This is a genomic window from Roseovarius pacificus, assembly GCF_900142665.1.
GTDB lineage: Bacteria > Pseudomonadota > Alphaproteobacteria > Rhodobacterales > Rhodobacteraceae > Roseovarius > Roseovarius pacificus.
In genome coordinates this window covers 282,546-340,216 of record NZ_FRBR01000002.1, presented here as the reverse complement: position 1 = coordinate 340,216, position 57,671 = coordinate 282,546, and the positions used below count along the sequence as shown (strand labels likewise).

The following is a 57,671-nucleotide window of genomic DNA, read 5'->3' as shown; positions in this document are numbered from 1 at the left end:
CATCGAAACGGCTGGCACGGGCGTTACCTGCAACGTTATCTGCCCCGGCTCTGTCGGCACCAGGGCCATTCTCGACCGAATCAAGGGCATGGCCGACGAGTCCGGAGAAAACTTCGACGACCTGGCCCAGCGATACGCCTCCAAGCGCAGTCCGATCGGTCGCTTCATATCCGAAGACAGCATAGGTGAAATGCTCGTCTTCCTTTGCGGAAACGCCGGTGCAGACATCACCGGCACCGTATTCCCTGTAGACGGCGGCTGGCTGGCTGCCTAGAAGGCTCTCGCTGTAAGGTGGGAAATGCACTAAGATTGTATTACGAGTGAATGTAAGGAATATTTGCGCAAACCCGCCCACAGCGCACCGGCCACTCGGAACGAAGAATCTCCACAAGGAAGGATCCGCTCCTCTATGACGAAGAACGACAGCATGTTCCGCGTTGACCGCGTGGCAGCCCCCCTGCGCGTCAGCGTGACCGAAAGTATCCGCAACGCCATCGCGATCGGTCGCTTCAAACCCGGCGATCACCTGCCCGAACGCGAGCTTTGCGAGATGACCGGCGTCAGCAGAACACTTGTCCGGGAAGCCATGCGTCAGCTTGAATCCGAGGGCCTCGTGACTGTCGAACCGCATCGCGGACCATTCGTCACAAAGATTTCGCGCCAGCAGGCTGAAGGCATTTATGAGGTGCGCCAGGAACTCGAAAGTCTCGCCTGTCGCCTCTTCGTGGCAAACGCGTCCGATGAGCAGCGAAAAACCCTGAAAGCCGCTCTGTCGAGCCTGCGCGCGGCGTGTCGCAAACAAGATCCCCAAGGCCGTCTGGCCGCTAAAAACCACTTCTACGACTGCCTTGTCGAAGGCGCCAACAACGAAGCACTCGGAAATTGCATCTACATGATGAATTCGCGGATCACGCTGCTGCGGGCGACGTCCCTCAAAGCTCCGGGCCGGATCAAGGAAAGCATCAAGGAACTGGACATCTTGGTAGACGCCCTTCTGGCTCGTGATGCAGACAAAGCGGCCGAACTCGCCCGGATACATATAGGCAATGCCGCCGCCGCCGCCATTCCCCTTATCGAAGAAGAAGCCGATTAAAGGCGCGCCGGGTAACTCGGGCGCGCCCGGATGCTCAGTGCGGCACTGCGGCGCGCACCAGATCACCGACATTCCCGATGCTGCCGATATTCCAGCACAGGTCGAGCACCTGCCGGGCCTGCCCCTCGTCCAGCACAGAGATTTGATTGAAGAACTTGTCATCCAGTTGCGCATTGCTCAACGGGCGCTTGAGATTTCCAAGCGAGGCTTCGAGGAACTTCTCGATCTTCTGTCCATTGCGTAGCGTCACAATCGCACGAACCGAATCTTCCCCGACGGAATCGTCGGCAACGGCCGTCACTTTATCGCGCATGTCCACGAGTTGCGGGTCGTTTATGGCCTCATCCGTGAATTCCGAAAGCTGCCCCTGACCGCGAACCAAGCCGATGGACGCGGCATGGTAGATCGAAAACTTGCCCTGCAAGCCCGATGTCGGGCGTTGATCGCACAGGTCCCTGACCAACGGCGCGACGCGAAGTTCCACCGCTTCGATATCTTCCGGCGATACCCCCCCTGCATTAATCGAACTGCACAGCTCGATTGTAGGGTGAATAACGATGCCACAAGGATACGGCTTGTAGGTATTGCCCCCGAACCGATACATCTCGCCCAGACCATCGACAAAGCCGTCTGCGTCCAGTTGTCCGCCGGCCGTGACCGCGGCGAACCCGCGCGGACCTTCCAGAGGGGTTGCCCCCGTGGTGAACCCGGCCCGCGCCAGAAAAGCCGCTTCGAGCCCACAGCGCGCCGCATGCCCCGGATGGAACCCCTTGGCCATGGACCCGAAATTGTCTCGAATACCCGAAGCCTGCGTCGCTGCAAGGCCAATGGCCCACAGCATTTTCTGTTCGTTCAGCCCCATCAGCTTGCCGATAGCGACGGCGGCACCAAAGATGCCAATCGACCCGGTGCTGTGCCACCCTGCCGCGTAGTGGTTGGGGTAAGTGGCATCGCCGATACGCGTGACCGTGTCGAACCCAATGGCAAAGGCATGAACAAAGTCAGCGCCAGACACGGGATTCACCGCCGCCCAGGCAAACAGGGCAGATGCGACGGGCGATGTCGGGTGAATGTAATTGCTGGGCGTCGTATCATCGAAATCATGAACATGAGAGCTGATTCCGTTGAGCAGCGCGGCAAGCGGCATATCCACCTTCTCACGGCGCCCGATAACATCCGCGTGGCCCGCACCAGAAAACCTCCCCAAGGCCTCCAGAGTGATATCCATTGCTTCGTGGTCGGCCCCGCCCAAGGCGCAGCCGACGTAATTCACCAGAGCGCGATGCGCCTCTGCCGACGCATCCGCATCGACAGAGTCCGGTCGGCTGGCAACAATAGTGCGAGCCAGTAATTTGCTGAGATCGTTCATGCTTATATCCTTCGTGCCAGCCTCAGTTCGAAGCGGTGGCCTCCTCATCCATCTCCCTGAACACCTCCGTGCAAACTTTCATGCTGTCCAGGGCCGCGGGTACACCGCAATAGATGGCAACCTGTAAAATGATCTCCTGAATGGTTTCCCGGCTAACACCGTTGTTGAGCGCGCCTCGCACATGCAGCCGAACCTCATGCGGACGGTTCAGTGCCGACAGCATCGCAAGATTTATAATGCTCCGCGTCTCCCGAGGAAGGCCGGAACGGCCCCAGATCTCGCCCCAGCAATACTCGGTCACGAGGCGCTGAACCGGGGCAGTGAAGTCATCGGCCGCGCTCAACGACCGTTCGACATGCGCCGCCCCCAGAACGTCACGCCGGATGCCAAGCCCTTTGTTGAACAGCTCGCTTTCATCTTTCGGATCGATACCCATATTCAGTCTCCTTATTTGGTTTGGAAGGCGCTTCAGGCTTCAAAGCCTCGTTTCAGACGTCCGTCTCTTCACCGACGAAACGATTGAATTCATGAAATTCCGTCATACCCGACGCGATTGTTTCCGTGCTGGGCGCAGCCATGAAGCTGCGCATCATGTCCCCCACGGCCTTATGGACGGTCAACATCGGCTCAATCGGGCAGAGGCAGTAATCGAAGCCGAGCTCATAGGCTTCATCCATGGTCAGCACCGGGCTCTTGCCCGAGCGCGCCATGTTGAACAATAAAGGCTTGCCCAGAGGCTTAATCGCCTGAGCCAGTTCCTGCATCTGCTCGATACTTTCCGGCGCATCCGCATAAAGCCCGTCTGCACCCGCCTCGGCATACGCTTCGAGCCGGCTTATCGCATCTTGCAGGCCGGTCACCGCAATCGCGTCGGTGCGCGCCACGAAGAAAAAGTCGGGATCTTTTCGAGCGGCCAGCATCGCCTCGATCTTGGCCACCATCTCTTCCGGTGTAACGAGTTCCTTACCGGGAAAATGCCCGCATTTTTTGGGCATCTGCTGATCTTCCAAATGCAGCGCCGATGCACCGGCCTCTTCCCACATCTGCATGGTTTTCACGGCATCGTCGATGTCGCCATACCCGGTGTCGGCGTCGGCAAAAAGCGGCAAGGAGGTGCCACGATGCACACGGCGGATGTGATCGTACATCTCTTGCCGGGTCAGTACCCCGGTATCCGGTGCCCCCGCAACGATGGCCGATGCGGCAAACCCGCTGATATAGATAGCCTTGGCCCCGGCTTCTTCGGCGATTTTCGCTGTCAGGGCATCATGCGCCCCCATGCAAACGAAAGGGCCTTCGTTAAAAAGCGCCCTGAAACGGGCTGAACGTTCTGTCATTGAGCCGCCTCCTGATCGGTTTTTTTCAGCTCGATTCCTGCGAAAGCCTCACACATGCGGGTAATGGCAGTGTGATCTGCTTTCGCTCCAAGCATGTTCGATGCGGCGGCCCAGGCATCCGCGCAATGCGCGGCAAACGGCGCTGGCGTCCCCGTGGCATGTGCAACGTTCATCGCTATTCCGACATCTTTCGCCATGAGAGAAATGGCAAAGCCACCGGCGTCGAAATCGCGGGACAAAACATACTGCCGGAACTTGTTCTTGGTCGAATTGTTCATGCCTGACGAACTGTTGAGGATGTCAACCATGACATCCGGCGACAGGCCGAATTTCTGACCGATCAACAGCGCTTCAATCCCGATGAGAAACCCACCGGCCGAAACGAGGTTGTTCAGCGCCTTCATTGCCTGCCCCGCACCGAATATCCCGACATGCGTGGGGCATCCCATGGCATTCAGTACACTTTCCGCTTCGCCAAAGGCCGTTTCGTCGCCCCCGACCATGATGGTCAGTGTCCCGGCTCTCGCACGCGGCACGCCCCCTGATACCGGCGCGTCGATCATCCTGATCTTCGCGTCTGCAAGGCGCTCCCCGAAACCGATCGTCGCATGCGGGTCCCCCGAACTCATGTCCACAACCAGGGTTCCCGCCTGAGCGGCAGATGCAAAGCCATTTTCTCCGAACAGCACCTCGCCCACGACGGCGCTGTTCGGCAGCATTGTGATCACCATGCGCGTTTCTCGTGCCAGCTCAACAGGCGTCGCACAGGCGCGCGCACCAATCTCTTCTGCAAGCCCGGTCGCCTTGCCCCGGTCCGCGTCACACAGGACAAGATCAAACCCTGCCGCCGCGATGTTCCGCGCCATGGGTTCCCCCATCATACCGATCCCGATCAAACCGACGCAATTTTTGTTCATTTCATTTCGCTCCTCAGAATTCTACGTTCGCTCAATCGCCACGGCCCAAGCCGATCTTGCGGGATTGGATAAAATACTCGAATGCCAGTAGGGCGCCGATGGCGATCAGGCCAAACGTGCTCAGCATGATCGACGGGATCATCGTCACGAAAGCCGCCGCCAGAAACAGGCATGCCTGCCAGGTTGGAATGCGCCTGTGAAAGGTGTAGCGCTCGAAACCGATGGCAAGCGCCAGCACTGCAATCACAACGGAAAACAGCAGGTATATGCCGTGGAATGTGATCCCTCCGATCATCAAGATCCGGGGATCGTAGATAAAGATGAAGGGCACCAGGAAACCGACGATGGACAGGCGCAACGAATGCAGGGCAGTCCGGATCGGATCGGCATTCGCGATCGAGGCAGCCGCAAAAACCCCGACCATGACAGGCGGGCTGATGGCGCTCATCACGGCGAAGTAGAAAATAAACAGATGTGCAACGATCAGCTCGATCCCAAGGTCAACCATCAGCGGCGCGACCGTGACAGCAACAAGGACATAGGCTCCAACCGTCACCATCCCCATGCCGAGAAGGATACAGGTCACCGCCGTCATGATAATCATGACATGGATGTTCCCCCCGGAAACGATCTCGATCAGGTAGGATAGCCGGTCACCGAGCCCGGTCATCGTCAGCACGCCAATGATAACACCTGCGATAGCCAGTGAACCGACCAGCGGAATACAGGTGGCTGCCCCCTGGCGCATGCCGGTCATGAAGTTGGCGAACAGGCTGTTCCGGGTCTCGCGGGTCAGCAGGCAAACCGCCAGAAACGAGATGATCGAGAGCGACACGGCATAATCGGCCGAATAGCGATTCCACAGCAACACGACGAGAACGACAATCGGAACGAAGAACGGGATCACCTCAAGACCAGCGCGACGCAGGTCGGGTAACTCCGACGGATCGATCTTCTCGATGTCGTATTTGATCGACGCCAGGTGAACCTGCGCAAAAATACAGAAATAAAACAGCAGACAGGGCACAAGCGTCAGCCCCATGATCGTAATCAGAGGATATCCCGTGATTTCACTCATCAGGAACGCCGTTGCCCCAAGGATCGGCGGCGTAATCTGACTCCCGAGCGAAGCGGTCGACTCGACCCCCGCCGCAAAGGACCCACGATACCCCACGCGCTTCATCATCGGGATGGTGATGACCCCGGTTGTCACGATGTTCGTAACCGCGCTTCCTGACATCATCCCCATAAGCGCGCTGGCAAGGATGGCCACCTTGGCCGGCCCGCCCCGGAAACGCCCGGCGAGAGCCAGGGTGAAATTCATGAACTTCTGTCCGCCACCGCTGCACTCCAGCAGAGCCGCGAAAAACACGAACAAGCCAATGTAATTCGCACCAATCGCCAGAGGCGTGCCGAACAACCCGTCGGTCGAAAATATCTGGCTCCACAGCAACCGGTCCACGGTCAAACCGGCGTGACCAAAAAGATTGGGCAGCATATAGCCGAACAGCGCGTAGAGAATGGCGACCACCGCCACATAATTCATCGGCTTGACCGCGGTACGCCGGGTCATTTCCATGGCGCCAAGGATCAGCACCGCACAGCCGATCTTTTCCGCAAGAGACAATGTGAAAACCAGCGAGAAATCCAGCCAGTTCATTGCGACCCAAACACAAGCACCGGCGCCCGCAAGGATCACGGCGTTCAGCCCCCATTCCCGCCGGGAATGCCGGGGGAATATCCCCGATGGCAGGATCAGCACCGTCAGCACCAGGATCAGGGCCAGATAGGTAGGCCGATACTGCAACGAGGGCGGCCCCCCAAAGAAGCCGCAATACATTGGGTAAAGGAACAGCACCAAAGCGATCGCGCCGGTAATGAAATTCCCGACCGGTCCGCGATTGTCGATAAAGTGGGGGCTGTCCGTTGCAGGAGGCGCAGCGACTTCCGCTGTTGTGGCAGCGCTATTCTTGTCAGTGTTCATGGGAGTACAATTCGCCGAGTTTGAATGGTGTGTGCAGCAGGACGGCACGTTGCCGCCCTGCCCTCTTCAAATTCACTCGCTGGGAAGGAGATCCTTGTACTGTTCCCAGCCGGGGACGTTCATTTCCTTGTAGTACATGATCGCACCCGGATGCGGCGCGATCGGCACCCGCTTAAGCGCCTCCTGAAGATTCACATCCTCGAACACCTTGGAACTGCGGTTGACCACTTCGATGTTTTCCCAAACCGCCCTGGTCATGGCGTAGACCAGATCGTTCGGCAAATCCGCATCGAGGAACATGAACTCGGGCGAGACAATGACCTGCCCGGGCTCCGGAACATTCATATCCGGGTATTCAGCCTTGAACGGCCACTCCACAGGTCCGGCCCATTCCAGCTGCCCGGAGATTTCAGCCGAGGCTTCCTCCGAGAGCTGAAGCAACGTCACCTCACGCGACGTGGTCAGTTCCAGAACCGCGCCCGAATAATCGCGCACATAAGACATCGCATCGATGTTTCCGTTCTGAAGTTGCGATATAGCCTCGGACGTATCCATGTACCGAACGTTGACATCGTCCAGAGATACGCCATCCGCACCAAAGACGATCTCGGTCAACTGGTAGTTGGATGTCCCCTTGGGCGCCAATGCGACCGTTGCCCCCTTCAGGTCCGAAACCTGAGTAAAGCCGGTATCGGCCCGGGCCAGGACATTCAGCGGCACCTCGTTGTGGTAGAACCAGAAATTCAGCGCAACACCCTCACTCGGGAACGGCGCAACCCCATCCACAGCATTTTTAATGGTCAAGGGCGTCCCCACCCCACCATGCCAGGCCCCCTCATGCGTGTGGATCGCGCTTTCCGCATCAAACCCTGGCGACACCGCGCCGCTGGCCCGCACGCCCTCCACGTTCTCGGTGATGATCTTTCCGAGCGCGCCGGCAAGAACACGCGAGTTACCTGTCGCCGATCCCCCGCCAAGAACGATCTCGTAATCCCAATCCGGGCTGCCCAACGCCTGCTGCGCCATAACGGCACCCCCCGAAACCCCGACTGCGGTCGCCGCGATTCCGCAAAAAACGATACTACGCTTCATTTTATCAATCATTTGCATTTCCTCCCAAAGGCCAGCCAGAAGCCGACAGAACTCAAGTCATCGCATGACCAATCCCTCATTGAATCATTCAGTCATACAATCTTAAGATACGACAAGTGATACTCCGAAACACCCGCGAGTCAATTATTGACAGAAAAAAAATTGTATGATGGTTATACAAAACCGAACTCAGAGCGGCGCGCCCACCGTCTCGTGCGTCAGATTCCCCACCCACAGGACAGGACTTCAACGTGAGTACTTATGACTTCTGCTTTATCGGCCTTGGAACGATGGGGCGCCCGATGGCGACGCGCCTGATCGACGCCGGATATTCCGTGATCGCCTACGACCCCAGCGAAACCGCACGCACCGCGATCCGCAAGGCGGGCGCAGCGGTAGCTGATTCAGCAACGGATGCCGCCGCACAGGCGCCTGTCGCGCTTCTTTCGCTGCCGACACCCAATGTGGTCGAACAGGTCGTCAATGGGCCAGACGGCCTTCTGACAGCCGAAGGCGCCAGTGTGATTGTCGATCTTTCCACAACCGGTCCCCAGGTCGCAAAGGACATCGCGCAATCCGCTGCGGCAGCCGGGCGAACGCTGGTCGACTGCCCGGTAAGCGGCGGAGCCGAGGGAGCGCGGGCAGGAACGCTTGCACTGATGCTGGCCGGTCCTTCTGAAACGGTCCAGGCTCTCGTGCCCGCCCTGAAGACCCTTGGCAATGTCTTCGTTGTCGGGAACTCTGCCGGTCAGGGCCAGACGATGAAGGTCCTCAACAACCTGATGTCCACCGCGGCCCTCGCCATTACGTCCGAGACGATGGTACTTGGCGCCAAGTCCGGGCTTGATCCGCAGGCAATGCTCGATGTGTTCAATGCAGGCTCGGGCCGCAACACCACGACGACCGACAAATTCCCGAAGCATATGCTCAACCGGAACTTCGACTTCGGCATGCCGATCAAGCTCTCGGCCAAAGATGCAAGGCTATGCCTGGAAGAGGCCGACCGCATGGGCGTACCGATGCCGGTCGGAACAGCGGTACGCCAGATGCTGAACCTGACCAGGGATCACCTGGGCCCGGACGTCGACATGACGGAAATTCTTCGTGTTATCGAGCAATGGGCCAAGCACGAAGTGCATGCCGGAACCTGACCTCGACCGAGTGTCATTTCCAAAGCGTTACAGGAGAACGACATGACCCTTTCAAAACACCGCGTCGCGGTCGTCACCGGAGCCAGCCGCGGGCTGGGACGGGCCATTGCACTGAGGCTCGCCACCGAAGGCTGCTCACTCGCCCTCACGGCACGCGACAGTGCCGCGCTGGAAAGCGTCGTTACCGAAGCCAAACAGCTTGGCACGAAGGACGCCATTGCCCTTCCTGCGGATCTGAGCCTGCCGGACGCCCCCGGCGAAGTGATAAAGCATGTCATCAGGCACTTCGGGCACATCGACATCCTGATCAACAATGCAGGCGACACCCAACGCGGCGACTTCCTGGAACTCAGCGACGATCTTCACCTTTCGGGGTTTGCGCTCAAATACCATGCGACGGTTCGCTTTTGCCGCGCCGCTTGGGAAAGCCTCGAAGCAAGCAAAGGATGCATCGTGAACATCTCGGGAATCGGCGCGCAAACGCCCGATCCGCTTTTCTCCATTGGGGGGCCCGTGAATTCGGCGCTGATCAATTTCTCCAAGGCCATCTCGAAACGCCCCGGCGCACCGCGTGTCAATGTTGTATGCCCAGGCCACATAGAAACGGATCGCCTGACGCACCGGATCAATACATTCGCGGTGCAGAACGGCATCTCGCGGACAGAAGCAAAACAGAGATTGCAAAACCGCCTCGGACTTGATGCCTATGGAAAACCGGAGGATATCGCATCTATGGTAGGCTATCTGTGTTCGCCAGAGGCGGGTTATATTACTGGTTCGACCTTCATTGTCGACGGCGGCGCCACGCCCGGCATCTAGACACTGTCTGGCGGAACGGATTTGGCCCGAAATTCGCCTCAGAACTCCGGCGCTGCCGAATTCAGCGAATACGGGCCTGATCCGACGGGCAATGGCACCCGGACCATGTGTTCGTCAGAATCGGCGGCGGCCATTCCATGCGCCGCCGCCTTTGCGCGCTACGGAAGATAGCCCCCCTGCCCTGGCGGTGACTCGCCAGAATCTGCCTGACATCGTCCAGGGTCGAGGTTCAATCGGCGTGTTTTCTTTCGAAATCCCACACCTCTTGAAACCCCATCAGCTTGGAAAATTCCGAAAACGGATAAAGGGTCTCCTGAATCTCGTCGGTAGAGCCCTTCCCGGCGATGGTCCCGTAAACCTCGCGCAGCGCCGCCGCTGCGGCCAGGAACCCCGAGGCCGGAAAGATCGCCAGCGAAAAGCCCAGTTCCTCGAGCTGCGCGCGCGACAGGATCGGTGTCCGCCCGCCCTCGACCATGTTCGCGACGAGAGGCTTGTCGAAACTGCGCCCGATTCGCGCCATTTCCTCTTCCGATTCCGGGGATTCCAGAAACAGAACGTCAGCGCCCGCCTTGTCATAGGCTTCGACGCGGCGCATCGCTTCGTCGATACCCAGCGTGGTGCGCGCATCGGTACGCGCGACAATCAGGAATTCATCGCTGTCGCGGGTTTCGACCGCCACCCTGATCTTCTTGACCATCTCCTCCGTCGGGACCACGCGACGCCCCGGCGTATGCCCGCATTTCTTCGGCACTTCCTGATCTTCAAGCTGAATGCCCGCAACGCCGGCGCGTTCGTACCCGCGCACCGTATGCTGGACATTGAGCAACCCGCCGTAACCGGTATCGCCATCGGCAATCAGCGGCGTCTTGCTACCCTGGGCCATTGCACCGGCGCGACCGACCATATCGGTATAGGTCGCCAGCCCCGCATCCGGCAGCCCCAGATACGACGCAACCGCGCCATACCCCGTCATGTAAAGCGCATCGAACCCCATCCCGTCGGCGATCTTGGCGGATATCATATCGAAAACACCCGGGGCCGAGACGAGACCGGGCTGAGACAAACGGGCTTTCAGAGAATGCATTCGGCTTCCTTTTGGAAATCTGGATGTGATCGGGGACGGCACCCGCTTGCGCGGGCTGTCCGTTTGGCGATAACGTCTATATTGTATACGATGTGATTGGCAAGACAAGGCGCATCACCGTGACCAAGACACCTCGGGAAAGACCCGCCGACAAGGCCTATGAGACGATCCGCGACGGCATTCTGAAGGGGCACTGGCAGGGGGGCGCCCATCTGACGGAGCAGAAACTGGTCGACCTGATCGGGATCAGCCGCACCCCCATCCGTGACGCCCTGCGCCGCCTCGACAACGAGGGGCTGGTGACGATCTCGCGCAACTCCGGGGCACGGGTCGCCCGGTGGGACAAGGCCGAGATCGACCAGATCTTCGACTTGCGGGTGCTGCTCGAAGGTCATGCCGCCGCACTGGCCGCAGACAAGATCGACAGCGCCCGCCTGGATAAGATGACTCACCTGTGCGATCAGATGGAAGACATTGTAAAACATGAAAAATATCCATCTTCTCCACATTTCGCAAAGCTGAATGATCAGTATCACACCCACATCCTTTCGGCGTCGGGAAACGCCCGGCTGGGCCTGATGGTCCGCCAGATCACCAATATGCCCCTGGTGCTGAGAACTTATGCCCACTACGCCCCCGACAGCCTCGAACGCAGCATGCAGCACCACCGCGAAATCGTGACGGCGCTTGGCTTTCGCGACGGCCTTTGGGCGCAATCCCTGATGCAGGCCCATATACGTGCGGGCCATGCGGCCCTCGCCGGCTCGTGACGCCGCGCCACCGTCCCCGGCACCGCCCGGCGTGATGCGGCCTTATGCCGTCATTGACTGTTGACTTCCGAACTCGTTGTATACAATCGTTGCAGATGCACCACGGGCGTGGACAGGCAGGGAGGTTGCCGTTTCCACGCCGGGAAAGACCACAGGGAGAGGATTTATGAAGAATTATCTGGTTTCGACGGCGCTTTCGCTGGCGCTCGTCTCGATGACGGCGGTCAGTGCTTCGGCCGAGCGCACGCTGCGCCTGTCGCTTCAGGTCGCGACGAACCACCCCGTCGGCGAGAATATCGTCTACTTCGCGGACCAGCTCGAAGAGATTTCCGACGGCGAGATGAACGTCGAAATCTACGATTCCGCTCAGCTCTACAAGGGCAGCGAGATTCCTCAGGCGGTCAGTTCCGGCGCGATCGACATGGGCCTCGTGCTGATCGACGAATTTGCCGGGACGATCCCGGCGGTGGGCCTGTTCAGCGTCGCCTTCATGTTTCCCAGCTACGAAGTTCTGGCCAGGGCCGCCGATCCGGAAAGCCCCGTGCGCCAGCAGATCGACGATCTGATCCTGGGCACCGGCTCGCGGGTTGTCTGGTGGCAGGATTACGGCCCGGTACAGCTTCTGTCCAACGGTGCGCCGCTGGTCTCGCCCGAGGACATGAAGGACAAGAAGGTTCGCGTTCTGGGCAAGCCGTCCGGCGATTTCATCAAGGCGGTCGGTGGCGTTCCGGTCAAGATTGGCGGCTCCGAACAGTTCATGGCGTATCAGCGCGGCACCGTCGATATCGGCATGACCGGCACCACGGCGATCAAGTCGCGCAAGCTGCACGAGGTGATGGATCACGTCACCATCTCCAACCACGCCCAGACCGAATTCCTCGTCGTGATGAACGACGCGCTCTGGCAGGACATGTCCGAACAGGAACAATCCTGGATGACCGAGGCCGCCCGCGCCGCGGAAATGAAGATGCGTGAAGAGACCAAAACGAAAAATCTCGATGCTCAGAAATTCCTCGAGGACGAGACGGACATGACGGTCACCACACTGTCCGACGCGCAGATCGAAGCATGGCGCGCGGCGGCCAAACCCGCCATCGACACCTATATCGAAAGCGCCGGCGAGGCGGGCCAGGAGCTCGTCGACAGCGTGCGCGCGCTTTACTGAGATCGGCGGACATGAAATCCGCAGACAACAGAAATCCGGAGGGCGCGGAGAAATCCGCCCCTCTGAACACGCTCTGGACGGTGATTGACCGGATCGGCACGGGCTGTGCCGCGATCAGCGACGTTCTGGTGATCGCCATCGCCCTGATGCTCTTTGGCGAGGTGGTCGCCCGTTATCTTCTGAACATGCCGACGATCTGGACACAGGACGTCGCCGTCGCCCTGCAATTGTGGTTTACCTATCTTGCGATGGCCTATGTATTGCGGCACCGCGAAATGATCCGCATCACCGCCGTGGTGTCTCTTCTGGGGCCGAATGCCCGCCGCTGCATCGACGCGTTCTCGCTTCTGGTGGTGATCGCATTCAGCCTTATGGCGGTCTATTACGCGACGGACATCATGCTTGAATCCATCCGCCTCGGACGCCGCGCCCCGACCATGCTCGAAATGCCCAACTGGATTTCGGAACTGCCGGTGATCCTGGGCTTCGCGCTACTGGCATTGCAGGGCGTGGCGGATCTCGTGCGTATTCCCTATCGGCCCGCCCCTGAATTTACCGCCGCTGACGAAGCGGCCGACTAAGCAAGGATTGCCCGTGACACTGCTCGTCGTCGTACTGTGTTTGCTCGTCCTCCTGTTCAGCGGCCTGCCGGTCGCGTTCTCGCTGGCGGGGCTGGGCACTCTGATGCTCATGTTCAAGGGCTTGCCGGTGATCATGGTCGCGCAGAACCTGCATGGCGCGCTCGACAATTTCATCCTCCTGTCGGTCCCCCTGTTCCTCCTGATGTCGAATATCCTTCTCAAGGGCGGCGTCGGGCGCGATCTGTTCGACGCCGTGCAAAGCTGGGTCGGCCATTGGCCTGCGGGCGTCGGCATCGCCGCGCTTCTGTCCTGCGGGATATTCTCGGCCATTTCGGGCAGCTCGGTCGCCACAGCCGCCACCGTGGGCACCGTGGCCATCCCCGAGATGACACGCCGGGGATATTCCCGCTCCTTCACGCTGGGCCTGCTGGCCGCCGGGGGCACGCTGGGAATCCTGATACCCCCTTCGATCCCGCTGATCGTCTATGGCGTGATCACCGAGGAAAGCATCGGCAAGCTGTTCCTCGCCGGGATCGGTCCGGGCCTTCTGCTGCTGGGCCTGTTCAGCGCCTATGCCATTTTCTATTCCGTCTTCACGTCGGCGCATACGCCCTCGCCCCGCGTCAGCTGGGCAGAGCGGCGCACCGCCACGATTCGCGCCCTGCCCTCCCTGTTTCTCGGCGCAACCATGATCATCGGCATCTATTCGGGTGCCTTCACCCCCACCGAAGCCTCCGCCGTCGGGGCCGTCCTGGCATTGATCATCGTCATCTACCCGCTTCGCACCTTCACCTGGTCGCTGTTCTTCGATGCGGTGCGAAAAACCGTCGCCACCACCGTGGTGCTGTTTCTCGTGGTGATCGGGGCCAAGATCTTCGGCAAGGCCGTGACGCTCTATCAGGTGCCGGCACAGGTCTCGCAACTGGTCGATACCCATGTCAGTTCGGAATGGATGTTCCTCCTGATCGTGGCCGCGATCCTGTTGTTCATCGGGCTGTTCCTGGAAAGCCTGTCGATGCTGCTGATCATGGTGCCGGTGCTTCTTCCCACCGTGCTGGGCCTCCAGATCGACGTGATCTGGTTCGGCATCTTCTTCGTTATCCTGATCGAGATCGCACTGATCACCCCACCGGTCGGATTGAATCTCTTCGTCATACAGGCAGTCGCGAAAACCAAACTGGCGACCGTGGTGCGCGGGGTCACGCCGCTGATCTTCCTGATGTTGCTCAGCGTCCTTCTCATCTACCTCTTCCCCGCCATCGTGACATTCATCCCCAGCCTCTGACAGGGCGGTGTCAGAACAACCTGACATATGACCGGTTCTCCACTGCCCTGCCGGCGTGGAAAACACGCCTCGTTCAAGGATTTCAAAGCCAGCCTCGCACCCGATCCCGGCACTTGCGTCCATGATGGGCGCAAGTTTCCCGAACACCCCCGATTTTCGTACAAAACCCGCGTACGCATCGTACGTTTCGTACAAAACCCCACCCCGCCCGATCGCCCCCAAAATCACGCGCCATCTTTCGGCGCAGACCTGACGCTGGCCAATATTGACCGACGGGTGACCCGTCGCTGCCCGAACAATCGCGCCGGAAAGCCACACCTGCCATTCCCACGAGAACACGCCATATCCCGCTTCCTGCGCCTGCGAGATTTGCAACAACTCGCCGCCGTCCAGGCTTCGACTCTCAACCGTTTCAACCATGAATACAGCCTCTCAAGTCGGCGCATTTTCAAGCGAAACCACACCGCCGCCCTTACCGAGTGGCGCAATCTCTGCATGGCATACGGCCCAGAACCTGGCCATACGTACACAGCCCGATGTGACCTGCCGACTTATTCAAAGCCAACCTTTCGCTTCTGGCTCTCTCCGTAAAAAGGCGCGGCAAAACATGCCGCGCCTTCGTTCTGGCTTCTGACACAGTTCTTACTCAGCCGCCGCCTTCAACGTATTATCGGTTCGCGGCACCTCTGGAAAACGCTTGCAAACCGCGTCAAAAGCCTCTTGCACGCCCGCAGCGCCTGAACGGCCCTCCATTCGGCGGAAGATTTCGGTCTTGATGAAGAACCGCCAATGAATGGGCAAACTGTTCAGGATGCAATGCAACTGATCATAGGCCTCGGGCGTCCATTGCGCCTCATAACCCGTGCGTTCGGGGCCATAGTCGAAATGTCCCTCGACCATCGCCCGGTCTGCTCTTCGGGCCGCGGTTGCCGCTTCGTCGATCTGGCCGCCGCGCAGAACGACGCCATATTCCCGCTCGGCGGCGTCTACGGAAACATACTGTCGTTCGACATCCCGCAACACGCGCCAGGGCTCGCGGTCAAAGGGGTGACCCCGGCCACCGCCACCGGCTGAATGGATTTCAAGAACATCACCCGGTTGCAATAGAGCGGTGTCGATATTGCCCAGATGACGTTCGTCATCCGTACCCGGATTCACCACCATGTCAGACAGCCCGGCAGCCTTGCCGCCCAGAACGCCCCAAGGCCGAAAGAAACTCCGGTCCCGGTTGCGGGCGGTAATCCGGCTGTCAGGCGCAAAGACACGGAAGGCCATCTCTGTCGCCAGCCCGCCGCGCCAGCGACCGGCCCCGCCGCTGTCCTTCGCCAGGCCGTATCTGACGAATTCAACCGGCGTTTCGGTTTCGGTGATTTCGATCGGCGTATTCTTGAGATAGGCGGCATCAGCGCCCGAGCCATTAGTGCCGTCGCGGTGTGGCATCCCGCCGCCACCGCCAACCACCGGGTTCACCGCCGCGATGACCGTGCGCTTGGTCCGCTCGTCAGTGGTCATCACATTGACGATACAGTTGTTCCCCGCCGGAGCCGCTGGCAAACGCTCGGGGATAGCCTGACTGAAGGCGCCGAAAATCACCGACCGCAAGCGCGCGCAGGTCAGTGACCGCATCCCGATCGCCGCCGGATGCACGGGGTTCAGCACGCTGCCCTCAGGCGTGATGCAGGTAAAAGGCCGCGTCATCCCGACATTCAGAAGAAGTTTGGGATTGAGCGTGTAAAGAATGTAATAGATCCCGACCAGAAGGACCGAGTGGCGCGGATCGCCCCCGGTGGGTACATTCAGCGAGGATGCCAGTTGCGGGTCCGATCCGGTAAAGTCAAGGATCGCCTCATCCCCCTTAACGGTCAGCTTGAGCTTGAGCCGCACGGGGTTTGCCTCGGTCGAATCCTCGTCCGCGTAATCGGAAAAGTCCCAGGTGCCATCCGGGATCGAGGCAAGCACATCGCGCGCCTGCGCCTCGGAGTGGTCGAGCAGCGCCTCGACCCCGTCAAGAAAGGCGTCCTTGCCGAACTTCTCGATCATGGCGAGAATCTTGCGTTCGCCGGTGATCAACGCGCCGACCAGGGCCTTGAGGTCACCGACATTCAGGTCGGGTTTGCGCACGTTGATCGACATAATGCGCATGAGGTGCTCATCGAACACACCTTCGTTGACCAGTTTCATCGGCGGGAAGCGCAATCCCTCCTGATGGATCTCGGTCAGCGCCCGGCTAAGCGAGGCCGGGACCGCACCGCCCATGTCGGTGTTGTGAATATGCCCGCCGGTCCAGGCGATGATCTCACCATCGTAGAAGACCGGTCGCCACAGAACCGTATCGGGAGTGTGCGTCGCCACATACGAGGAATAGGCGTCGTTGGTAAAGCCGACATCGCCGGGCTTGTAATCCTCGATCATCTCGATGGCGCGGCCAAAGGTTAATCCGGGATACCATGTCGCGCCAAGGTCCATGGGGACCGCAAAGGTTTCTCCCTTGCGGTTCAGCAACATGACGGTGAAATCCTCGGTTTCCTTCACGAAGGCCGAGTGTGCGGTACGGTGCAGTGTGTGGGCCATATTCTCGGCCGCGCCACGCGCATGGTTCGCAAGAACCTGCAGGTTCATCCGGTCAAACATCGGTCTTACTCCGCAAAAGTGAGGTGAAGATTGAGATGGCGATCGACACTGGCCCGAGTTCCTGCCGGGATGGCAAAGGTTGTATCCTCCTGCGCAACAACGGCTGGCCCGTCGAAGATTCCGCCGGGGGCGAGATCCTGACGCCGATAGAGGCCGATGTCCTGAAGCCTGCCGCCGGTAAAAACCCTGACTTCGCGAAGCGGTGTCGCAGCACCCTCGACCTCGGCCGCCTCGGGGAATTTCAGCGCGGGGCCGGCGCCGATGGCTGCGAGCCGCAGGTTGACGACCTCGATCAGCCCTTCGGGATCGTGGAAATCATAGATGCGGTCATGGGTGTCGTGGAACGCCTGGGCGATTGCCGTCAGGTTCTTTTCGGTCAGCCAGGCGACATTCAGCGCCACTTCGATTTCATAGCTCTGCCCGGCATAGCGCATGTCTGCGGTGATACGCAGTTCTGCGGGCCCGTCATGGCCCTGCGATACCAGCCAGTCGCGGCCTTCGCTTGCCAGATCGTCATAGGCCGCCCCGAGGGCCGCAAGAGTCGCCGGTTCCAGCGGCTCAAAGATCGTCCGGATGAAATCGCCCCGCAGGTCCGCCACGAGCCCGCCCAAGGCGGAAACCACACCCGGACGACGCGACGCCATAACCCGCGCCATACCCAGTTCCTTGGCGAGGAAAACACCCAGCATCGGGCCGCCGCCGCCAAAGGGCATCAACGTGAAGTCGCGCAGATCGACACCCGCGCGGGAGGAAAGTTTTTCGACCTCGACGAACATCTCGGAGATGGCGACATCCAGAATGGCCTGTGCGGTTTCCTCGGTGGACCGGCCCAGCTTGGCCGCAAGTCTGGAAATGACTTCACGGGCAAGATCGACCTCCATTTGCAACTGGCCATAGGCCATCTGACTGTGGCCCAGCCAGCCGCAGACGGCCATCGCGTCGGTGACCGTCGCCTCCGTGCCGCCCCGGCCATAGCAGGCAGGGCCAGGTATCGATCCCGCCGATTCCGGACCCACCCGCAGGACCCCCTGCGAATCGACGCTGGCAATCGACCCCCCGCCGACACCGATCGAGCTGACAGAAACCGAAGGAATATAAAGCGGAAATTCCCCAATCAGTTCGCCGGTTCCGAATTGCGCCTCACCGTCAATAATGAGTGCGAAATCCGCCGAAGTGCCGCCGATATCCAGGGTCAGGATCTTCTCTTCCCCAGCCTGACGCGCCAGCCATGCCGCGCCGATCACGCCCGAAGCCGTGCCCGACAGCAGCATGTTCACGCAGGACCGCTTGCCTTCGGCGGCATTCATCAACCCGCCATTCGATTTGGTCAGCATGGGCCGGGCGGGAACCTTGTGATTGGCCAACCGGGATTCGAGGGCCGTCAGGTAACCGGCCACCCGAGGGTGCACATACCCGTTCATGATGGTGGTCGAACTGCGCTCGTATTCGCGGATCACCGGCCAGACCTCGGCCGACGTGAAGGTGAACAGCTCCGGTGCCAGCCGCGCGATCTCGGCCTTTACAGCTGCCTCTTGTCGCGCATCACGCCAGGCATGAAGGAACGAAATGATAATGCCCTCTGCACCCTTCGCTCTGGCGACATCGACCGCCGCTGCGACTGCGGCCATGTCGGGGGCCTGCGTTTCGGTTCCGTCCGAACGCAGACGCGCGGGAATGCCAAAGATCATGTCGCGCGTGATCAGCGGATCGGGGCGCGCGCAGAACAGCGAATACATTTCCGGCATCCGCAGGCGGGCCATTTCGACGACATCCTCGAAGCCCGCATTGGTGAACAGGGCAAGAGAGGCACCCTTGCGCTGGATGATGGTATTGATCCCGACGGTGGTGCCATGCACGAAACGGTTGACCGCCTCGGGTTCCAATCCCTCGCGTTCGGCCAGCAGGGACAGCCCCGTCATCAATTCGGCCCCCGGATCGTCCGGTGTTGTCAGCACCTTGAGCGATGCCACACGGCCCGAATTGGCCTCGAGCGCGCAAAAGTCCATGAAGGTTCCGCCGATATCGACGCCGATTTTCCAGTCGGCGGGCCGTTTCTCATTCGCGTCGGGGGTGAATGCACCGTCCATCGCCTGTCCTTTCCTGTCTGTTGAGAAAGAATTCGCACGAAGACACGGGCAAAGTCCAAGATACAGAAAGAGCAGGTGCATAACCTTGACTTATGGCCCTTGCCGACTTGCTATTTGAGAGTGAGCCAACCGCGAAGAGACAGGCGATCATTGCCTGTGGTACATAAATAGCGTCGCACATGCGCTCATCGTTTGGCGCACGTCGCGACAAGGGTCGCACGGCCAGAGGCCAGGCCCCCAGCCATGCAGGGCGGGTATTCTTTTCCTCTTCCATCCGTTACGCTGGCTGGTCCCGAAAACGGGAAACCGAGAAATCCCCGATCGGTGTTGTGGTGTCGCCTGTCGCGATCAGCTCGGCCATCACGTCCCCCACGCCCGGGCCCAACTGGAACCCGTGACCACAGAAACCGAATGCGTAATAGAGTCCCGGCACCTTGCCGCTCGCACCCATCACCGGCAGCATATCTTCCAGATACCCCTCCGGCCCCGACCAGGTTCGGATAACCTGCACATTGGCAAGCGCCGGGCACAGCCGCACAAGATGAGGCAGTTGCACGGCAAGCACCCGTGGATCGGCTTTGGCAAAGCCGGTTTTCCAGGGCACGTTGACCCGGCGCCCGCCCCCGAACACGATATTGCCGCGCTCGACCTGGCGGAAATAGACCCCGGCGTCACGCTCTCGCGCCCATACCCCGACAACCGGATGCACCCGGTGCGGCAGCGGTTCCGTCACCGCCATCTGCGGCCCGTTCAGGCGCATCGGCACCGGCTCTCCAAACTCCGCCGACATGCGCGCCCCCCAAGCCCCCGCAGCAATCAGCAACTGGTCCGCTTCGAACCGCCCTTTCGTCGTTTCGACGGCAAAGCCTTCGGAGCCGCGCGCGATCTTCAGAACCTCCGCCTCCTCAACGATGTCTGTCCCCGAAACGGCAGCGGCACGCGCAAAGGCCGGCGCGATCAGCCGCGGATTGGCCGAACCGTCCTCCGGCGAAAAGGAGGCCCCGATCGCCTCTGGCCCGAGCCCCGGAAAACGTCGGCGAATGTCGGTTGGCTCCAGCATCTCCAGTTCAAGCCCCCAGGGAAGCGCCGCCCTGGCAAAGGCCTGCATGTCCTCAAGCCCGCCCTGATCGTGGATCAGTCTTAGGTGACCCGTCGCGCGAAATTCGACATCCTCGCCCAGCAAGTCGCGTATCTCACCCCAAAGCGCCCGCGAACGATGGGCCAGTGGCAGTTGCGGAAGATACCGGCCCTGCCGGCGGATATTGCCAAAGCTTGCAACCGTCGCCCCCTGACCGACGAAACGACGCTCCAGCAAGATCACCCGATAGCCCCGGCGGCTCAGGAAAAACGCCACCGACGTACCCATCAGACCGCCCCCAACAATAATGATGTCCATCGACACCTCCAGTTAATCACGACCAAACTTCCACGGCAGGGAACCATCGTCCAATATCCCTTGTTATGTAAACCATAAGCCTTAGCTGTAGACTTACAGGAGCCGCGTAAGGCGCATTGAGCATGAGGCACGATGATCAGGCGCGCCCTCTCGGGATCGCGGATACCTGACATCAGCCCATAGCCAAGGCTTATGGATATACCCACAGTTTGACTTGGCCACTCACAAGGATAGCATGTCAGGTTTCCGGCAAACGCAGCGACAGGGCATCGGCATGAGCGTTCCAACAGGATTTCGTCGTCTGGTTCCCGGCAACCGCCGGACCATCCGGTTTTCCATCGACGGACAGCCGGTTCAGGCGCTGGCCGGCGATAGCGTACTGACCGCACTACGGATCAATATGGCACCCGCGCGCACCAGCGAATTCGGTGACGGCTCCCGCGCGGGCTTTTGCCTGATGGGCGCCTGTCAGGATTGCTGGGTTACACTCAAGGACGGGCGCCGCCTGCGCGCCTGCGAAACCCCCGTCGAGGACGGAATGGATATCATCACTTCACTCCCGAGCGAGACCCAATGGCCCGGCGCGTAGTTATCGTAGGAGCCGGACCAGCCGGCATTCGTGCCGCGGAGGCGCTGGTGCAGGCTGGCCTGCGGCCCGTCGTCATCGACCGCGAAGTCAAATCGGGCGGTCAGATCTACCGGCGTCCGGCTGAGGGGCTCGACCGCCCTGCGGAACACCTTTACGGCGGCGATGCGGCCAAGGCCCGCGCCCTGCACGCGACATTTGACACGCTTGGGACAAGCATCGACTACCGTCCTCGGACCGAGGTCTTTGGCATCACTGAAAACCTTCTGCATATGCACGATGGCGACCGTCTGTATGACCTGCATTTCGACGATCTGATCCTGGCGACCGGCGCGACCGACCGCATTGCCCCGATACCCGGCTGGACCCAACCCGGCGTGTACACGCTTGGCGGGGCGCAGATTGCGCTCAAGGCACAGGGATGCGCCATAGGGCATCGCGTCGCCTTTGTCGGAAGCGGGCCGTTACTGACCCTTGTTGCCGCACAATATGCCGCCGCGGGCGCCGAGGTCGCGGCGGTGCTCGACACGTCGTCTTTTGCGGCCCTGAGACGGGGTCTCCCCCTGATGGCGGCGCGTCCGGGTCTGCTCCTGCGCGGGCTAAAGCTGCGCGCAAGTCTGCGTCGCCATGACATCCCCTATGTCACCGGCGTCCGGGATATCCGCATCGAGGGCGATGGAACGCGGGTCACGGGGCTGCGCTGGACGGTCAAGGGCAAGACCCGACATCTGGATTGTGACGGTGTCGGCATGGGTTGGCATCTGCGTTCGGAAACGCAACTGGCGCAACTGGCCGGCTGCGCCTTTGGCTGGGACCCGGTTGGTCGGCAAAACGCCCCCGACATCGACGACATGGGACGTTCGAGCTGCCCGCATGTTTATCTCGCCGGGGACAGCACCCGCATTCTCGGGGCGGATGGGGCGGAAACCGCCGGATATCTGGCGGCCGCAGCCTGTCTTGAGGACATGGAAAGGCCCGCGCCCTTCCCTGTTGCGCGCCTGCTTCGGCGGATGCAACTGATGCGCCGGTTCGCACGGGGCATCGCCATGGCCTTCCCCTACCCCGATGACATCTGTACCGACCTGCCCGATGAAGCCCTTCTTTGCCGGTGCGAAGCCATCACTGCGGGGGACTACCGCGCCACCATCGCCAAGGCCCATGCGATCGAACCCAACCGCGCCAAGTCGTTGTCACGGGTCGGCATGGGGCGTTGCCAGGGACGCTATTGCGGTGCCGTTGCGGCCCGGATCCTTGCGGTGAATGGCGGGCTTCCTCTTGAACAGCAACCCGGATTGCGGCCCCAGGCACCCGTACGGCCCATGCCGATGAGGCTCTTGCGCGATAATGCTGAAGAAACCGCAGGGTAATCGGGTCAGCGCCTATCGGACAGCTTTTCAAGCATCGGATTTGCGTGTTTCTTGCTCCGCAGATAGAATCATCCGTACCGGTTGCCAACAACCATTGGTTATGGGATGGTCCTCAACCTCAAGCCATCAGAGCGCCTGCCCGATGAACGCACGTCAACTTGAAATCTTCCGCGCCATCATGCGCGACGGATCGGTCACCGCCGCCGCGAATTCGCTGGCAGTGTCGCAACCGGCGGTCAGCAAGGTGCTGCACCACTTTGAAAGCCAGTTGGGCTACCACCTGTTCGAGCGGATCAGTGGCCGTCTGGTTCCGACCATGGAAGCGCATCTTCTGTATGAGGATGCGGACAGAGTCTTTCGCGAAATCGAGGCGTTGAAAAATCTTGCCCGCACAATCGGAGAGCGCAAGGTCGGTCTGTTGCGGATCGGGGCAAGCGCGCCCGTGACCTATTCCATTCTGGCGGGTGCGCTTCTGAAGTTCCGTGCAGAACATCCGCAGGTCAAGGTTCACCTCCACACCCTTCCCAAGGCGGACGTCGAAGAACAGCTTCTGATCGGCGAGATCGACTTTGCACTCACCCTTTCGATGATTCAGGCCCCGACCGTCCGAAGCGAGATTTTGGCACCGGTCCCGATGATGGCGGTGATGCGCCACGACGACCCCCTTGCAAGCAAGACCAGGATCACCCCGCATGATCTGGCTGACCGCCCGCTCATTTCCTACGGCTCGACAACCGCCGATATCGGCCCGGAACTGGACAAGGCGTTTGAGCAATCCGGCTTGAAAAGAGACGTTTCGATTCAACTTTCCTCGTCGCTCGGGGCCATCCCGCTGGTTTCTGGCGGGTTGGGGATTGCGCTTGTGGACGGGCTGATGAAATGGGGAAATTTCGAGGGCCTTGTGGCGCGCCCCTTCTCACCTACGGTGTTCATGGATGTCTCGATCTCGACCAACAGCGCGCGACCGGTGACACGGTTTTTCCGGCCATTCCTGAAGTCGATCAAGGAACTCCTCAATGATGGGGAACCCGCAAAGAGCCATCCCCGAAACACGCCCGCTACCGAATAACGTGGCAAGGGCCTGGGGACGACCCCGATCAATCCGACGGACGAAACAAGTCATCTTCCCGGTTGTCTGAAATTGGCCCAGACCATTACCCCCATTTTGCGCCTATAACCTTTGCTCATTGTCTTTGATCCAGATGATCTTGGGCCTTTGCCCCGAAACATGGTCACATAGCCCCCGAACAGTGGCAAGAACGACAGTTCGGCCGAAGAAAAGCTCCAACCGACAAGGCCTCATGCCATGAAAACATTCATCACCGCCGACCAACTGATTGATGGAACCGGGGCTGCGCCGCTTCGCAATCCCGTTCTTGAACTGGAAGGGGGGCGTATTCGTGCGGTGCATAATGGCAGTGCGGGCCGCCCCGGTCCCGACGCCGGTGAGTTGCTTGAGTACCCGGGCGCAACCATCCTGCCGGGCCTGATCGACACACATGTGCATCTCAACCTGCCCGGCACCGGCCCCACGCTGGAAGAGGCGATGCGCGAGGGCATCGAGGTCATGACCGCCACCGCAATGGGCAGTGCCGCGCAGGCGCTTAGGGCGGGGATCACGACGGTCCGCGATCTGGGGGCTTTCGGAACCACCAGTTTTGCAGCCCGCCGCGCGCTTGATCTTGGCTATGGAAAGGGCGCAAGGATCGTTGCCTGCGGTGCGCCGATCACCATCACCGGCGGCCACTGCTGGCAGATGGGGGGCGCCGCCGACGGAATCGAAGGGCTGCGCCGGAAGGTGCGCGAACTTTGCCGTGACGGCGCCGATTTCATCAAGGTCATGGGCTCTGGCGGCGGCACCGTCGGCACCCGCTCGTGGAAGCCGTCGTTCACCCGAGACGAGATGAATGCCATCGTCGATGAGGCACATCGCAACGAACGCCGCGTGACCGTGCATTGTCTGTGTGGCGCGTCGATCTCAAACGCGGTGGCCGCCGGGGCCGACCAGATCGAACATGCGAATTTCCTGGTAGATGCCAGCGGGCGGCAGGAATACGACCCCGCAGTGGTCGACCAGATCGCCCGCGCCGGTATCCCGGTGACGACCACGCTGGTGGTTTATGTCGCCTCGGTCTTTCACTATCGCAACAAGGAACGGCTGACACCGGTCGAACAGGCAATGGTAGACAAATGGTGCCGCCGCGCCGAAGAGACGCTTGATTATCTTGACCGGATGACGCGCGCTGGGGTGCGCTTTGTCGCGGGTACCGATGCCGGCTGGCGGTTTACGCCCTTCGATGCACTGATGCTCGAGCTGGAAATCATGAACAAGGGCAGCTACGCCACGCTGGACGCGATCACGGCGGCGACCGGCGACGCAGCTGATGTGATCGGAGCGGAAGACATCGGGAAACTGCGCCCCGGTCACCGCGCCGATGTTCTGGTTGTCGATGGCGATCCGCTGGCGGACCTTGACTGTCTTCGTGATCCACTTCTTATCCTCCAGGATGGTCAATCCCAGCATATCACGGGGCGCGCCAATCTCACTCCGACGGCGCAAGCCAAACCGCTCTGAACTCCACTCCCGGAAGGAACCAAATGACCAACACACCGCTTTGCGTCGCCATTGTCGGCATGGGCAAATGGGGGCAGATCCTTGTGAACTCGGTTCAGGGCCGCAGCGAGAAGATCCGTTTCGTCGCTGGCACCACTCGAACACCGACCAAGGTCACCGGCTTCGCCGCGCGACAGGGGATCGAAATGCTGCCCGATCTTGATGCGGTGCTTGCGCGGAACGACATTCAGGGTGTCGTCCTTGCCACGCCCCACAGCCAACACCGCGCCCAGATCGAAGCGGCTGCCGCGGCAGGCAAGCATGTGTTCTGTGAAAAGCCCCTGGCCCTAACCGCCGATGACGCCGAAGCGGCCTTTGCTGCCGCCGAGCAGGCAAACGTGACCCTTGCCATCGGCCACAACCGCCGTTTCCTACCCGCCTATACCAAGCTGTGTCAGTTGGTTCAGGAAGAGATCGGCGAGCTGAGGCAGGTCATCGGCAATTTCTCGACCGGCCCGTGGCGTTACAGCGCCGAAAGCTGGCGCACCGATCCCGCCGAAAGCCCCGCCGGCGGCATGACCGGCCTTGGTATTCACACGGTCGACGCCCTGATCGGGCTGGGCCTGAAGCCTGCTGAGGTCACCGTCGCGAACCGTCGCCGTGCGGCGCATGGTCTGGCCGATACCGTCACTGCACTGATCGAGAATACCGACGGAACGCTTGCCATCGTGACAACTGTCTCCGGGCCCGGCAGCTTCTGGCGGATCGAAGTCTTCGGCTCCGCCGGTTGGGCCGCGATGAACGGGGAACACAGTGTTTCGTTCGGACGCCTCGGCGAGCCGGAGCAGGTCTGGAACTTCGCCTTTAGCGACATGGAGCGCGCCGAACTGGAAGCCTTTGCAGATGCCATAACGGGCAAAGCCCCTTATCCGATCACCGCAGAGCAGGGCCTGCGCGGGATTCGACTGTTCGAGTCCATCTGCGCCGCCGCCGCAGACGCTCCGGGCGGACGCGCCAGCCGCGCGGTTTTGCAGGGGTAACCAGCCCTTTCCAGAATGTGCATGGAAACGCCCGGTCATTTCGGTTCGGGCGCCATTCACTGGCGTCCTAGGCGTCCAGACCGCCAAAATGAAAAGCCTTGGTTTCGAGGTATTCCTCGATCCCTTCCCGTGCGCCTTCCCGCCCAAGACCCGAGGATTTCACACCACCGAAAGGCGCCTCGGCATGGCTGACCACCCCGGTGTTCAACCCAACCAGGCCCACGTCAAGCGCCTCCCCGAACCGGAAGGCCCGCGCCATATCGGTGGTGAAGAAGTAGGCCGCCAGACCGAAGGGCGTACCATTGGCGATGGCCAACGCCTCTTCTTCGGTCTCGAACCTGAAGATCGGTGCAACCGGACCGAAGGTTTCCTCATTCGCCAATTGCATCTCTGTCGTGACCCCGGTCAAAACCATTGGATCGGCGAATTGCACTGTCAGATCGCGCTTGGCAGTGGCACGCTGCGCACCCTTGGACAGTGCATCCTCGACATGGGTATTGATCTTGCCTATCGCGGCTGCGTTGATCATCGGGCCGATCTGCGTGTCGTCGCCCATCCCGGAGCCGACTTTCAACGCATCGACGCGTTTGGCAAGAGCCGCGACAAAGGCATCGTGAATCCCCGATTGCACAAGGATACGGTTGGCACAGACACAGGTCTGCCCGCCGTTGCGGAACTTGGAGGCCATCGCCCCCTCGACCGCCGCGTCCAGGTCGGCATCATCGAAAACGATAAAGGGGGCATTGCCGCCCAGTTCCAGCGACATTTTCTTGAGCGTGGGCGCACATTGTTCCGCCAGCAGCGCCCCGATCCGCGTCGAGCCGGTAAAGGACAGCTTACGCACGACAGGTGAAGCGGTCAGCGTTGCACCTATGACCTCGGGTCGCCCGGTCAGAATGTTCAGGACGCCCGCCGGGATGCCCGCCCGTTCGCCCAAAACACCCAGGGCCAACGCCGAGTAGGGGGTGAAATCAGAGGGCTTGATGACCATCGTGCAACCGGCGGCCAGTCCCGACGCGACCTTGCGAGTGATCATCGCGTTCGGAAAATTCCAGGGCGTGATGATGGCACAAACCCCAACAGGTTCTTTCATGGCAAAGATCTTCTTGCCCGCCACCGGCGAGGGAATGATATAGCCATTGATCCGCCGCGCTTCTTCCGCGAACCAACGCACGAAAGAGGCACCATAGAGGATTTCCCCCTTCGCCTCGGCCAGCGGCTTGCCTTGTTCGGCGGTCAGGATCATCGCCAGATCATCAGCATGATCCAGCATCAACTGATACCAGCGCATGAGGATATCCGCGCGCTCTGCATGGGTACGCTTGCGCCACGCTGTCATGGCGGCCTCGGCTGCGGCGATGGCCGCTGTGGTCTCTTCGGCGGTACAATCGGGCATATGCCCGATGGGGCTGTCAGTGGCGGGGTTCAGCACCGGCAAGTCCGCTCGGGTCAGCCAGTCACCATTGATCAGGGCCGCTTCGCGGAAAAGATCCGGGTCGGCCAGAAGGTCACGCAGATTGGCGATCGGGGTATCGTGGACTGTCATGTTCACACCTCCAGTGCAGCGCAAATGGTTTTGGTGATTTCTTCGGTCGAATTCTGTCCGGGGCGCGTTCCGATCCCTTTCGCGGTCGCCTCCTCGATGGCACGCAGGATGGCGGCTGCCGCCTCACCTTCGCCCAGATGGTCAAGCATCTGCGACCCGGACCAGATCGCGGCAATCGGGTTGGCGATATTCTGCCCCGCGATGTCGGGGGCCGATCCATGCACCGGCTCGAACATCGACGGTGCCGAGCGGTCAGGACAGATATTGGCCGAGGCCGCAAAACCCAGCCCCCCCTGAATGGCCGCGCCAAGATCCGTCAGAATGTCACCGAAGAGGTTGGAGGCAACGACCACGTCCAGATCCTGCGGTGCCATCACCATCTTGGCGGCCATCGCGTCGATATGCATGTGACTGACCGTCACTTCCGGATATTCCGCGGCCAGTTCGCGCGTCACCTCGTCCCAGAACACCATCGAGTATTTCTGAGCGTTGGATTTCGTGACCGATGTCAGATGGCCGCGTCGCGCCTTGGCCTGTTCAAATCCGAAGCGCAGGATACGCTCAACCCCTATCCGGGTGAACACCGAGGTTTCGACCGCGACCTCGTTGTCCTTGCCCTGATGCACACGGCCACCGGCCCCTGAATATTCACCTTCGGTATTTTCGCGGATGCAAAGAATATCGAACGCCGACGTTTTCAGCGGGCCTTCGACACCGGCCAACAGACGGTGCGGCCGGATATTCGCATATTGATCGAATGCCTTGCGGATCGGCAGCAACAGCCCATGCAGCGACACCGCGTCCGGCACCGTATCCGGCCAGCCCACTGCCCCCAGATAGATTGCATCGAAGCCGCGCAGGGTCTCGATACCATCCTCGGGCATCATTGCACCGGTCTTCAGATAGTAATCGCAGGACCAGGGAAAACTCTCGGTCTCCAGTGTAAATCCATAGCGGCGGGCTGCGACGTTCAGGACGGCCATCGCCGCATCCGTCACATCAACGCCGATCCCGTCACCGGGAATGAGGGCAAGTCTGTAGGTGATCATGTCGTTCTCCTTGGAAGGGCGCGGTCAGGACGGCTCAGAGGTCAATCAGAATCGATTTGGGACGAAGGTTCGCGCGATAGGCCTCGCGGCCCAGATCCGAGCCGAGGCCGCTGGATTTCCAGCCGGTCGTCGGCAGGATGTGATCGCGCGACCGCCCGTATCTGTTGACCCATACGGTGCCCGCCTCAAGCCTGCGGGTCAGACGCATCGTGCGGCTGAGATCACGGGTGAACAACCCCGCGCAAAGCCCATAGGTCGGGTGACTGGCAAGGATCATCGCCTCGTCCTCGGTGGCGAAGGTCTGGAAGGTCGCGACCGGGCCGAAAATTTCCTCGCGGACCGCCGGGCTGTTTTCGGTGACACCCGTGATCAGGGTCGGCTGATAAAAGCTGCCCTCCCGCTCAAAGCGGCACCCGCCACAGACCAGTTCGGCGCCCTGTCCCACTGCCGCCTGCACGATGCCGTCGATCCGGGCCAGCTGTGTCTCGGAGATGATCGGCGAAAACCCGGCTTCGGAGGCCAGCGTATGCGCCGGGCGGTAGCGGGCAAACCGCTCGGTCAGCTTCGCGGCAAGCGCCTCGGCGATCTCCTCGGCGACGATCATCCGCGATCCGGCAACACAGCCCTGCCCCGCATTCGCCATGATCCCACGGTCAAGGCAATCGGCGGCCAGGTCCAGATCCGCATCGGCAAAGACCAGCATCGGGCTTTTCCCGCCCAGTTCCAGCGTCATCGGCTTGATGCCCGTGCGCGCGATGTTTTCCATGATGGCGCTGCCGGCACGGGTCGATCCGGTAAAGGACACCTTGTCGATGCCCGGATGTCCGGTGATGGCCACGCCCGTGGTTTGCCCGTCGCCCAGGACGATGTTCAGGATACCTTCGGGAATACCCGCCCGCACGGCCAGTTCCGCCATGTAGAGCGTCGAATAGGGGGTCATTTCGGATGGTTTCAGCACCACGGCATTGCCCGCGGCCAGCGCCGGGCCCAGCTTCCAGCCGGCCATGGAAATCGGGACGTTCCAGGGCGTGATCGCACCGATTACGCCGTAGGGCTCTTCGGCCACGTAGCCAAAGTGATCGTCGGACACGGGCACCAGCGCCCCGCCCTCCTTGTCCGCAAATTCCGCGAAGAAACGAATCTGTTCGGCCGTCACGACCAGATCGCCCGTCAGGACCTGCGTGAAGGGGCGCGAAGAACAGATCGCCTCAAGCCCGGCCAGCGTTTGCGCCTCGGCCTCCATCAGGTCGGCCCAGGCACACAGCAGGTTGCGCCGCTCGCGTGGTCGCAGCGTTGCCCAACCCGACCGCTCAAGCGCCTCACGCGCAGTCCGAACCGCAAGATCGACGACATCGGCACTGGCACAGGGAATAGAGCCAAGCACCTCGCCGGTAGACGGCGAACGGATTTCGATCTCCTTCGGCCCGTCGATGTAGGCGCCGCCAATGAAATGCGCATCTGGAAGTTTGAGACCGGCAGGATCGCAGGCAAAGGACATATGGAACCTCATCGTGAAAGTGGTGCGCTCAAGGTCCTGCACACCGGACGAAAAGAGGTGCCGAAGAGCGCATGCGCACAGCATCATCGGTTTCAGTCGGGGGCTGGACAGCAGATTATTCGGCCCCGCGCACCCTGCCTCAGAACTTCGAGACCTTACCCCATTGCGATCGCTCGAACCGGTTCAGCTTGTACTGTGCGGTTTCGGTGATGGGTGCACGGCCGATCACGAGATCCGCAACCAGATGCCCGACACCCGGTCCGATCCCGAACCCGTGCCCTGACAACCCGGCAGCCAGTGTCAGGCCCGGAATGCCGATATCGGCGTCGATCACCGGAACTCCGTCCGGCGTACTGTCGATATAGCCCGCCCAACTGGCCTGCATCGGAATATCGCCTAGCGCGGGCAGAAGCTTGCGACCACGGCGCAATGTTTCCTCCACATGAGCTTTGGATGGCTGGGGATCGAGGATACGCACTCGCTCCATCGGGGTTTCCTGATCCAGAGCCCAGATGGCCCGCGTCTCGAAACCCGCCTTCCAGGCCTGCAACCCACCCGGAGAAAGCACTTTCCAGCGTTTCGCGAACATCGGCAGAAAGTGTTTCGCGCCGCGGATCATTCCCGGCGTCGGGTCCACATGGCTGCGCCCGGAAACGGCAACGGTATAGCCTCCGTCGAACCGGCGCGTGACCGAGGCCGCCGCCGTGTGTACCGCATCGGGCAACCCCTGCCCGCCCGGCTTCAGCGACAGAATGGAACTCCGCACCGAAGCCTGCGGAAAGAAGATGCCGGATTGATGCAGGAAACTACCCGCCCACGCCCCGCCAGACAGGACGACAAGCGGTGTTCGGATCACGCCGTGCTCGGTAACCACAGCAGACACCGCGCCAGCCGAAGTTTCAATGCCGCGCGCCGCACAGTTCTGAAGAACGACCGCCCCATGTTTCCGAGCGCCCTGTGCGATCAACGGCGCGGCGCGCGACGGGTCTGCCGTTCCATCGGTTGGCGACCAGACCCCCCCGGCCCATGTCTTGCCGGTGGTCGCGCCCCGTTCGGTCGCTTCGGCGCTGCTCAGCATGCGCGTGTCCACGCCTTCGCCCCGTGCGAAACGCCCCCAGTTGGCCCAGCCTTCGATTTCGGCCGCATCGTCGGACAGATACAACAAACCGCAGCGCCTGAAACCAAGGTCAGCCCCGATATCCCTGGTCATTTCTTCCCAAAGGGCAAGGCTGTGGGTCGACAAGGGAAGTTCACGGGCATCGCGGTTCTGCTGTCGGCACCAACCCCAGTTGCGGCTGGATTGTTCGGCACCCACGCGCCCTTTTTCAAGCAGAACAGCTCTCATGCCGGAGCGCGCCAGCCAGTAGGCGGTACTGACACCAACGATTCCGGCGCCGATCACAACGCAATCCACCTCCTGTGGAAGTTCATTTTCTGTTTCAATCTGCATCAAGGGGGCTGGCATGGATGTCTCCGATCGTTTCCCGCAACCTACGCGACATCTCCCAGCCACTTGTGCCAGATGCTGTAGACGAAACGGCATTTTATGTTGAATGTAGTTGACTAAAAAGGGCGGCTGTCGTTCACAGGTGACGTAGGGTGCCTGAAAGTGAAGGAAGATCAATGACGCCCCGTTACAAGCTCGACCGTATCGATCTAAAGATCCTCGCTGAATTACAGCGCAACGGGCGGATCACGAATGTCGAACTTGCAGAATTGGTAAACCTTTCACCCTCGCCCTGCCTGATGCGGGTAAAGAAGCTTCAGAAGGCGGGCTATATCCTGGGCTATTCCGCCCTGATCGACATTGCCAGTCTCGGCGATACCCTGACGGTTTTCACCGAATTCACGCTGAAGAATCATCGCCAGATTGATTTCGCGCGCTTTCAGGAAGCCCTGGAAAAGGTACCCTCGTGCGTGGAATGCCATCTGGTGTCAGGGGGGTACGATTATCTCGCAAAATTCGTCACCTCTTCGATCACCAGCTATCAGAACGTCGTCGAGGCCCTGATTGATCGCGACATCGGGATCGACAAATACTTCAGCTTCGTGGTGATCAAGACCCCCTTCGTTAAAACGCAATTACCCCTGACAGAGTTGTTCGAGGAAAGAATCTGACAGCGCTTGCGCACTGCCAGCCCTGTTCAGCGGTTCGCGAATTGTGCGATCAGTTCAGGGTCCTGTTCCAGGCTACTCAGCCAGCCAGTACTCAGTTTCGGAATCGAGGAAATCAGCAACCGTGAATAGGGATGCGTTGCAAGGTCCGACATCCGAAGGGCCGGCAGGGCTTCGACAATCTCGCCTTTGAACATCACCAGCACATCATCGCAGATTGCCTCGACCGTGGACAGGTCGTGACTGATGAACATGTAGCTGAGCCCCAGTTCATTCTGCAATTCCTTGAGCAAATCAAGGATGGCAGCCGCAACCACAGTATCCAGAGCGGATGTGATCTCGTCGCAGAGGATCAGCTCTGGCTGTGCCGCCAGCGCACGCGCCAGGTTGACGCGCTGCTTCTGACCGCCTGACAATTCGCTTGGAACGCGGTGACGCATATTGCCGGGCAAATGCACCATGTCCAGCAATTCGATTACCCGGGCTTCGCGCGCCTTGCCTCTGAGGCCATGATAGAAGGTCAGCGGCCGCGCAAGGATGCTGCCAATGGAATGGCCGGGGTTCAGAGCCGTGTCCGCCAGCTGAAACACGATCTGGGTGCGACGCAACTCTTCCTTCGACCGCTTTGCCAGATCATGGTGTGTTTGTCGGCCATTCATCAGGATTTCACCGGAATAGGCGGGCAGAATACCCGCCACGGCTCGTGCCAGGGTCGATTTTCCCGACCCGGATTCACCGATCACCCCAAGATTGCGGCCGCGTTCGAGCCGAAACGAGACATCCTTGAGCACCTTGACCGGAGGCTCGCCCTTGCGAACGGTTCCGTAGCCCGCAAACAGGTTGCGGACCTCAAGGATCGGTTCCTGTTTGTCATCCATGGTGGATGCAATCACCTGATGCGGGGAGGGTTCGAAAGCGGCCAGAAGTTCCTTGGTGTAGGGATGGTGGGGCGCGTTAAGGATCTGATCTGTCGTGCCCTCCTCTTGTACCTCGCCGCCGCGCAGGACGACGATCCGGTCAGCGATCTGCGCCACAACGGCAAGGTCATGGCTGACATAGACTCCGGCACAACCGCCTGCGGCCATGATGGATTTGAAGGCCCGAAGCACCTCGATCTGGGTGGTGACATCCAGCGCCGTCGTCGGTTCGTCGAAGATCACAAGCTGCGGATCGGAAATCAGCGCCATCGCCGCTGAAAGGCGTTGTAGCTGCCCCCCCGACACCTGGTGCGGATATCGGCTGCCGATATTTTCCGCATCCGGCAGCGCCAGCGCACGAAACAGTTCAACCGCCTTGGCCCGTGCCGTGGAGCGGGGCATCAATTTGTGAATCTCGGTCGTTTCGATCACCTGGTCGATGATCCGCTTGGACGGGTTGAAGGCCGCGGCGGCAGATTGCGGAACATAGGAAACCTCTGTGCCCCGCATCCCGGCCCGCGCCCGTCGAGACATCGCGGTAACGTCATTTTCGCCAACACGGATCTGTCCCCCTTGTATGGAACAGCCCGTGCGGGTGTGCCCCATCAGGGACAGCGCGATCGTGGTCTTGCCCGACCCGGACTCACCGATCAGCGCAAGGATTTCACCCGGGGCGATGTCGAAATCCACCCCCTTGATGATCTCGACCTCGCGGCCCGAATCCGTCACCGCACCGATTTTCAGGTTCCGGACGCTGACAAGCGGCGTGTTGCTTTCTGTCGCGGTCATCATTCACTCCTGTCACGGATACGGATTGGCAGGTTGTCGATAAACATATTCACCGAAATGGTCAGCGATGCGATCGCGATCGACGGAAAGATGACCGCTGGCGCCCCGAAACTGAGACCTTCGATATTCTCCCGAACCAGCGCGCCCCAGTCCGCATTGGGCGGCTGCACGCCAAGACCGAGGAAGGACAGGCCAGAGAGCACCAGAACGATAAAGACAAACCGCAGTCCCAGGTCGGCCAACACCGGCCCGAGGATATTGGGAAAAATCTCACGCAGGATCAGATAGCCGGTGCCTTCGCCACGGGCACGGGCCACAGTAACGAAATCCATCGTATTGATGTTGACCGCCAACGCCCGCGCAAAGCGGTAGGAACCCGGCATGTAGATTGCTGTCAGTGTCAGGATCAGTACCGGAATCGAAGATCCCACGGCAGCCACGACGACCAACCCGAAAAGCAGCGCGGGAATACCGTTATAGGCATCCAGGAACCGTGACAGGATCATGTCGAACCAGCCCCCGGCCACGGCAGCGATCATACCAAGCAAAACGCCGATGGTACAGGCCAGCGTCACCGCCGCAAGAGAGATGCCAACGGTATAACGCGCACCCGTGATGATGCGGGAAAAGATATCCCGCCCAAGGTAATCGGTACCCATCCAGTATTGCGAAGAGACCGGACCGAAGTAGTCCCAGTCGACGATCTCACCGGGCGGATATGGCGCCAGGTAGGGTCCAGCCAGTGCCACCAGCGCCCAAAACAGGATGACCGCGAGACCGATGCGACCAACCCAGTTGAAAACGAAATTCGGGCCGCCTGCCTTGGCATTTTCGGACGGCGAGGAAGAGTCGGAAACAGCCATCACTTACGAAGCCTCGGGTTGGAGAGAACGGCAATCACATCGGCCAGGGTGATCAGCGACAGGTAGCTGACGCAAAAGATCATGGCGCAGGACTGGATCAGTGGAAGATCGCGGGTGGACACGGCATCGACCATCAGCTTGGCGACACCGGGGTAGTTGAAAATCGTCTCGACGATGATCACACCACCGACAAGGTAACTGAGCGAGAGCGCTACCGCATTGGCGATCGGGCCAAACGCGTTCGGTAGCGCGTGGCGCAGCACCTGCCGCGATAGCGATGCCCCCTTGAGCAAGGCCATCTCTACATAAGGCGTATTGATCGTCTCGATGACCGCAGCGCGCGTCATTCGGATCATCTGCGCCGATACGACAAACGACAACGAGATCACCGGCATGGCATAGGCTCGCAGGATCGCGCCCCATGAATCGACATTCGCGCCATAGCTCAGCGCCGGCAGCCAGCCCAGCCAGACCGCAAAAATCAGGACGGCAAGGGTGGCGACCATGAATTCGGGGACCGAGATGACCGAAATCGTCAGGATCGAAACGGCGCGGTCAAAGATCGATCCACGCCACATGGCGGCACAGATACCCAGCGTCAGCGCGATGGGTACGGAAACCAGCGTCGTCACCGCGGCAAGACGCAACGAATTTGACAGGCGGCCCCCGATCAGGTCCGCAACTTCCATGTTATTGACATAGGATGTGCCCAGATCGCCCTGGAACAGGCCGGTTAGCCAGCCGATGAAACGGGAAAGGGCCGGTTCGTCCAGTCCCATCGCCTCGCGCAGTCCGGCGACGGCTTCGGGAGTTGCGGCCTGTCCAAGCAGGATCTCGGCCACATCGCCCGGCAGCAGCGCAGTTGCGAAGAAGACTGCGAAGGACACGATGACAAGCGTCAGCAGAGCAATGCCCAACCGCTGTAGGACCAGATAATACGGCAATAGAGATCGGGGCAAAAGACACCTCTCTTTCGGGGGGCGGGTATGAATCGGAACCGCGCGAATACCACGCGGTCCCGACAGGCGTTCAGACGTCAGGCATTCAGCCAGACGTATTCAGCAAAGGCATAGCCCATCATGCCCCCCAACGGGTTGTTTTGCAGGCCACCCAGCTTGGTCGTCACCGCGTCGACGTTGGAAATATACACTGGAATGATCGTGCCTGCTTCGTTAGCGATCATTTCCTGCAATTCCCAGTACATCGCGGTCCGCTTCTCTTCGTCCAGAAGGCCACGCGCCTCGACCATCATCTTGTCGAATTTCTCCGACTTGTAATGGCTCTCGTTCCACGGCGCATCGGACGCGTAAAGAAGCGAGAACAGGATGTCCGGCGTCGGGCGCGGGTTGATGTTGCCGAAATGGACCGGCGACTTCAGCCAGTAGTTCGACCAGTACCCATCCGACGGCACGCGATCGACCTTGAAGTTCATGCCAACCTGCGAACCGGCCTGTTGCACGACGGTCGCCATGTCGACAGAAGACCCGGCAGCGTCCGAGGCGACCAACGGGATTTCCGCCCCCAGAAGGCCCGCTTTCTCGAAGTGGTACTTGGCCTTTTCGGGGTCGTGGGCGCGGGGTGCAAGATTGGGGTTATGGTAACGGTTCGCGGGCGAAACCGGCTGATCGTTGGCGATCTCGGCAAGCCCGCGCATCACTGATTTCTGGATCTGCTCGCGGTTGATCAGGGATTTCATACCATCGACGAAATCCATCTGGTCGCCCGGCGGCATATCAAGACGGATGTTGAGGTTGGTATAGTTGCCTGCGGTGGAGATCGAGGCCGTTACCCCGTCCTGCCCTTCGATCATCCGCAGCGAACGCGGGTTGACCGCCGCAGCCAGGTGGATATCGCCGGACAGCAGCGCGTTCACGCGCGCGTTGTTGTCGGGAATGGCAGTAAACTCGAAACTGTCGAGATAGGCGCCCTGTTCCTTGAAATAGTTCGGGTTCCGCACGCCAACCGACCGCACGCCCGGTTCGAACACTTCGCTGATGAAGGAACCGGTGCCGTTTGCGTTGCTGAAATCGGTCGTGCCGTCGGCGATGATCATGAAGTGATGCAGTGCTAGGATCGTCGGAAGGTCGGCATTGGGTTCGGCCAGGACGATCTTGACGGTCAGATCGTCAAGTTTGGAAATTTCGGTCATCTGCTTGGCGATGGAGTTCGCCTTGGAACCGACCGCCGGATCAAGATGACGGTTGAGCGAATAGACGACGTCCTCCGCGTTCAGCGTCTTTCCATCGTGGAACTGAACACCGGACTTCAGCTTCACTTCCCAGGTCTGCGCATCATCCGAAGAAATGCTGTCTGCCAGTTCCATCTGAGCCACGCCCTGCTCGTCGAGGAAGGTCAGACGGTTGTAGTAGGCACAGCAGCGCACATAGTCGGTCGACAGGGTGGCCTTTGCCGGGTCCAGCGTGTCTGCGGTGGAGGAGGACCAACCAGCCGCCCGGAGCGTACCGCCCATCGTCGGGGTCTGGGCGACGGCCTCCGAGGCCTTCAGCAGAAGCGACCCACCCGCAGCTGCGGTCACGCCCGATGCCATCAGCATCCTGAGAAGATCGCGGCGCGACGCCCCGCGGCGAATCATGTTCTCGACCGCGGCATCATCGCGACCGGTCCAGTTTGTCGGTGTCTTTGTCATGTCAGTTTCCCTGTTGATTAAAAGTTGAGTTGAATGCGGTCTTCATGCCGCATGAGGGCGGTGAGTCAGGCGCCAAAGGCCTCCTCGACCGTATCGGCCAGCTCGCTCAGCGCATGAAAGTGATAGTCCGGTTCGGTAAACTCTTTCGGCTCAATCGTGCCGCCATATCCGGCCTGCCCGTGGCGGCGCTGAATCCATGCGTTGGTCATGCCCAGTTCGCGTGAAATGCCGATGTCATGATACTGGCTTTGGGCCGTATGCAGGATATCACCCTTGCCTCCGCCATCATTGGCGACATGGGCGAAGACCTGTTCAAAAAAGGCAGGGTCGGGTTTTTCCGTGCCCATCTCGTCGACAGTGAACCCCGCCCAGAACGGGTTACCCAGCTTTGCAGCGAATTTGTCGAACGCCCAACGGCGGGCATTGGTCATGGCGATCAGTTTGTAGCGGGACTTGAGCCGTGCCAACGCCTCCACGCTGTCGGGAAAGGGTTGTGCCTCACCCACCGCGTCAATCATGTGCTGACGATAGTCTGGCGTGTCCGGCAAGCCGAAGACAGCGGCGATACGCCCATAGCACCGCCCCAGATCGTCGGGGAATTTCCCGGCATCCGCATCGTAGCGCGCATCGCGGTAGACCGAGAGCGCCGCCTCCCCGTCCAGATCGATCCCCTCCTTCGATGCGATCTCTGTCAATCCGGCCTTGATCGCCCCTTCAAAGTCGATAAGTGTGCCGACCACGTCGAAACTGATATATCCGAATACCGTTAGCGGTTTTGCTGTGGTGGCTGTTGCCATCCTGGTGATCCCCTCTGAATGGAAAGGTCCGATGCCACCGCAGTATCTGAGCTGCGCGCCCCCGAATCCGATCGATTTCGACATCGGGCAATCGTCCTAACGCGGTTTGCCCGGACCTTCATTTCGTCTCCGTTCCTTGTAGCCTCACCCCTAAATCGCCCGAGAAGAATCCGAATTCCGGGGGGGGCACAGCATAATCTTCTGTATTCACTGAAACGACGGCATTTATCCTGCCAGCCATGGCTGGGCCTCAATATCCCCTTTGCTGATCGATCCGACCTGGCAGTTCCTCTCTGTTCCGCCCTGTCCGGATCACCTCAAGCGCATGACGCGCACCTTCCGCGTGATCGGTGCTTGCTGCCACATGTGGCGTGATGACGATCCGCGGGTCGTGCCAGGCCCAGTGATCTTCGGGCAGAGGTTCCGGATTCGTCACATCCAGCATGGCCGACGCCAGCTGGCCCCGGTCCAACGCCGATTTCAGTGCATCCATGTCCAGTTGCGCCCCACGCCCTGCGTGAACCAGCCGCGCGCCCCGGGGCAGTTTTTCGAACAACTTCGCACTCAGGATTGCACGCGTATCCTCCGTCAGCGGCAAAAGGCAGACCAGAATTTCTGCCTGCGCCAGAAAGGCGTCCAGATCGGCTTCTCCGTAGACCGCCACCCCCTCGACCGGTTGACCCGACCGGGACCAGCCCGAAACCTCGAACCCCATCGTCCCGAGGGTCCAGGCCACCAGCCGACCGATGCGACCGATACCCATGATCCCAACCCGAACGCCCCGCGTCCGGGGAACCGCATGGGCAGACCATTGCCCACGGTTCGCCTGATGCAGATAAATCGGCATGTCGCGATGCAGCATAAGGGTGGCCATGACCACCCAGTCACGTACCATTTCCTCGATCCCCGGAGCGATGGTCCGCACAAGCGCAACACCCTCCGGCATCGGCGGCATCTGATCCACGCCCGCGCCGGCACTGATCACCGCCTCCAGGTTCGGATAGCGCTTCAGATCCTCAGGCGGAACCCAGCAAAGGATATGGGTGACGGCTGCGGGATCGCTCACCGCCTCCTCACCGACGATCATGTCCTCTCCGGCCCCGGCAAAAATCGGCCCCCATACGGCGGCCCGCTCGGGCGTCGACAGGAACAGCAGCGCCATCAGCGAAGGACCGCGCGAATCTCCGAGTCCTCCAGCGTAAGATCAAGCACCTTTCGGGTGCGCTCGACGATTGCGTCGATCTCGGCATCGGTGCAACACAGCGGCGGCGCGTAGGCAAAAATACCCTGCGCGAAGGATCGCACGATCAGCCCCTGCTCCCAGGCCCGATCGAACAGACGGGTGGCAGGCTGCATCGAAGCGGGCAACGGAGTCTTTTTGACCTTGTCCGTTACCAGCTCAACCGCCGCCAGCATCCCGCGTCCGCGCACATCCCCCACAAGCGGATGATCGCGCAGCGACTCGAGGCCTGCCATCAGGCGGACGCCCGCCTTCACACCGTTTTCGAACAACCCGCCCTCGTACAGCGCGAGAACCTCAAGCGCGACGGCGGCAGAAACCGGATGCGCCGAATAGGTAAAGCCATGGCCCACGGCCTTGGCTCCCGCGCCTTCGGCAATGGTCTCGTAGACATGATCGCGCATGAACACCGCGCCCATCGGAATATAACCGGACGTCAAGCCCTTGGCGCAGGTCATCAGGTCCGGCACGATGCCCTCGTCTTCGCAGGCAAAGATCGGGCCGGTGCGGCCAAAGCCGGTGATGACTTCATCCGCAATGAACAGAATATCCAGTTCCGCGCAGACGTCGCGCATAGCCTTGATCCAGCCTTTCGGCGGAACCAACACGCCACCGGACCCCTGGACAGGTTCGACATAGAACGCCGCCACCTTTTCCTCGCCGATCTCCGCAACCTTGGCGCGCAGTTCTGCGACCGAGGCATCGATGACGGCCTGCGGATCGTCCCCCAGCGGATTGCGGTAAAGGTAATGCGACGAAATTTTGTGCTGCCAGGCATAGGGCACGCCGAACCCGTCATGGAAACCCGGAAGGGCCGTCAGCCCCGCGCCCATGGTCGTAGACCCGTGATAGCCCTGCTCGACCGAGATGAACTGATCGCGCCCGGGCTGTCCCTTGGAATGCCAATAATAGCGGACAAAGCGGATCGTGCTGTCCACCGCGTCAGAGCCGCCGAGAGAGAAATAGATGTGATTCAGATCGCCCGGGCTGCGTTCCGCAAGGGCGGCGGCAAGACGGATCGGCGCTTCTGCGCCCAGATCGAAATAACCGGTGGCATAAGGCAGGTCGCGCATCTGCCGAGCGGCGGCTTCAACCACGCTTTCGTGTCCGTAGCCGGCATTGACGCACCACAGCCCGGCGAAACCGTCAAGCAGCTCGCGGCCCTCGGAATCGGTAACCGTCGCCCCCTTGGCTGAGCGCAGGACACGCACCCCGCGCTCTTCATGACCGCGAAAGGAGGAAACGGGGTGAACAAGGTGTTGGCGGTCCAGTTCAACAAGGGAATTGGCAAGCATGTCAGTCTCCGATGGAATCAGCCCAGTGCCTGAGACACGAGGGCAAAGGTTTTGAATTCAGTGTTGCGAACGGGGCGGGCATCGCGTCGCATGGCGATACCGCCCCCAACGAGGGCAAGACCAAGCGCTTCGGCATGATCGGACAGGCCGCTGTCCTCGGGCAGGTCGATACGCAGGAACCGGCCCTCACAGCGGCGCGCCGCTTCGCTCAGCAGCGCCCGCGCCGAAACGGACTCTTGCGCCACGATCGGACCAACAACCTTGCCCCGGCCAAAATCGCGCAGCAGGGCAAACCCCTGATCCACAATAAGAATCTCGCCATTCTCGGCAATTTTTCGCAGCAGGCCCTCGCGCGAAAGGCCCGACGCCGCCTCATCCATCCGCGCAAGCCGCGCGATATCCTCTAGCGCGCCGGTGGTCACGGAACTCTCGCCGCTGATGGCGCGGGCCTGCCCCTGATGCTGTGAAATCCGGCTTTCGGCCTTGAAACCCAGCTTTTCATACAGCGGCAGGCCATCCGTGGTCGCCACCAGGCGCATTTCCCGCGAACCGGCTAGGTCGATGATCCGCTCCATCACGGCACGCCCAAGCCCACGACCGCGCAAGGCGGCATCGACAATGATCATGTTCAGCGTCGCAACCGGGCCAGAATCCGAACACAGCGCCGTTCCGACGACCTGCCCTCCGGCCAGGGCGACAACCCCTTTTGACACGGACAGGGACAACGCCCAGTCTTCGGCGCGATGTGGCCAGCTGACCGCCTGCGAAAGCCGCATGGCGCCGGGAATGTGGTCCGGCGTAAAGGCGGCAAAGGTAATCTCGGTCCGGGACAGCGTCGCGCTGTCGGGCTTGGCAAGGGTCATGGCAATGTTCCGCTTCGTTCATCTTCAGCCTAGCGCCGGGCCGATGGCAGTTTTGTCTTGATCCCCGTCGCTGGCGGCATTTTTGGTTTCATGCCGGTGACGCCGCCGCAGGAAATGCCGCCGCTGTCCTGGCGTCAGACCAACAGGAACCGCCCCAGAGCAAGGATCATCTCCCCTGCGGCGGCAAGCTCTGCTTCGGTCAGGTATTCTTCGGGCCGGTGCGCGCGGGCGATGTCACCGGGGCCGCAGATGATCGCGGGCACGCCCGCCTTCTGGAACAACCCGGCCTCGGTCCCGAAACTGACCGCTCCCAGCGATGTGTTCCCCGATATACCCACGACCAGCCCGACCAGCGGATGATCCGCCTCCAGCGCAAGTGCCGGATAAGACGACAGCCAGTCCGCCTGCACATCGGCGCCAAGAACGCTCAGAACAGGCTCCAGAAGCGCCTTGGGATCGACCCCGGCAATGGCCCGCGCCTCGATCTCGGCCACTGCCGTTTCGGGAATGATGTTGATTGCCTGCCCGCCCCTGATGGTGCCGACCTGCAATGTCGAATACGGGGGCGCAAAACGGTCATCCTGCGGACCCGTTTGCAGCGCCGCCGCCTGCGCCACCGCCGCCTCAAGCGCGGGCAACAGGCTGTGGATCGCATTGCTTCCAAGATCGGGGCGCGAACTGTGCCCTCCGCGCCCCCCGGCTGTCAGCCGCAGCGCGGACTTACCCTTGTGCGCCAGAACCGGAACCATCCCCGTCGGCTCTCCGACGATGCAGCCCAATGGCGCCGCGCAGAGATCCGGCAGCGCCGCCAGCATATGCGGCACCCCCCGACAGCCCGCCTCTTCGTCATAGGACAAGGCAATGTGGATCGGAGCGGACAACGTCATGCGACGCAGGGCCGGAACCGCGGCAAGAACCGCCGCAACATATCCCTTCATGTCGCAGCAGCCGCGCCCGATCATCCGGCCATCGACACGCCGCATGACGAATGGGTCTCCCTGCCATTCCGGCTCCTGTGCGGGAACCACATCGACATGCCCGGACAGGATGTAGCCCGGACGCGAGGCATCGCCAATCGTCGCGAACAGGTTCGAACGGTCGCCCTCGGGTCCTTGCAGAAGGGTATAAGGCACGTCATGGGCAGCAAGATATTCGGCAACGAAGGCCATCAACTCATCGTTGGGGGTGCCCACGACACTGGGAAAGGCGACCAGTCGTTCAAGCAGATCGGCGGCAGAAAGATCCATTTCAGCCCTCCTTTCAGGATGCGATGATGAATATCTTGCGCACGGTCTCGAGTGTTTTCCATGTTCCGACGAATCCGGGCTTCAGAACGAAACTGTCACCGGGACCAAATGAGTGCGCTTCACCACCCTCTTCGCCGATTTCGACGCGACCGGAAAGAATGTGACAGAACTCGAACGTATCGCCCTTGATGGAACGCGTGGTGCCGGGGGTCGCTTCCCAGATGCCGGTGCGGATCTTGCCCCATTTCGCGGCCTCCGCCAGCGCGCTGTCCAGTTCCCATGTCTGAAAGGCGGGCGCCCCTTCGATCAGGCGCTCTGGCGCGGCGACATCCTTGCGGGGCTCAAAGACGGGGGCGGTGTCAATCGCAACGAGATAAGTCATGGCAGGGCTTTCCATAAGTGGCGCCAGCGGCGCGTGATTGTCTTGTATACACACTCTGCCCTCAATCGACCGGTCGCCGTGGCCAAAGTTACCGCGCCTGCGGCACGACCTGCCGCAAGCCGTTGGGGATACGCTATTTCCTGCTTTTTATTCGGCGAACACGGCAAGCGCTTTGGCAAAATCCCGGCAAAGATAGCGGCACAGAACCTGGAGACCAAAATGACCTTCCACCCCAAATTCATAACCTTCGACTGCCACGGCACGATGATCAACTTCGATATGGCTGGCGGCACCCGCGCGAACTATGCCGATGTGCTCTCGCCGGAACAGATGGAGACTTTCATCGTAGATTTCTCGGCCTACCGGCTAGACGAGGTTCTCGGCGCGTGGAAACCCTATGCCGACCTGGTGCATAACGCGCTCGAACGGACCTGCAAGCGTCACGGCATCGCCTTCGATCCGGCCATCGCCGTGGATATCTACAACCGCGTGCCCACCTGGGGGCCGCATGCGGACGTACCGGCCGGTCTGGCCAGGATCGCCGACAAGATTCCGCTGGTGGCGCTGACCAACGCGATGAACGATCAGATTCCGCATAACATCGAGAAACTCGGCGCGCCGATCGCCCATGTCTATACCGCCGAAAGCGCACAGGCCTACAAGCCGCAGATGAAAGCCTTTGAATACATGTTCGACATGCTGGGCTGCGGCCCCGAGGACGTGCTGCACGTCTCGTCCAGCTTCCGCTATGATCTGATGACCGCGCATGATCTGGGCATCAGGAACAAGGTCTGGGTCAATCGCGGCCATGAACCGGCCAACCCTTACTACGGCTACACCGAGATCAAGGACATCTCGGGGCTGGCGGCAGTCGTCGGCCTGTAAGGACCGGAGCATACCATGAAATACATGTCCTACTGGCAAGACACCGCCACACCCTTCGCCGAGGCTCAGCCGGGCCCGGTCGCGGGCAAGGTCGACGTTGCGGTGATCGGCGGCGGTTTCACAGGGCTGAATGCCGTCCGGAAGCTGGCCCGCGAAGGGGTCAGCGTTGCCCTTCTCGAGGCGCAGCAGATCGGGGCCGGCGGATCGGGTCGCAATGGCGGCCATCTGAACAATGGCATGGCGCATGGATATGCAGAGGCAAAGAAGCATTTCGGCTCAGAGCGGGCGCATGCCCTCTACAAGGCCTATGACCGTTCGATCGACATGATCGAGGACGTCATCGCCGAAGAGGACATCGCCTGCGACTTCCGCCGCTCGGGCAAGCTCAAGCTGGCGTCGAAGGCATCGCATGTCGATGGGCTGCGCTCCAGCTTCGAATTACTCAACCGCGAAGTGGACCCGGATACAAGCTGGATCGACAAGGCGGACCTGAAAGAGGAAATCGGTTCCGACGCGTTCCACGGCGCGATACTCTATGGCAAATCCGCCATGATGCATATGGGCCGATACGTGCATGGGCTTGCCATGGCGGCGCACCGCCACGGCGCATTGATCTGGGAGGACGCCCCCCTCACCGGGAGAACCCGCAACGGATCGGGCTGGGACCTGACCACGCCCAAGGGCTCAATCCGGGCCGAACGTGTCATCGTCGCGACCGGGGCCTATTCGGCAAGCTATCCGCAGGCACCCCTTGCCTATTTTCGGCGCCGGATCATCTCGGTCGGGTCCTTCATCGTCGCGACCCGCCCGCTGAGCAAGGCCGAAATTGCCGCCACGATGCCCGGCAACCGAACCTGTGTCACATCGCTGAACATCGGCAATTATTTTCGCCTGTCACCGGACAACCGCCTGATCTTTGGCGGGCGCGCGCGGTTCTCCGCGGTGTCGGATCAGCGCTCCGACGCTACTTCCGGTGAAATCCTGCGCCGCTCCATGGCCGGGATATTTCCACATCTGGCCGATGTCGACATCGACTATTGCTGGGGCGGGCTGGTCGGCATGACAAAGGATCGCTTCCCACGCGCGGGCGAAACCGACGGCATGATCTACGGCATGGGCTATTCCGGTCACGGGGCGCAATTATCGACGCTGATCGGACAATCCCTGGCCGACATGGCCATGGGGCGAACGGACAGCAACCCGCTTGCAGGTTTCGACTGGCCCAGCATTCCTCTGCACAGCGGCAAGCCCTGGTTCCTTCCGCTTGTCGGGATGTGGTTCGGGCTCAAGGATCGCCTGTCCTGAACAACACACCCGAAAAGGCCCGCCGACATCACCCCAGGGATTGCGCTGCGAGTCCGTAAATAACCGGCCCTTCCGTCGACCGGCGGGAGCGGCCTATACGCATTTCGGTCACCGTATCCACGACACCCAGACCGGCGGCAGAAAGAAACGCCTTGAAATGCTCGCTTTGCTGGGGCGTGTCCACACGCAGTTCGTGCCCCTTACGCCGCTGGATCAGCGAGGCACAAATATGCATCGCCATGCTGTCGTCTTCAGCCACGATAGGCCCGATGACTTCGACCCGGCCAAAGGGGTGTATCATTGCATACCCACAGACCACACCGTCACGCAGCGCAACGACCCCTTCGGAGAGGCCCAGAAGCTTGTTCAGGATAACCTCGCGGTCGGCCCCATAGGCCTGCGCGTCAAGCGCATAAACCGCTGGCATGTGCGCAGATTCCAACGGGCGGACCTCAAGCCCTGTCACTGGATTGGGAGGGTGGATGTCCCGCGCCACGCCCTCTTGCTGCCAGATCGTTCCGACGGGGACGAATCCGGCGGATTCATACAGCCAATAGGCCGATTTTGTGGCCATAAGCCGCAAATCGCGACCTTCGCAATCCTTCAGGATACGGCGCAACAACCGGCGCCCGGCACCTAGAGCCTGCAATCGTGGCATGGTGATCATCAACCCAAACGTGGCAAAATCCTGCCCGACCGGGAAATACATTGCCGATCCCAAAGGCCGGCCGATTTCATCCAATGCGATATAGCCCTGTCCCAGCGACATGAAGAGATCCAGGTCATGGGTTCGGTGACGCCAGAAAACGGAAAGGGTCAGTTCATGCAGCAAAGCCCGGTCGTCGGGCGTGATCGGGCGAATGGTCGCGTTGTAGGCATCAAGGCGGAACTGCTCCTTATCCTCCGGGGTAGACCTTGACATGAAGGCCGCGTAACGCTCGGAACTGGACCTGTCGGTCCCGATTTCATAAAGGCCCCCCGGGCCAACTCTGACATCACCGTTTTTGGGCTGCATGAAACGTACTTCCTGTATGGTGTTCTTATACGCACGGGGCAATACTCTATGTCCCGGTTAACATGCGACATACTCAAAGATTTTTTCTACCGAATTCCGAAACCATCCCACATATTATGCTGCGGCCGCCGATGGACCCTTGGTCCGGCCCCCAGATCGGCAACGGCTTCGATATCTTCGTTCATCCGCGCGCAGATCCAGCGCGCGATGTCCTGCGCCATCGGGCGCATCGGCCCCGGCCGCGTCGACAGCAGCTGAACGACACGGCCGGTTTCGATCCAGCGGCCCTGCCAGGCGGGAACAAGCCGCCCGCTGCGCAGGCTGCCCGCAACGACACTCAGCCAGCCAAGCGCAATCCCGGACCCATCCATTGCTGCCTGGATGATCGCCGCATAATCTGAAAATTCATGCCATATACCCCCGGCGCCGATAGCGTCCGCCTTACCCAGCACCGGTGCCCAGATTGTTTTCTCATGATCCGAAAGATGCAAAAAACGGTGCCCTGCGGCAGCGTTTTCACCAGACATGGCGTCCGGCCCCGTGACGCGGCCATGTGCCGACAGATAATCCGGGCTGCAAACCGGAACGATTACCTCAGGGGCCAGAACAATGGCGCCCGGCGTAGGGTCGGTGATGAGCGTCGCGATATCCACCTCTCCCGCCACCTTCTTTCGCGTCCCCGCCACCAGATCAAAGCGCAGCACCGCTTCGGGGAAACTGTCGGAGAGTACGGCCAGACGCGAGACCAGCCAGTTGGTGACAAAGGCATTGGACAGCGAAAGAACGATCTCCGGGCTTTGAACCTCGCTTTGAGCCCGAAGCGTGGCCACCGCATCGGCAATGCGGTTCAACCCGTCGCTGGCGGCCGCAAACAGGAATTGCCCCGCCTCGGTAAGCGTTGCGCCACCGGCCCCGCGCACGAACAGGGGTTGCCCGATATCCTGTTCAAGCTGCGCGATGTTGCGGCTGATCGAGGGTTGCGAAATGTTGAAATCCTTTGCCGCTCGGCTGAAGCTGCCATGCCGCGCAGCGGCCTCGAAGACGAGCAGCGATTTGGGAGAGGAAATGAGATGGGACAGTTCGGTCATACGCTGAGCGTATAGGCTCTGCCCGGTTTTTCAATCTGTAACAGTACCTCTTTCTGGTGGAGGGTGGTCAGAACGACAGGAGGATCAGACCCCATGACCAGACCGCAGACCAACGACCCGCTACTGGCACCGTTCGCTCTGGGCAAGCTGAACCTTCGCAACCGGATCGTCAGCACCAGCCATGCCTCGATGAAGGACGATGGCGGAATGCCCGGTGAACGCTATCAGGCCTATCACGAGGAAAAGGCCCGTGGCGGACTGGCGATGACGATGATCGGCGGCAGTGCGATGGTGTCGCGCGACTCAAGCTGGGGTGGCGGGCAACTGGACATGAGCGACGATCGGATCGTTCCCTATCTCCAAAGCCTTTCCGCCCGCATTCATGCGCAGGGGGCCGCGGTGATGACCCAGATTTCACACCTTGGACGCCGTGCAAATGCCTTTCACGGCGACTGGCGCCCGACCATTGCCCCCTCCCCCATTCGTGAGGTCCGCAGCCGCGGGTTCCCCCGCGAGATGGATCGCGATGACATCGACCGCGTGATTTCGGATTACGCCGATGCCGCAAAACGCGCACGGGACGGTGGGCTCGACGGGATCGAAACCCTCTGTGGCGGCCACCTGATCGGTCAGTTCATGTCACCGCTGGCCAATCGGCGAACCGACGAATTCGGCGGCTCGCTTGAAAATCGCGCACGCTTTGGCCTGATGGTCCATGAAGCCATCCGCGAGGCCGTGGGCGACAGCATCGCCATCGGCATCCGGCTGATCATCGACGAAGGCACCGAGGGTGGCCTGAGCGCCGAAGACGGCATCGCCCTGGCCCGGATGTTCGAACGCGAAGGGCTGGTCGATTTCTTCGACGCCATCTACGGGCGGATGGACAGCGACCTGTTCTTGTCAGAGGACAACATGCCGGGAATGTTTCAACCCGATGCGCCCTATCTGACGTCCGTTGCCCGCTTTCGCGCCGAAACCACCCTGCCACTGATCCACGCGGGCGGCATCCGGGACACCGCGACGGCCCGCCACGCCATCCGCGAGGGGATCGTGGATCTTGTCGGCATGACCCGCGCGCATCTGGCCGATCCACATCTGGTGCAACACCTTCTCGACGGAACCGAGGACCGTATCCGCCCCTGTGTCGGCGCTTCTTACTGTCTCTACAAAAAGGCCACCTGCATTCACAACGCCGCCACCGGCAACGAACTCAGCATTCCTCACACCGTTCCGCGAGCGGATACGCCGGGCCGTGTCGTTGTGGTCGGCGGGGGCATTGCCGGGCTCGAGGCCGCCCGGGTCTGTGCCCTGCGGGGGCATGATGTCCTGCTGCTCGAAGCCGGGGCACAGGCCGGCGGACAGCTCGGTTTGGCAACGCGTGGGCTGGAACGGGCGAACCTGATCGGCCTTGTCGACTGGCGGCTTGCGGAACTGACCCGGCTTGGCGTGGATGTCAGGATGAATTGCTACGCCGGGCTTGACGATATCCTGGCCGAAACGCCGGACACGGTTTTCGTTGCGACCGGGGGCCTCCCCGACCTCGATGGAATCGACGGCGCCGAGTTCTGCGTGTCCACATGGGACATTCTGTCCGGCACAGCCACCCCGGCGGCACATGTCCTGATCCACGACGGAACAGGCCGCGCCCCTGCCCCATCCTGCGCCCTTCGTGTCAGGCAAACCGGCAGCAAGGTGACCTTCACCACCAGTGACGGCATGATCGGGCAGGAAATGCCCTATCAGGACAACACAGGCTACCGAAAACGCTTTGCCCAACAGGGGATCGGGGTCATGCCCGATCTTGATCTGATCCGCGTCACACGGGACGCCAATGGCATCAGCGCAGAGTTCGCCCATTGCTTCAGCAGAGAGGCGGTGACACTCCATGCCGATCAGATCGTGGTCGAACACGGCACCCAGCCCCTGAACGAGCTTTATCGCGACCTGAGGTCATGCCGGGCATTTTCGGGCAAGGTGCATCTTCTTGGCGATGCGGCCGCTTCGCGCGATGTGCATGCCGCCGTCCGCGAGGCCTATGTCACCGCGATATCCGCCTGACCCATGCGAACAGACCGCGCGTCCGGACGTCTGGCGAGCTGCTTTGGAAGGCGCTGTCAGAGCAGCCTGACTTGAGACCGATTATCCGCTGCCCTGGAATTCCCGGTGCTGTAATTCAGTTCAGTTTATTGTCGAACCGTCAACTTCATGATCGACCTGAAAGGTTGCGCATCGCTGCGATCATCCGGAGATTGCCATATTCTTGACCATGGAGCCGGTGTCCCGGAATGCACAGTGCCACTTAAATGCTTCTTCAAGCACATGGGGGGTTTGCCCGCCACGATTGCACGCACGTTTGAAATAATCGCTGAGGCTATCCCGCCAATCAGGATGGGCACAGTTATCGATGATGACCCGTGCGCGTTCGCGCGGGGCAAGTCCACGCAGGTCGGCCAGCCCCAGCTCAGTCACGATCACGTCTACATCGTGTTCGGTGTGGTCCACATGACTGACCATCGGCACCAGCGAGGTGATATTCCCACCCTTGGCTACAGATTTGGTGACAAAGATCGACAGACCGGAATTGCGCGCGAAATCACCCGATCCGCCGATGCCGTTCATCATGTGGCTTCCCATGACATGGGTGGAATTCACGTTCCCGTAGATGTCGAATTCCAGTGCCGTGTTGATCGCGATAATGCCAAGGCGACGCACAATCTCGGGGTGGTTTGAAATCTCTTGCGGGCGCAGCACAAGACGATCACGATACTCTGCCAGACGTCCCATCACATCGGCATGTCTTGTCGCGCTGAGTGTGATCGAGGACGCCGAGGCGAAATCGAGCTTGCCGGCATCCAGCAGGTCGAATGCCGAATCCTGCAAGACTTCGGAATACATTGTCATGCCCGAGAACGGCGATTCGGCAAGCCCGGACAGGACGGAATTGGCGATGGTCCCAATCCCGGCCTGAAGTGGACGAAGGGACTTCGGAAGCGCGCCGCGTGCGACCTCGCGCTGAAGAAAGTCGATGATATGCTCGGAAATTGCGCGCGTGTCGTCATCACCCGCTCCTAGGGCGGCAAAGCTGTCATGCCGGTCGGACAGGACGATTGCGACGATCCGGTCTCTGTCGACGCGGATGACGCTGTCACCGATCCGATCCTGCGGAGTGCGCAGGGCAATCGGGTCGCGGACAGGTCTGTCAGCGGGAATATAAATGTCGTGCATCCCTTCAAGGGCCGAAGGCACAAAAGCGTTGATTTCAACGATCACCTGCTGAGCCTGGGTCGCGAAGCCAGCCGAGTTGCCGACCGAAGTGGTTGGCACGATGCCCCCATCCTCGGTGATGGCCGCAGCCTCGATAATGGCGACATCGGGCGCCGGAAACTGGCCTGATCGCAGATGTTCAACAGTTTCGGACAGGTGCTGATCGAGATACATGACAGTGCCGTCATTGATCCGGTCGCGCAGGCGTGGGTCTGACTGGAACGGCAACCGGCGCCGGATCACTCCACTGTCGGCAAGCAGACCATCCAGATCATTGCCGAGGGACGCCCCCGTGATCAGCGTGATCCCCACCGCATCGGTTTTGGCACGGCGGGCCAAAGCAAGAGGCACGGCCTTTGCTTCGCCCGACCTTGTGAACCCGGACATTCCAACGACCATTCCGTCGCGGATCAGGCCCGCCGCCGTGTCGGCGGATACGATACGCGAAAAAAGGGAAGCGTCGCGAATGCGAGCGCAGGATGCGTTAGGGACGATTTTGGTCATTGTGGGCCTCAATCACGGTCAATGGCTGGAAAGTTATCGATCATATAATGCATTATTATTTCGATAAATAGAGATTATTTAACATTTTCTCGCAAAAAATTGGATAAACCTCCAGACACACAGATAAATGGCATGCTAAATAATGCATTATATTCTACGTATTGCGAAATTCCAGCAGCAAGACAAGCCGCGCTATGGCCGCAGCATGTGCAGGTTGAGACAAAGCAAACGACAAGCGGTCCCGCCCGAAGACAGAACCGCATAACCGGCAGGACCATTTTCAGTGGTTTTGTTTTCCATGGATCAGGCGTCAGCCTACTGTCGCACGGTCCCGGGGTTTGGCCCAAAGCTGGGCGTCAGGGTCAGACACGACCGCCGCACCGTGACCGACAATGTCGGATACCTGCGATTCGGTATAACCCAGATCTTGCAGAATTTGCGCGGTATGCTCGCCAAGATATGGGGGCGGCAGAGACTCGGCGACCGGACCAAGCAGAGGGCCAAGCGGCAATTCCGGTGCCTGGAAGTCGTACCCGGCAAAGCCGAAGTCCGAGACCTTCTCCCCCGATTTAGCCTGCGGCGCCTCAAGCACGCGATCAAGCGGCAGGACTTCAGTGTGGCCCACGCCATTGGCATCGAGCTTGGCGACAAGATCGTCGAAATCAACATCGGCGACAGCCGCCGTGACAAGCGCTTCGACATCCGGACGTCGGGCCCGTCGTTGGCGCAATGCGGCAAGTTCGGGGTCCACAGTCAGGCCGGTGGCCGCGCAGAATTTCCGCCAGTGCTCATCCGTGAGCATCACAAGATAAATCCAGCGACCATCGCGGGTTTCATATGCACCATAGCCAGGGATGGAAAACTCGGCCGAGGGCTCTTGCTCGGGCCGGCCAAGCAGTTGCGTCTTGAGCTGCACGCCCAGAAGGTCGCGCGCCGCGATGTGCAGGCCGGTTTCATAAAGCCCGATCTCGATGTCGCGCTTGTCCTGGGAGCGGTCGGACATGAGCGCCGAAAGAACAGCGATGGCCGCATAGCAACCCGCGAACTGGTCATGATACGAGGGGCCGAGCCGGGCCGGGCGCCCGTCGGGGCGGTTATAGTACATCACGCCGGTGGCTGCTTCTGCGATAGGATTCGAGGCGACCCGTTCTTCCAGCGGGCCGGCCCCATAGCCCTTGATGTGGCAAAATATGATGTCGGGATTGATTGCATTGCAGACCTCAAAGGTAGCGCCCAGTTTTCGCGCGGCAGAGGGTGACAGGTTCTGCACGACGATGTCCGTGCTTGCGATCAGCTTGCGGAATGCCGCCTGCCCCTCATCTGCAGCCATATCAAGGCAGAGGCTGCGCTTCCCCCGGTTGAACGCGATATAGCTGCCGCTTGGCCCACCCCGCACCAGCTTTCGCGTCGTTTCTCCGGCGGGAGGTTCGATTTTGATAACGTCGGCGCCAAGCTGATTCAGCAGATGCGTGGCAAAGGGGGCAGCGATCATGCTGCCCAGTTCCACCACGGTTTTTCCAGCCAGAATTCCACTTTTCATGCATTTTCTCCTTGTCCGCGCTCTGTCAATACATCTGTTTTCGCGGGTATTTCATTTTTTCCTTGCCAGCAACAGAATGCATAATGCATTATGAAGACGTCAAGGGCGATCTGAATATTGGCAAAGAGGAGGCTGAGTTCAGTGCGCTTTGGACGCGAAATGTCTGAAGGCTGCATCGCGGAACAGAGCCGCCCGGGGGCGGTATCGTGTCAGATGCCATGAAATACAGCCATACATAGTCTCTGGGAGGAGAAATCATGCTGCAAAAACTTTGGAAAGGCCCTGCGCTTGCCGCTGTCACGGCTGCCGCGCTGGTCGCTGGACAGGCGCGTGCCGAGTCCGGAATCGACATGGAAAACAAGGTGGTCACCATCGGTGCCTTTACCCCGATCACGGGCCCGGTTCCGTTCTACGCAGTTCTTACGCACGCCGCCGAATCCTATTTCAAGATGCTCAACGACTCCGGCGAGGTGGACGGCTGGACCTTCAACTACATTACGAAGGATGACGGGTATGATCCCGCGCGCAGCGTCGCCACGGCCCGGAGCCTGGTCGAAGATGACGACATCTTTGCGCTTGCCGCCCCGATCGGCACGGCGACGAACGTCGCCGTCATCCCCTATGCCAGGGAATCCGGCGTCCCGATCATTGGTCCCGTAGGCGGATCGAGTCAGTTTTTCGAGGTTCCCGCGGTATTCCCGCTACTGCCCGATTACGGTTGGTCCGCCGGGTCTTCGGCCGAATACGCGGTGAACGGTCTTGGACATTCCAAGATCGCCATACTTTGGGAAAACGACGAACTGGGCAAGTCGGCCAAGCGTGGTTTTGACCTGGTCATGGCTGACCTTGGCATCGAGCCCGTCGAATCGATCCCCTTTGACGTGAAGACGACGAGCTTTAGCGCCCATATCCGCCGCATCCAGAATTCCGGTGCGGAGACGGTACTGCTTTACGGGTCGAACGCCAACCTTGCGGCGGCACTCAAGGCTGCCGACCTTCAGGGCGTCGATGCGGCCTGGTTCGCACCGTTCTTCACCGCTGACCCCTCGACGCTGAAGCTGGCCGGTGACCTTCTGGAAGGCGTTTATTTCTCGTCCTGGCTGCTGCCGGTGTCGAGCGACGAGCCCGAGGTGGTTGCCTATCGCGAGTCGGTCGCCAAATATTTTCCGAACGATCCGGTCGGCGTGCTGGGCCTGAACGGCTGGAGCAATGCCGCCCTGTTCCACAAGGGGTTCCAGCTGCTGCTTGACAGCGGTGATGAGATCACGCGCGACAACCTTGTGAAGGCAATGAACACGATGACGGATGCGGCCGTCGGTGGTGCACGCGGCGTGACCTTCAGCGCAGACGATCATCGGGGCACCCGCCAGGAAGGCATCATCCAGTATAAGGATGGTGAATTCGTGCTGGTGCGCGAGTTTCAGCCCTACCCGGAGGTCGCGTTCAACGCAGCCAAGGGCGAATAATCTTGGTCACCCGCTCGCCGGCCCTCACGCCAGCGGGCGGGGACTTCTTGTCAGGCGCAGAAAAGGGAAATTCCATGTCCTTCATACCAGTCAGCGAGCCCGCGCGGCTTGACGGCAAGACGGCAATTGTCACGGGTGCGGTCGGCGGCATCGGTCGCGCCACGGCTCTCGCCCTCGCAGAGGCCGGCGCGACCGTGGTCGCCACCGATATCGCGGAAAGTGCAGAATTCGAAAACGATCGTATCGTCTATCACCGCTACGACGTGACGTCGCGCGACGAAACGGTCTCGGTCCTGACCGAGACACGAGATCGATACGGCTCTGTCGATGCGCTGATCCTGTGCGCCGGTACGATCTCTCACAAGCATCTGGTGGAGTCGACCGACGACGAATGGCGGTCCATTCTGGATGTGAACCTGATGGGGGTCGTGAACCCTGTTCGCGAGGTTTTCCCGATCATGGAAGCGCAGGGCTTTGGCAAGATCGTCGCCCTCGGGTCCATCGCGTCGAAGATCGGCGGCGTGGCGTCGGGCCCGTCCTATGTTGCCGCAAAATCAGCTGTGCATGGCCTGATGAAGTGGGTTGCCAAGAATGGCGCCGACAAGGGGATCTATGCCTCGGTCATCGCCCCGGGCCCGGTTGAAACGCCGATGTGGGAAACCGTGACGCAACGGTCTGCCCCCTCCCCCAATGGCAACGTGCCGCTTGGTCGTTATGGCCAGCCCGAGGACATTGCCCAGGCGATCCTGTTCCTTGCCTCGCCTGCTTCCAACTGGATCACCGGCACCGTTCTCGATGTGAACGGTGGAATGTTGATGGATTGATGCAATGAAAGATACGGATACCATAGGATTTATCGGACTTGGCGTGATGGGTGGCCCGATGTGCCGGAACATCGCGGTAAAGCATCCGGGGCGCGTTCTGTGCTTTGATCTGTCCGAAGACGCCGTCGCCGCGCTGTCGGACACGAAAGCCGAGCGCATGGACTCGGTCGAGGCGCTTGCAAAGGAGGCGGACATCATTTGTCTGTCCCTGCCGGGCGGCCCCCAGGTACAGAAGGTCGCTGGGATGATTGGCCCAGTCGCGGGCGCCGGAAAGATCCTGGTCGACCTTTCGACAACGACTGTGAGTTCGGCTCGCGAAACCGCCGACATGCTGGAGCCGCACGGTGTGGATTTCATTGATGCGCCCGTTGCCCGCACCCGCGAGGCCGCGCAGCAGGGCAAGCTGAGCATCATGGTTGGCGGCAAGCCTGCGCGTTACGAAAGAGTTCGCCCGGTTCTTCACTACATGGCCTCGGACGTGACCCATTGCGGCGACGTCGGAGCCGGCCAGGTCCTGAAACTGGTGAATAACATGCTGGTCTTTGCCAATACGGTGGCATTGGCCGAGATGATCGTTCTGGGTGAACGGGCCGGGGTCGAAGCCGACACTTTGCTTGACGCCGTATCCAAGGGTTCGGGCGACAGTTTCGTGCTGCGCAACCACGGCAAAAAGGCAATGGCGCCCCGTGAGTTTCCCGAGAAATCCTTTCCGGCGGAATATGTTCTCAAAGATATTTCCTATGTCTTTGATCTGGCCGACCAGACGGGAACCTACATTCCCGCGGCAGAGCAGGCGCGCGCCTATTATCAGGCCGCGGTCGAGAAGGGGTTCGGCGGCAAGTATTTCCCCTCGGTCATCCAGCTTATTGACGCAGATGAGATGGAGCGGGGAACATGACCTTTTGGGGCAGTCTGGTCTATGACCTTTTCCCGCTGATCTGGTCCGGCATGATCACCGGGTGTCTCTATGCGCTTGGCGCTCTTGGGCTGGTGATGATCTTCAAGTGTTCCAGGGTTGTCAACTTCAGCCACGGGAACGTCGCGGGTCTGACGGCCTTCCTGGTCTACGGCTTGTCTTCGGGCGTCTTGATGTCGCTGAGCTGGGGCGCGGCTGTTCTGCTGGCCATGCTGGCCGCAGTCGCCATTGCCTTCCTGATCTATTCAATCATCTCACCCGTGGTTTTTGAGTCCGACCTAACATCGACCATCGCCACACTTGGCTTCGGGCTTATTGCCCAAGGCGTCACGCTTCTTGTGTTCGGGGCCGACATCGTGGCGCTTGACCTGCCTATCCCGCGGTTTGCCATGTCGGTGCTGGGACTTCTGGTCACGGGGTACGACCTGACCGTGCTCGTCGTGGCCATTGTCACCATCGGCGCGCTTTTCATTGTGATCGACTATACCAAGCTGGGCATCGCCTTTCGGGCGATTTCGGAAAACCCCTTTGCAGCCGAGGTTTGCGGGCTGAACCTGAAATCGGTTCATTACTTTGCCTGGATCACGGCAGCAATCCTGGGGGTGATTGGGGCGCTGCTGATCGTTCCGACGACTTTCCTGTCGGTGACGACCGTTGCGACGTTCATGTTGCAGGCCTTTGCCGCAGCCGTAATCGGTGGGTTTGCATCCCTGCCCGGCGCACTTTTCGGCGGTATCCTTGTGGGCGTGATGATGAACCTCTTCACCTTCTATGTCTCGCCCGAATATTCCTCGACCTTCCTGTTGGGGGTGATCCTGGTGGCGCTGAACATCTTCCCGAACGGCATCCTTCAGAAAGTCGGAGGCGCCCGTGTCTAATCATGCGACCCATATAACTCCCGACCAATCGGTTTTCACGCGCCTGTCCGGCGTCGCCACCCCCGGGGCGACGGCAGGGATCGTGCTGACGGCGCTGATCGTCATGCCCTTCATGCTTGGCGGGTCCTGGACCTTCACGCTTGGGCTTTGCTTTGCCAACTCGATCGGCGTGCTGGCGGTATCCCTGCTGGTCCGCTACGGCGGAGAAGTGTCAATCGGACACACCTTTTTCACCGCGCTTGGCGCCTATTCCGTTGGCGTGCTGGACACCCGGTATGGCATTTCGCTCTGGGCATCGGTGCCGCTTTCCCTGCTGCTTGGCGTGTGCTTTGGAATTCTCTTTGCCTGGCCATCGCGCAACCTGCACGGCATCTACCTGGCGGTGACGACGCTGGCGCTGGCGCTGGCCGTGCCGGAGATGATCAACAAC

General features: G+C 60.6%; 50 protein-coding genes (2 of these 50 cut by a window edge). 22 read left to right on the top strand and 28 right to left on the bottom strand.

What is annotated here, in order from left to right; all coding sequences use genetic code 11:
* Together BUB53_RS07210 and BUB53_RS07205 are read left to right on the top strand one after the other, a co-directional pair.
* A protein-coding gene (locus BUB53_RS07210) for an SDR family oxidoreductase (RefSeq protein ID WP_073034015.1) crosses the window boundary here: on the top strand, nt 1–274 show its 3' portion. It extends 533 nt beyond the left edge of the window; only the last 274 of its 807 coding nucleotides appear in the window; its start codon lies beyond the left edge, outside the window; its stop codon occupies nt 272–274.
* A 135-nt stretch (nt 275–409) separates the two neighbouring features.
* Nucleotides 410–1,093 (top strand): GntR family transcriptional regulator, encoded by a 684-nt coding sequence (locus BUB53_RS07205; protein ID WP_073034014.1) that lies wholly within the window; start codon nt 410–412, stop codon nt 1,091–1,093.
* Nucleotides 1,094–1,127: 34 nt separating this feature from the next.
* Here BUB53_RS07205 and BUB53_RS07200 read toward each other — a convergent pair whose 3' ends face one another.
* The 6 genes from BUB53_RS07200 to BUB53_RS07175 all read right to left on the bottom strand — a co-directional run bounded on the left by BUB53_RS07200 (nt 1,128) and on the right by BUB53_RS07175 (nt 7,804).
* Nucleotides 1,128–2,462, bottom strand: a complete 1,335-nt coding sequence (locus BUB53_RS07200) for an MmgE/PrpD family protein (RefSeq protein ID WP_084728977.1) — start codon at nt 2,460–2,462, stop codon at nt 1,128–1,130.
* Between the two features lie 22 nt (nt 2,463–2,484).
* The gene (locus BUB53_RS07195) at nt 2,485–2,898 is read right to left on the bottom strand and encodes a carboxymuconolactone decarboxylase family protein (protein ID WP_073034013.1); all 414 of its coding nucleotides are present in this window, start codon (nt 2,896–2,898) and stop codon (nt 2,485–2,487) included.
* A 52-nt stretch (nt 2,899–2,950) separates the two neighbouring features.
* Nucleotides 2,951–3,799, bottom strand: a complete 849-nt coding sequence (locus tag BUB53_RS07190) for an isocitrate lyase/PEP mutase family protein (protein WP_073034012.1) — start codon at nt 3,797–3,799, stop codon at nt 2,951–2,953.
* A complete protein-coding gene (locus BUB53_RS07185) occupies nt 3,796–4,716 on the bottom strand; it encodes an NAD(P)-dependent oxidoreductase (protein WP_073034011.1) in 921 nt (306 codons plus the stop codon). The genes BUB53_RS07190 and BUB53_RS07185 overlap by 4 nt, the downstream gene beginning before the upstream one ends.
* Before the next feature lie 31 nt (nt 4,717–4,747).
* On the bottom strand, nt 4,748–6,700 hold the full coding sequence (locus tag BUB53_RS07180) for a TRAP transporter permease (protein ID WP_073034010.1): 1,953 nt from the start codon (nt 6,698–6,700) through the stop codon (nt 4,748–4,750).
* A gap of 72 nt (nt 6,701–6,772) precedes the next feature.
* Nucleotides 6,773–7,804 carry a TAXI family TRAP transporter solute-binding subunit gene (locus BUB53_RS07175; RefSeq protein ID WP_073034009.1) on the bottom strand — a complete coding sequence of 344 codons (1,032 nt, stop codon included), beginning with the start codon at nt 7,802–7,804 and terminating at the stop codon, nt 6,773–6,775.
* Between the two features lie 239 nt (nt 7,805–8,043).
* Here BUB53_RS07175 and BUB53_RS07170 point away from each other — a divergent pair, with 239 nt between their 5' ends.
* A complete protein-coding gene (locus tag BUB53_RS07170) occupies nt 8,044–8,943 on the top strand; it encodes an NAD(P)-dependent oxidoreductase (RefSeq protein ID WP_073034008.1) in 900 nt (299 codons plus the stop codon).
* A 42-nt stretch (nt 8,944–8,985) separates the two neighbouring features.
* Nucleotides 8,986–9,762: an SDR family oxidoreductase gene (locus tag BUB53_RS07165; RefSeq protein WP_073034007.1), complete on the top strand. Its 777-nt coding sequence runs from the start codon at nt 8,986–8,988 to the stop codon at nt 9,760–9,762.
* 229 nt (nt 9,763–9,991) lie between these two features.
* Here BUB53_RS07165 and BUB53_RS07160 read toward each other — a convergent pair whose 3' ends face one another.
* Nucleotides 9,992–10,846 carry an isocitrate lyase/PEP mutase family protein gene (locus BUB53_RS07160; RefSeq protein ID WP_073034006.1) on the bottom strand — a complete coding sequence of 285 codons (855 nt, stop codon included), beginning with the start codon at nt 10,844–10,846 and terminating at the stop codon, nt 9,992–9,994.
* A 119-nt stretch (nt 10,847–10,965) separates the two neighbouring features.
* On the opposite strand from BUB53_RS07160, the gene BUB53_RS07155 reads away from it, so the two are divergent.
* From BUB53_RS07155 to BUB53_RS07140, 4 genes are all read left to right on the top strand, one after another.
* Nucleotides 10,966–11,616, top strand: a complete 651-nt coding sequence (locus BUB53_RS07155) for a GntR family transcriptional regulator (RefSeq protein WP_073034063.1) — start codon at nt 10,966–10,968, stop codon at nt 11,614–11,616.
* Nucleotides 11,617–11,782: 166 nt separating this feature from the next.
* Nucleotides 11,783–12,781, top strand: coding sequence for a TRAP transporter substrate-binding protein (locus tag BUB53_RS07150; RefSeq protein ID WP_073034005.1), 999 nt, complete (start codon nt 11,783–11,785; stop codon nt 12,779–12,781).
* Between the two features lie 11 nt (nt 12,782–12,792).
* Nucleotides 12,793–13,362: a TRAP transporter small permease gene (locus tag BUB53_RS07145; protein WP_159437772.1), complete on the top strand. Its 570-nt coding sequence runs from the start codon at nt 12,793–12,795 to the stop codon at nt 13,360–13,362.
* A gap of 13 nt (nt 13,363–13,375) precedes the next feature.
* A complete protein-coding gene (locus tag BUB53_RS07140) occupies nt 13,376–14,647 on the top strand; it encodes a TRAP transporter large permease (RefSeq protein WP_073034004.1) in 1,272 nt (423 codons plus the stop codon).
* Nucleotides 14,648–15,289: 642 nt separating this feature from the next.
* On the opposite strand, the gene BUB53_RS07135 is transcribed toward BUB53_RS07140, so the two are convergent.
* The 3 genes from BUB53_RS07135 to BUB53_RS07125 all read right to left on the bottom strand — a co-directional run bounded on the left by BUB53_RS07135 (nt 15,290) and on the right by BUB53_RS07125 (nt 20,761).
* On the bottom strand, nt 15,290–17,278 hold the full coding sequence (locus BUB53_RS07135) for a hydantoinase B/oxoprolinase family protein (RefSeq protein ID WP_073034003.1): 1,989 nt from the start codon (nt 17,276–17,278) through the stop codon (nt 15,290–15,292).
* 5 nt (nt 17,279–17,283) lie between these two features.
* Nucleotides 17,284–19,365, bottom strand: coding sequence for a hydantoinase/oxoprolinase family protein (locus tag BUB53_RS07130; protein ID WP_073034002.1), 2,082 nt, complete (start codon nt 19,363–19,365; stop codon nt 17,284–17,286).
* A gap of 277 nt (nt 19,366–19,642) precedes the next feature.
* Entirely contained in the window at nt 19,643–20,761 is a 1,119-nt protein-coding gene (locus tag BUB53_RS07125; RefSeq protein WP_073034001.1) for an NAD(P)/FAD-dependent oxidoreductase, read from the bottom strand.
* Nucleotides 20,762–21,035: 274 nt separating this feature from the next.
* On the opposite strand from BUB53_RS07125, the gene BUB53_RS07120 reads away from it, so the two are divergent.
* From BUB53_RS07120 to BUB53_RS07100, 5 genes are all read left to right on the top strand, one after another.
* Nucleotides 21,036–21,350 carry a (2Fe-2S)-binding protein gene (locus BUB53_RS07120; protein ID WP_084728993.1) on the top strand — a complete coding sequence of 105 codons (315 nt, stop codon included), beginning with the start codon at nt 21,036–21,038 and terminating at the stop codon, nt 21,348–21,350.
* Nucleotides 21,335–22,714: an FAD/NAD(P)-dependent oxidoreductase gene (locus tag BUB53_RS07115; RefSeq protein WP_073034000.1), complete on the top strand. Its 1,380-nt coding sequence runs from the start codon at nt 21,335–21,337 to the stop codon at nt 22,712–22,714. Before BUB53_RS07120 ends, BUB53_RS07115 begins: the two co-directional genes overlap by 16 nt.
* 142 nt (nt 22,715–22,856) lie before the next feature.
* A complete protein-coding gene (locus BUB53_RS07110) occupies nt 22,857–23,783 on the top strand; it encodes a LysR family transcriptional regulator (protein ID WP_073033999.1) in 927 nt (308 codons plus the stop codon).
* A 237-nt stretch (nt 23,784–24,020) separates the two neighbouring features.
* Nucleotides 24,021–25,289, top strand: a complete 1,269-nt coding sequence (locus BUB53_RS07105; protein WP_073033998.1) for a metal-dependent hydrolase family protein — start codon at nt 24,021–24,023, stop codon at nt 25,287–25,289.
* A gap of 23 nt (nt 25,290–25,312) precedes the next feature.
* Nucleotides 25,313–26,308: a Gfo/Idh/MocA family protein gene (locus BUB53_RS07100; RefSeq protein WP_073033997.1), complete on the top strand. Its 996-nt coding sequence runs from the start codon at nt 25,313–25,315 to the stop codon at nt 26,306–26,308.
* Between the two features lie 67 nt (nt 26,309–26,375).
* Here the strand turns inward: BUB53_RS07100 and BUB53_RS07095 are convergent, their stop codons facing one another.
* The 4 genes from BUB53_RS07095 to BUB53_RS07080 all read right to left on the bottom strand — a co-directional run bounded on the left by BUB53_RS07095 (nt 26,376) and on the right by BUB53_RS07080 (nt 31,866).
* On the bottom strand, nt 26,376–27,854 hold the full coding sequence (locus tag BUB53_RS07095; protein ID WP_073033996.1) for an NAD-dependent succinate-semialdehyde dehydrogenase: 1,479 nt from the start codon (nt 27,852–27,854) through the stop codon (nt 26,376–26,378).
* A gap of 2 nt (nt 27,855–27,856) precedes the next feature.
* Nucleotides 27,857–28,903 (bottom strand): tartrate dehydrogenase, encoded by a 1,047-nt coding sequence (locus tag BUB53_RS07090; RefSeq protein WP_073033995.1) that lies wholly within the window; start codon nt 28,901–28,903, stop codon nt 27,857–27,859.
* Between the two features lie 34 nt (nt 28,904–28,937).
* Nucleotides 28,938–30,401 (bottom strand): aldehyde dehydrogenase family protein, encoded by a 1,464-nt coding sequence (locus BUB53_RS07085; protein ID WP_073034060.1) that lies wholly within the window; start codon nt 30,399–30,401, stop codon nt 28,938–28,940.
* Nucleotides 30,402–30,540: 139 nt separating this feature from the next.
* Nucleotides 30,541–31,866 (bottom strand): NAD(P)/FAD-dependent oxidoreductase, encoded by a 1,326-nt coding sequence (locus BUB53_RS07080; protein WP_073033994.1) that lies wholly within the window; start codon nt 31,864–31,866, stop codon nt 30,541–30,543.
* A 158-nt stretch (nt 31,867–32,024) separates the two neighbouring features.
* On the opposite strand from BUB53_RS07080, the gene BUB53_RS07075 reads away from it, so the two are divergent.
* A complete protein-coding gene (locus BUB53_RS07075) occupies nt 32,025–32,519 on the top strand; it encodes an Lrp/AsnC family transcriptional regulator (RefSeq protein WP_073033993.1) in 495 nt (164 codons plus the stop codon).
* A 26-nt stretch (nt 32,520–32,545) separates the two neighbouring features.
* Here the strand turns inward: BUB53_RS07075 and BUB53_RS07070 are convergent, their stop codons facing one another.
* The 10 genes from BUB53_RS07070 to BUB53_RS07025 form a co-directional block, all read right to left on the bottom strand.
* Nucleotides 32,546–34,222, bottom strand: a complete 1,677-nt coding sequence (locus BUB53_RS07070; RefSeq protein WP_073034059.1) for an ABC transporter ATP-binding protein — start codon at nt 34,220–34,222, stop codon at nt 32,546–32,548.
* Nucleotides 34,222–35,085 (bottom strand): ABC transporter permease, encoded by an 864-nt coding sequence (locus BUB53_RS07065; protein ID WP_073033992.1) that lies wholly within the window; start codon nt 35,083–35,085, stop codon nt 34,222–34,224. Before BUB53_RS07065 ends, BUB53_RS07070 begins: the two co-directional genes overlap by 1 nt.
* A complete protein-coding gene (locus BUB53_RS07060; protein WP_073033991.1) occupies nt 35,085–36,044 on the bottom strand; it encodes an ABC transporter permease in 960 nt (319 codons plus the stop codon). The genes BUB53_RS07065 and BUB53_RS07060 overlap by 1 nt, the downstream gene beginning before the upstream one ends.
* A 77-nt stretch (nt 36,045–36,121) precedes the next feature.
* Nucleotides 36,122–37,732, bottom strand: a complete 1,611-nt coding sequence (locus BUB53_RS07055; RefSeq protein WP_073033990.1) for an ABC transporter substrate-binding protein — start codon at nt 37,730–37,732, stop codon at nt 36,122–36,124.
* Between the two features lie 65 nt (nt 37,733–37,797).
* The gene (locus BUB53_RS07050) at nt 37,798–38,529 is read right to left on the bottom strand and encodes an HAD-IA family hydrolase (RefSeq protein ID WP_073034058.1); all 732 of its coding nucleotides are present in this window, start codon (nt 38,527–38,529) and stop codon (nt 37,798–37,800) included.
* Nucleotides 38,530–38,779: 250 nt separating this feature from the next.
* Entirely contained in the window at nt 38,780–39,691 is a 912-nt protein-coding gene (locus BUB53_RS07045; protein ID WP_073033989.1) for a 2-hydroxyacid dehydrogenase, read from the bottom strand.
* Nucleotides 39,691–41,064 carry an aspartate aminotransferase family protein gene (locus tag BUB53_RS07040; RefSeq protein ID WP_073033988.1) on the bottom strand — a complete coding sequence of 458 codons (1,374 nt, stop codon included), beginning with the start codon at nt 41,062–41,064 and terminating at the stop codon, nt 39,691–39,693. The genes BUB53_RS07045 and BUB53_RS07040 overlap by 1 nt, the downstream gene beginning before the upstream one ends.
* Before the next feature lie 17 nt (nt 41,065–41,081).
* The gene (locus tag BUB53_RS07035; RefSeq protein ID WP_073033987.1) at nt 41,082–41,927 is read right to left on the bottom strand and encodes a GNAT family N-acetyltransferase; all 846 of its coding nucleotides are present in this window, start codon (nt 41,925–41,927) and stop codon (nt 41,082–41,084) included.
* 134 nt (nt 41,928–42,061) lie between these two features.
* On the bottom strand, nt 42,062–43,174 hold the full coding sequence (gene argE / locus BUB53_RS07030) for an acetylornithine deacetylase (RefSeq protein ID WP_073033986.1): 1,113 nt from the start codon (nt 43,172–43,174) through the stop codon (nt 42,062–42,064).
* Between the two features lie 13 nt (nt 43,175–43,187).
* Nucleotides 43,188–43,556, bottom strand: a complete 369-nt coding sequence (locus tag BUB53_RS07025; RefSeq protein ID WP_073033985.1) for a cupin domain-containing protein — start codon at nt 43,554–43,556, stop codon at nt 43,188–43,190.
* A gap of 219 nt (nt 43,557–43,775) precedes the next feature.
* Between BUB53_RS07025 and BUB53_RS07020 the strand changes: the two genes are divergently transcribed.
* Together BUB53_RS07020 and BUB53_RS07015 are read left to right on the top strand one after the other, a co-directional pair.
* A complete protein-coding gene (locus BUB53_RS07020) occupies nt 43,776–44,441 on the top strand; it encodes a haloacid dehalogenase type II (RefSeq protein ID WP_073033984.1) in 666 nt (221 codons plus the stop codon).
* Between the two features lie 15 nt (nt 44,442–44,456).
* Complete coding sequence (locus tag BUB53_RS07015) at nt 44,457–45,746, top strand: NAD(P)/FAD-dependent oxidoreductase (RefSeq protein WP_073033983.1); 1,290 nt, start codon at nt 44,457–44,459, stop codon at nt 45,744–45,746.
* 28 nt (nt 45,747–45,774) lie between these two features.
* On the opposite strand, the gene BUB53_RS07010 is transcribed toward BUB53_RS07015, so the two are convergent.
* On the bottom strand, nt 45,775–46,668 hold the full coding sequence (locus tag BUB53_RS07010) for a GNAT family N-acetyltransferase (protein WP_073034057.1): 894 nt from the start codon (nt 46,666–46,668) through the stop codon (nt 45,775–45,777).
* A 179-nt stretch (nt 46,669–46,847) separates the two neighbouring features.
* A complete protein-coding gene (locus BUB53_RS07005; RefSeq protein ID WP_073033982.1) occupies nt 46,848–47,849 on the bottom strand; it encodes a LysR family transcriptional regulator in 1,002 nt (333 codons plus the stop codon).
* Between the two features lie 93 nt (nt 47,850–47,942).
* On the opposite strand from BUB53_RS07005, the gene BUB53_RS07000 reads away from it, so the two are divergent.
* Complete coding sequence (locus BUB53_RS07000; RefSeq protein WP_073033981.1) at nt 47,943–49,907, top strand: FAD-dependent oxidoreductase; 1,965 nt, start codon at nt 47,943–47,945, stop codon at nt 49,905–49,907.
* Nucleotides 49,908–50,087: 180 nt separating this feature from the next.
* On the opposite strand, the gene BUB53_RS06995 is transcribed toward BUB53_RS07000, so the two are convergent.
* Together BUB53_RS06995 and BUB53_RS06990 are read right to left on the bottom strand one after the other, a co-directional pair.
* Complete coding sequence (locus tag BUB53_RS06995; RefSeq protein ID WP_073033980.1) at nt 50,088–51,617, bottom strand: succinate CoA transferase; 1,530 nt, start codon at nt 51,615–51,617, stop codon at nt 50,088–50,090.
* A 310-nt stretch (nt 51,618–51,927) separates the two neighbouring features.
* Nucleotides 51,928–53,157, bottom strand: a complete 1,230-nt coding sequence (locus BUB53_RS06990) for a CaiB/BaiF CoA transferase family protein (protein WP_073033979.1) — start codon at nt 53,155–53,157, stop codon at nt 51,928–51,930.
* A gap of 257 nt (nt 53,158–53,414) precedes the next feature.
* Here BUB53_RS06990 and BUB53_RS06985 point away from each other — a divergent pair, with 257 nt between their 5' ends.
* From BUB53_RS06985 to BUB53_RS06965, 5 genes are all read left to right on the top strand, one after another.
* Nucleotides 53,415–54,623 carry an ABC transporter substrate-binding protein gene (locus tag BUB53_RS06985; protein ID WP_073033978.1) on the top strand — a complete coding sequence of 403 codons (1,209 nt, stop codon included), beginning with the start codon at nt 53,415–53,417 and terminating at the stop codon, nt 54,621–54,623.
* 74 nt (nt 54,624–54,697) lie between these two features.
* A complete protein-coding gene (locus BUB53_RS06980) occupies nt 54,698–55,447 on the top strand; it encodes an SDR family NAD(P)-dependent oxidoreductase (protein WP_073033977.1) in 750 nt (249 codons plus the stop codon).
* A gap of 4 nt (nt 55,448–55,451) precedes the next feature.
* Entirely contained in the window at nt 55,452–56,345 is an 894-nt protein-coding gene (locus BUB53_RS06975) for an NAD(P)-dependent oxidoreductase (protein WP_073033976.1), read from the top strand.
* Nucleotides 56,342–57,241 carry a branched-chain amino acid ABC transporter permease gene (locus tag BUB53_RS06970; protein ID WP_073033975.1) on the top strand — a complete coding sequence of 300 codons (900 nt, stop codon included), beginning with the start codon at nt 56,342–56,344 and terminating at the stop codon, nt 57,239–57,241. Before BUB53_RS06975 ends, BUB53_RS06970 begins: the two co-directional genes overlap by 4 nt.
* A protein-coding gene (locus BUB53_RS06965) for a branched-chain amino acid ABC transporter permease (RefSeq protein WP_073033974.1) crosses the window boundary here: on the top strand, nt 57,234–57,671 show its start. Its footprint extends 549 nt past the window's final position; only the first 438 of its 987 coding nucleotides appear in the window; its start codon is at nt 57,234–57,236; the stop codon falls past the right edge of the window. Before BUB53_RS06970 ends, BUB53_RS06965 begins: the two co-directional genes overlap by 8 nt.

Coding starts and splice junctions, on each gene's coding strand:
- BUB53_RS07065 (WP_073033992.1), bottom strand. CDS start 35,085: ATGGCTGTTTCCGACTCTTCCTCGCCGTCCGAAAATGCCAAGGCAGGC.
- BUB53_RS07100 (WP_073033997.1), top strand. CDS start 25,313: ATGACCAACACACCGCTTTGCGTCGCCATTGTCGGCATGGGCAAATGG.
- BUB53_RS07085 (WP_073034060.1), bottom strand. CDS start 30,401: ATGTCCTTTGCCTGCGATCCTGCCGGTCTCAAACTTCCAGATGCGCAT.
- BUB53_RS06970 (WP_073033975.1), top strand. CDS start 56,342: ATGACCTTTTGGGGCAGTCTGGTCTATGACCTTTTCCCGCTGATCTGG.
- BUB53_RS06990 (WP_073033979.1), bottom strand. CDS start 53,157: ATGAAAAGTGGAATTCTGGCTGGAAAAACCGTGGTGGAACTGGGCAGC.
- BUB53_RS07110 (WP_073033999.1), top strand. CDS start 22,857: ATGAACGCACGTCAACTTGAAATCTTCCGCGCCATCATGCGCGACGGA.
- BUB53_RS07070 (WP_073034059.1), bottom strand. CDS start 34,222: ATGACCGCGACAGAAAGCAACACGCCGCTTGTCAGCGTCCGGAACCTG.
- BUB53_RS07145 (WP_159437772.1), top strand. CDS start 12,793: ATGAAATCCGCAGACAACAGAAATCCGGAGGGCGCGGAGAAATCCGCC.
- BUB53_RS07130 (WP_073034002.1), bottom strand. CDS start 19,365: ATGGACGGTGCATTCACCCCCGACGCGAATGAGAAACGGCCCGCCGAC.
- BUB53_RS07005 (WP_073033982.1), bottom strand. CDS start 47,849: ATGACCGAACTGTCCCATCTCATTTCCTCTCCCAAATCGCTGCTCGTC.
- BUB53_RS07050 (WP_073034058.1), bottom strand. CDS start 38,529: ATGGCAACAGCCACCACAGCAAAACCGCTAACGGTATTCGGATATATC.
- BUB53_RS07120 (WP_084728993.1), top strand. CDS start 21,036: ATGAGCGTTCCAACAGGATTTCGTCGTCTGGTTCCCGGCAACCGCCGG.
- BUB53_RS07090 (WP_073033995.1), bottom strand. CDS start 28,903: ATGATCACCTACAGACTTGCCCTCATTCCCGGTGACGGGATCGGCGTT.
- BUB53_RS07015 (WP_073033983.1), top strand. CDS start 44,457: ATGAAATACATGTCCTACTGGCAAGACACCGCCACACCCTTCGCCGAG.
- BUB53_RS07150 (WP_073034005.1), top strand. CDS start 11,783: ATGAAGAATTATCTGGTTTCGACGGCGCTTTCGCTGGCGCTCGTCTCG.
- BUB53_RS07040 (WP_073033988.1), bottom strand. CDS start 41,064: ATGCTTGCCAATTCCCTTGTTGAACTGGACCGCCAACACCTTGTTCAC.
- BUB53_RS07025 (WP_073033985.1), bottom strand. CDS start 43,556: ATGACTTATCTCGTTGCGATTGACACCGCCCCCGTCTTTGAGCCCCGC.
- BUB53_RS07055 (WP_073033990.1), bottom strand. CDS start 37,732: ATGACAAAGACACCGACAAACTGGACCGGTCGCGATGATGCCGCGGTC.
- BUB53_RS07115 (WP_073034000.1), top strand. CDS start 21,335: ATGGCCCGGCGCGTAGTTATCGTAGGAGCCGGACCAGCCGGCATTCGT.
- BUB53_RS06985 (WP_073033978.1), top strand. CDS start 53,415: ATGCTGCAAAAACTTTGGAAAGGCCCTGCGCTTGCCGCTGTCACGGCT.
- BUB53_RS07080 (WP_073033994.1), bottom strand. CDS start 31,866: ATGCCAGCCCCCTTGATGCAGATTGAAACAGAAAATGAACTTCCACAG.
- BUB53_RS07125 (WP_073034001.1), bottom strand. CDS start 20,761: ATGGACATCATTATTGTTGGGGGCGGTCTGATGGGTACGTCGGTGGCG.
- BUB53_RS07020 (WP_073033984.1), top strand. CDS start 43,776: ATGACCTTCCACCCCAAATTCATAACCTTCGACTGCCACGGCACGATG.
- BUB53_RS07180 (WP_073034010.1), bottom strand. CDS start 6,700: ATGAACACTGACAAGAATAGCGCTGCCACAACAGCGGAAGTCGCTGCG.
- BUB53_RS06980 (WP_073033977.1), top strand. CDS start 54,698: ATGTCCTTCATACCAGTCAGCGAGCCCGCGCGGCTTGACGGCAAGACG.
- BUB53_RS07095 (WP_073033996.1), bottom strand. CDS start 27,854: ATGACAGTCCACGATACCCCGATCGCCAATCTGCGTGACCTTCTGGCC.
- BUB53_RS07185 (WP_073034011.1), bottom strand. CDS start 4,716: ATGAACAAAAATTGCGTCGGTTTGATCGGGATCGGTATGATGGGGGAA.
- BUB53_RS07160 (WP_073034006.1), bottom strand. CDS start 10,846: ATGCATTCTCTGAAAGCCCGTTTGTCTCAGCCCGGTCTCGTCTCGGCC.
- BUB53_RS07195 (WP_073034013.1), bottom strand. CDS start 2,898: ATGGGTATCGATCCGAAAGATGAAAGCGAGCTGTTCAACAAAGGGCTT.
- BUB53_RS07035 (WP_073033987.1), bottom strand. CDS start 41,927: ATGACCCTTGCCAAGCCCGACAGCGCGACGCTGTCCCGGACCGAGATT.
- BUB53_RS07000 (WP_073033981.1), top strand. CDS start 47,943: ATGACCAGACCGCAGACCAACGACCCGCTACTGGCACCGTTCGCTCTG.
- argE (WP_073033986.1), bottom strand. CDS start 43,174: ATGGATCTTTCTGCCGCCGATCTGCTTGAACGACTGGTCGCCTTTCCC.
- BUB53_RS07045 (WP_073033989.1), bottom strand. CDS start 39,691: ATGGCGCTGCTGTTCCTGTCGACGCCCGAGCGGGCCGCCGTATGGGGG.
- BUB53_RS07010 (WP_073034057.1), bottom strand. CDS start 46,668: ATGTCAAGGTCTACCCCGGAGGATAAGGAGCAGTTCCGCCTTGATGCC.
- BUB53_RS07200 (WP_084728977.1), bottom strand. CDS start 2,462: ATGAACGATCTCAGCAAATTACTGGCTCGCACTATTGTTGCCAGCCGA.
- BUB53_RS07190 (WP_073034012.1), bottom strand. CDS start 3,799: ATGACAGAACGTTCAGCCCGTTTCAGGGCGCTTTTTAACGAAGGCCCT.
- BUB53_RS06995 (WP_073033980.1), bottom strand. CDS start 51,617: ATGACCAAAATCGTCCCTAACGCATCCTGCGCTCGCATTCGCGACGCT.
- BUB53_RS07135 (WP_073034003.1), bottom strand. CDS start 17,278: ATGTTTGACCGGATGAACCTGCAGGTTCTTGCGAACCATGCGCGTGGC.
- BUB53_RS07205 (WP_073034014.1), top strand. CDS start 410: ATGACGAAGAACGACAGCATGTTCCGCGTTGACCGCGTGGCAGCCCCC.
- BUB53_RS06975 (WP_073033976.1), top strand. CDS start 55,452: ATGAAAGATACGGATACCATAGGATTTATCGGACTTGGCGTGATGGGT.
- BUB53_RS07175 (WP_073034009.1), bottom strand. CDS start 7,804: ATGATTGATAAAATGAAGCGTAGTATCGTTTTTTGCGGAATCGCGGCG.
- BUB53_RS07165 (WP_073034007.1), top strand. CDS start 8,986: ATGACCCTTTCAAAACACCGCGTCGCGGTCGTCACCGGAGCCAGCCGC.
- BUB53_RS07075 (WP_073033993.1), top strand. CDS start 32,025: ATGACGCCCCGTTACAAGCTCGACCGTATCGATCTAAAGATCCTCGCT.
- BUB53_RS07105 (WP_073033998.1), top strand. CDS start 24,021: ATGAAAACATTCATCACCGCCGACCAACTGATTGATGGAACCGGGGCT.